Origin of the sequence: Pedobacter kyungheensis (assembly GCF_000812965.1) — a bacterium.
In the GTDB taxonomy this organism is placed as follows: domain Bacteria; phylum Bacteroidota; class Bacteroidia; order Sphingobacteriales; family Sphingobacteriaceae; genus Pedobacter; species Pedobacter kyungheensis.
In genome coordinates this window covers 288358-331420 of the sequence record NZ_JSYN01000004.1, presented here as the reverse complement: position 1 = coordinate 331420, position 43063 = coordinate 288358, and the positions used below count along the sequence as shown (strand labels likewise).

41 protein-coding genes and 1 tRNA gene (1 of these 42 cut by a window edge) are annotated in these 43063 nt (G+C 39.6%); 12 read left to right on the top strand and 30 right to left on the bottom strand.

Translation table 11 applies throughout. The features are described from left to right. The first annotated feature begins 313 nt into the window (after nucleotides 1–313). Nucleotides 314–835, top strand: a complete 522-nt coding sequence (locus tag OC25_RS05480; RefSeq protein WP_039472584.1) for a hypothetical protein — start codon at nucleotides 314–316, stop codon at nucleotides 833–835. A gap of 244 nt (nucleotides 836–1079) precedes the next feature. Next, nucleotides 1080–1610: a CPBP family intramembrane glutamic endopeptidase gene (locus OC25_RS05475; protein ID WP_039472582.1), complete on the top strand. Its 531-nt coding sequence runs from the start codon at nucleotides 1080–1082 to the stop codon at nucleotides 1608–1610. Between the two features lie 54 nt (nucleotides 1611–1664). On the opposite strand, the gene OC25_RS05470 is transcribed toward OC25_RS05475, so the two are convergent. The 3 genes from OC25_RS05470 to OC25_RS05460 form a co-directional block, all read right to left on the bottom strand. Next, a complete protein-coding gene (locus tag OC25_RS05470) occupies nucleotides 1665–2057 on the bottom strand; it encodes a DUF983 domain-containing protein (RefSeq protein WP_039472580.1) in 393 nt (130 codons plus the stop codon). Between the two features lie 138 nt (nucleotides 2058–2195). Beyond that, complete coding sequence (locus tag OC25_RS05465; RefSeq protein WP_052265976.1) at nucleotides 2196–2777, bottom strand: Crp/Fnr family transcriptional regulator; 582 nt, start codon at nucleotides 2775–2777, stop codon at nucleotides 2196–2198. Nucleotides 2778–2795: 18 nt separating this feature from the next. Continuing rightward, entirely contained in the window at nucleotides 2796–3782 is a 987-nt protein-coding gene (locus OC25_RS05460) for a D-alanine--D-alanine ligase (RefSeq protein WP_039472579.1), read from the bottom strand. A gap of 215 nt (nucleotides 3783–3997) precedes the next feature. Between OC25_RS05460 and OC25_RS05455 the strand changes: the two genes are divergently transcribed. The 5 genes from OC25_RS05455 to OC25_RS05435 all read left to right on the top strand — a co-directional run bounded on the left by OC25_RS05455 (nucleotide 3998) and on the right by OC25_RS05435 (nucleotide 7429). Then, nucleotides 3998–4768 carry a PASTA domain-containing protein gene (locus OC25_RS05455; RefSeq protein WP_039472577.1) on the top strand — a complete coding sequence of 257 codons (771 nt, stop codon included), beginning with the start codon at nucleotides 3998–4000 and terminating at the stop codon, nucleotides 4766–4768. 17 nt (nucleotides 4769–4785) lie between these two features. After that, complete coding sequence (gene mltG / locus OC25_RS05450; protein ID WP_039472574.1) at nucleotides 4786–5841, top strand: endolytic transglycosylase MltG; 1056 nt, start codon at nucleotides 4786–4788, stop codon at nucleotides 5839–5841. Then, on the top strand, nucleotides 5841–6248 hold the full coding sequence (locus tag OC25_RS05445; RefSeq protein ID WP_039472572.1) for an acyl-CoA thioesterase: 408 nt from the start codon (nucleotides 5841–5843) through the stop codon (nucleotides 6246–6248). The genes mltG and OC25_RS05445 overlap by 1 nt, the downstream gene beginning before the upstream one ends. A gap of 8 nt (nucleotides 6249–6256) precedes the next feature. Then, entirely contained in the window at nucleotides 6257–7246 is a 990-nt protein-coding gene (locus OC25_RS05440) for a YihY/virulence factor BrkB family protein (RefSeq protein ID WP_039472570.1), read from the top strand. 95 nt (nucleotides 7247–7341) lie between these two features. Then, nucleotides 7342–7429: transfer RNA gene (locus OC25_RS05435), tRNA-Ser, on the top strand. Between the two features lie 135 nt (nucleotides 7430–7564). Here the strand turns inward: OC25_RS05435 and OC25_RS05430 are convergent. Further along, complete coding sequence (locus OC25_RS05430) at nucleotides 7565–9619, bottom strand: NHL domain-containing protein (protein WP_082018514.1); 2055 nt, start codon at nucleotides 9617–9619, stop codon at nucleotides 7565–7567. A gap of 644 nt (nucleotides 9620–10263) precedes the next feature. Between OC25_RS05430 and OC25_RS27845 the strand changes: the two genes are divergently transcribed. The 5 genes from OC25_RS27845 to OC25_RS05400 all read left to right on the top strand — a co-directional run bounded on the left by OC25_RS27845 (nucleotide 10264) and on the right by OC25_RS05400 (nucleotide 14905). After that, complete coding sequence (locus tag OC25_RS27845; protein WP_156131401.1) at nucleotides 10264–10650, top strand: hypothetical protein; 387 nt, start codon at nucleotides 10264–10266, stop codon at nucleotides 10648–10650. An 88-nt stretch (nucleotides 10651–10738) separates the two neighbouring features. Continuing rightward, nucleotides 10739–11593: a DUF3347 domain-containing protein gene (locus OC25_RS05415; RefSeq protein ID WP_039472564.1), complete on the top strand. Its 855-nt coding sequence runs from the start codon at nucleotides 10739–10741 to the stop codon at nucleotides 11591–11593. A 26-nt stretch (nucleotides 11594–11619) separates the two neighbouring features. Further along, complete coding sequence (locus OC25_RS05410; protein ID WP_039472562.1) at nucleotides 11620–12165, top strand: DUF3347 domain-containing protein; 546 nt, start codon at nucleotides 11620–11622, stop codon at nucleotides 12163–12165. A 1-nt stretch (nucleotide 12166) separates the two neighbouring features. Continuing rightward, nucleotides 12167–12625, top strand: a complete 459-nt coding sequence (locus tag OC25_RS05405; RefSeq protein WP_039472560.1) for a heme-binding domain-containing protein — start codon at nucleotides 12167–12169, stop codon at nucleotides 12623–12625. Nucleotides 12626–12634: 9 nt separating this feature from the next. Further along, a complete protein-coding gene (locus OC25_RS05400) occupies nucleotides 12635–14905 on the top strand; it encodes a multicopper oxidase family protein (protein WP_039472558.1) in 2271 nt (756 codons plus the stop codon). Nucleotides 14906–15096: 191 nt separating this feature from the next. Here the strand turns inward: OC25_RS05400 and OC25_RS05395 are convergent, their stop codons facing one another. The 26 genes from OC25_RS05395 to OC25_RS05270 form a co-directional block, all read right to left on the bottom strand. After that, complete coding sequence (locus tag OC25_RS05395; RefSeq protein WP_039472556.1) at nucleotides 15097–15396, bottom strand: hypothetical protein; 300 nt, start codon at nucleotides 15394–15396, stop codon at nucleotides 15097–15099. A gap of 42 nt (nucleotides 15397–15438) precedes the next feature. After that, nucleotides 15439–15996: a hypothetical protein gene (locus tag OC25_RS05390; protein ID WP_052265975.1), complete on the bottom strand. Its 558-nt coding sequence runs from the start codon at nucleotides 15994–15996 to the stop codon at nucleotides 15439–15441. 159 nt (nucleotides 15997–16155) lie between these two features. Beyond that, entirely contained in the window at nucleotides 16156–16578 is a 423-nt protein-coding gene (locus OC25_RS05385; protein WP_052265974.1) for a helix-turn-helix domain-containing protein, read from the bottom strand. A 128-nt stretch (nucleotides 16579–16706) separates the two neighbouring features. Then, the gene (locus tag OC25_RS05380) at nucleotides 16707–18635 is read right to left on the bottom strand and encodes a polysaccharide biosynthesis protein (RefSeq protein ID WP_039472554.1); all 1929 of its coding nucleotides are present in this window, start codon (nucleotides 18633–18635) and stop codon (nucleotides 16707–16709) included. 31 nt (nucleotides 18636–18666) lie between these two features. Then, on the bottom strand, nucleotides 18667–19731 hold the full coding sequence (locus tag OC25_RS05375) for a GNAT family N-acetyltransferase (protein WP_245221899.1): 1065 nt from the start codon (nucleotides 19729–19731) through the stop codon (nucleotides 18667–18669). A 22-nt stretch (nucleotides 19732–19753) separates the two neighbouring features. Beyond that, the gene (locus tag OC25_RS05370) at nucleotides 19754–20791 is read right to left on the bottom strand and encodes a GNAT family N-acetyltransferase (protein WP_039472552.1); all 1038 of its coding nucleotides are present in this window, start codon (nucleotides 20789–20791) and stop codon (nucleotides 19754–19756) included. Between the two features lie 24 nt (nucleotides 20792–20815). Then, the gene (locus OC25_RS05365) at nucleotides 20816–21310 is read right to left on the bottom strand and encodes a GNAT family N-acetyltransferase (protein WP_039472550.1); all 495 of its coding nucleotides are present in this window, start codon (nucleotides 21308–21310) and stop codon (nucleotides 20816–20818) included. Beyond that, nucleotides 21307–22278 (bottom strand): hypothetical protein, encoded by a 972-nt coding sequence (locus OC25_RS05360; protein WP_039472549.1) that lies wholly within the window; start codon nucleotides 22276–22278, stop codon nucleotides 21307–21309. Before OC25_RS05360 ends, OC25_RS05365 begins: the two co-directional genes overlap by 4 nt. Before the next feature lie 11 nt (nucleotides 22279–22289). Further along, nucleotides 22290–23093, bottom strand: a complete 804-nt coding sequence (locus OC25_RS05355) for a phytanoyl-CoA dioxygenase family protein (RefSeq protein ID WP_052265973.1) — start codon at nucleotides 23091–23093, stop codon at nucleotides 22290–22292. A gap of 54 nt (nucleotides 23094–23147) precedes the next feature. Then, on the bottom strand, nucleotides 23148–24302 hold the full coding sequence (locus OC25_RS05350) for a glycosyltransferase family 4 protein (protein WP_245221898.1): 1155 nt from the start codon (nucleotides 24300–24302) through the stop codon (nucleotides 23148–23150). A 74-nt stretch (nucleotides 24303–24376) separates the two neighbouring features. Further along, a complete protein-coding gene (locus OC25_RS05345; RefSeq protein WP_245221896.1) occupies nucleotides 24377–25786 on the bottom strand; it encodes a pectate lyase family protein in 1410 nt (469 codons plus the stop codon). 212 nt (nucleotides 25787–25998) lie between these two features. Continuing rightward, nucleotides 25999–27090 (bottom strand): NAD-dependent epimerase, encoded by a 1092-nt coding sequence (locus OC25_RS05340; protein ID WP_039472547.1) that lies wholly within the window; start codon nucleotides 27088–27090, stop codon nucleotides 25999–26001. A 119-nt stretch (nucleotides 27091–27209) separates the two neighbouring features. Continuing rightward, complete coding sequence (locus OC25_RS05335) at nucleotides 27210–28286, bottom strand: glycosyltransferase (RefSeq protein ID WP_039472544.1); 1077 nt, start codon at nucleotides 28284–28286, stop codon at nucleotides 27210–27212. Nucleotides 28287–28297: 11 nt separating this feature from the next. Further along, nucleotides 28298–29194: a glucosamine inositolphosphorylceramide transferase family protein gene (locus tag OC25_RS05330; protein ID WP_039472542.1), complete on the bottom strand. Its 897-nt coding sequence runs from the start codon at nucleotides 29192–29194 to the stop codon at nucleotides 28298–28300. 4 nt (nucleotides 29195–29198) lie between these two features. After that, entirely contained in the window at nucleotides 29199–31040 is a 1842-nt protein-coding gene (asnB, locus tag OC25_RS05325; RefSeq protein WP_039472540.1) for an asparagine synthase (glutamine-hydrolyzing), read from the bottom strand. A 20-nt stretch (nucleotides 31041–31060) separates the two neighbouring features. Then, a complete protein-coding gene (locus OC25_RS05320) occupies nucleotides 31061–32161 on the bottom strand; it encodes a glycosyltransferase (protein ID WP_052265971.1) in 1101 nt (366 codons plus the stop codon). A gap of 6 nt (nucleotides 32162–32167) precedes the next feature. Then, the gene (locus OC25_RS05315) at nucleotides 32168–32770 is read right to left on the bottom strand and encodes a sugar transferase (protein WP_039472537.1); all 603 of its coding nucleotides are present in this window, start codon (nucleotides 32768–32770) and stop codon (nucleotides 32168–32170) included. Beyond that, nucleotides 32767–34041 carry a DegT/DnrJ/EryC1/StrS family aminotransferase gene (locus OC25_RS05310; RefSeq protein WP_039472535.1) on the bottom strand — a complete coding sequence of 425 codons (1275 nt, stop codon included), beginning with the start codon at nucleotides 34039–34041 and terminating at the stop codon, nucleotides 32767–32769. The genes OC25_RS05315 and OC25_RS05310 overlap by 4 nt, the downstream gene beginning before the upstream one ends. A 60-nt stretch (nucleotides 34042–34101) precedes the next feature. Next, on the bottom strand, nucleotides 34102–35319 hold the full coding sequence (locus OC25_RS05305; protein ID WP_039472533.1) for an O-antigen ligase family protein: 1218 nt from the start codon (nucleotides 35317–35319) through the stop codon (nucleotides 34102–34104). Continuing rightward, complete coding sequence (locus OC25_RS05300) at nucleotides 35316–36410, bottom strand: glycosyltransferase family 4 protein (protein WP_039472531.1); 1095 nt, start codon at nucleotides 36408–36410, stop codon at nucleotides 35316–35318. The genes OC25_RS05305 and OC25_RS05300 overlap by 4 nt, the downstream gene beginning before the upstream one ends. Before the next feature lie 6 nt (nucleotides 36411–36416). Continuing rightward, a complete protein-coding gene (locus tag OC25_RS05295; RefSeq protein WP_039472529.1) occupies nucleotides 36417–37286 on the bottom strand; it encodes a glycosyltransferase family 2 protein in 870 nt (289 codons plus the stop codon). A gap of 14 nt (nucleotides 37287–37300) precedes the next feature. Continuing rightward, the gene (locus OC25_RS05290; protein ID WP_052265970.1) at nucleotides 37301–38455 is read right to left on the bottom strand and encodes a DegT/DnrJ/EryC1/StrS family aminotransferase; all 1155 of its coding nucleotides are present in this window, start codon (nucleotides 38453–38455) and stop codon (nucleotides 37301–37303) included. Beyond that, nucleotides 38452–39894 (bottom strand): lipopolysaccharide biosynthesis protein, encoded by a 1443-nt coding sequence (locus OC25_RS05285; protein ID WP_039472526.1) that lies wholly within the window; start codon nucleotides 39892–39894, stop codon nucleotides 38452–38454. The genes OC25_RS05290 and OC25_RS05285 overlap by 4 nt, the downstream gene beginning before the upstream one ends. Nucleotides 39895–39899: 5 nt before the next feature. After that, nucleotides 39900–41198: a nucleotide sugar dehydrogenase gene (locus tag OC25_RS05280; RefSeq protein ID WP_039472525.1), complete on the bottom strand. Its 1299-nt coding sequence runs from the start codon at nucleotides 41196–41198 to the stop codon at nucleotides 39900–39902. Beyond that, nucleotides 41191–41739 carry a UpxY family transcription antiterminator gene (locus OC25_RS05275; RefSeq protein ID WP_039472523.1) on the bottom strand — a complete coding sequence of 183 codons (549 nt, stop codon included), beginning with the start codon at nucleotides 41737–41739 and terminating at the stop codon, nucleotides 41191–41193. Before OC25_RS05275 ends, OC25_RS05280 begins: the two co-directional genes overlap by 8 nt. Before the next feature lie 355 nt (nucleotides 41740–42094). Next, nucleotides 42095–43063, bottom strand: partial view of a GumC family protein gene (locus OC25_RS05270; RefSeq protein WP_039472520.1) — the final stretch only. Its footprint extends 1323 nt past the window's final position; the window shows 969 of its 2292 coding nt (coding positions 1324–2292); the start codon falls outside the window, past its right edge — the gene reads right to left on this strand; its stop codon occupies nucleotides 42095–42097.

Here is a 43063-nt window from a genome sequence, read left to right as displayed (position 1 = left end):
TCGTCATTGCGAGAAGGCTTTTTCAGCCGCCGAAGCAATCTTTATAGCAAAACTTACCGGCATGAAAGATTGCTTCGTCGTTCCTTCTCGCAATGACGATTTTTCGAGTAGATCAAAGCCGTTAGGCTCTCCCTGTTACTCATATTGATTTTTATACAATAAATTACCCCTCAACCTGACAAATTTCCAGATAAAACTAATACTTTAACATTCAGCAAATGCTAACAGCTAAAATAACTTCTAAAAATTTTACCTGATATTTTGCAATACTTTTTTTCAATTCTATATTTACAAAAAAAATAACGCTTAAATTATGGAAAGCTCAAATGATAGCTTATGTAACAGCTGTTACAAACCCTTTACCCTTACCGATACCTTTTGCAACAACTGTGGTTTCCCGCTTCAGGGAACAAAAGAAGAAAAGGATAGTCATATTGCCAACAGAACAATTAAAGAAGTAGATCTTATCGAATTACAAAGATCGGTAGACAGTGCTTGCAATTCGCTATACTGGATTGCAGGATTTATCGGGCTATCTACAATTTTTATATTCTTTACTGCTGCCGCAGAAGATCAGTTTGCCTTATTGATCATGAATGTTATTTTGGTTGGCGCATTTTTAGGCTTTGGGGTTTTAAGCAGATCGAAACCTACTACTGCCATGATTTCGGGCTTATCTTTATACGTGATTATTCAGATTTTAAATCTGATTGCCGATCCTGCAACCATATTCAAAGGCATTATTTTTAAAGTCGGTATTATAATTTACCTGATTAAAGGTATTAAATCTGTACTGGAAGCTGATAAGATAAAAAAAGAGCTTAATATCGAATAACTTGGAAGATCAGCAAATTCCTGAGAACTTATGTGATAATTGCCAGAGCGAAGTTCCGTTAGGCAATAAATTTTGTAGCACCTGCGGCAGAGCCCAAAACTACAAGGATATCGTAATTCAGCATAAAAGGTGGCCCAACATTCAGCAGGTTGGGCTATTTTTTGCGGTTGAAATCTGCTGCTGTGTCACTTCGCTATTGATCAAAGACCATTCTTTAAGCACATTATTTTGTCTGGATGTAATTATGGGGTGCTCTGCCCTGCTCTTCTTTTTTTACAACTGGCCTGAAAATAAAGTCATATTGAAATGGCCGGGCTTCTCCATCGCTAAATTACTGGGGCTTATTGTACTTACTATTTTGGCGTCAGTTACGGTTACATTCCTGGTGGATCATTTAAATGTATTGCTTTTCAAAAAAGAAGTTACCCATTACACCTTGTTCGAGTTCCACAAATATGGTACTTACCTGATGTTTCTTTCCATTGCGCTCTATCCTGCAATATTTGAAGAGTTAGCTTACAGGGGATATTTAATTCAGAAGTTATTAAGTGTAGTTGATGAAAAAGAGGCGGTATATATTTCTTCTGTCTTGTTTTTCATTATCCATTTCAGCCTGATTTCTATATTCTGGCTGCTGCCATTTGCGTTGTTTCTGGGTTGGCTAAGAATTAAAACCAAAACCTTATGGTACGGCGTTTTTGTTCACTTCTTTTTCAATGCGACAGCTTGCTTCTTAGACCTGTATCCTTTAGAAGAACTATTTAAACTGTTTTAACCATTTCGTTTCCCAATAAAAAAGTCAGATGGTATATCTGACTTTACATATCTTTTAATCGCCGCTTCCGGGAACGAAGTGGAGACCAGGTGTTAAATAATGTAATAAAATTACCCTCGAATAACGGTAATTGATAGGTGATAAAAGCAACACGCCACTTAAAATCAGGGTAACGTAGTACCAAAGGTTTTCATAAACCAGTGGCAAACCTAAAATGTAGGCTGCTACACCTATGGTAATAATCTCGGCCACATTCATGGCATAACTTACAAACATGGCTACATAAAAGAAACCTGGCTCACGCTCAAATTTTAAATTACAGTGCGGGCAATTGATATTTGTTTTTTGAAGTTTGAACGAATAAGCGCTTCCGGTAAAAATATCGCCTTTGCGGCAACGTGGACATTTACATTGTAAAAAGGATTGGAATTTGGATAACTCAGCCATAATATTCTGATTTGATAGTACAAAGTTAGGCTTTAATAATCCACAAAATTATGATCTGTGTCATATTTAGTGGTTCGTTCGTTCAATAGTCATGAGTTTATTGGTAGCGAATTGCCATGCCAAAAACATAATTATAAACTACCTTTTAACTATTTTTCCTTTAACCGTCTTAATTAAACCTTTACCTGCAAGCATTTTCACGCCACGGATTACCGTTTCAACTCTTAAACCAGTCATGTCAGCCAGTTCCTGCCGGGTTACTTTTAAATTTTCGCCTTCAGTAATATCGTGCAATAAGTAATTGATGATGGTAAGTAAGCGGTGATCGGCCTTTTCATTGGCCAGTTCTTCCAGCATCATCGATTTATAAAACAACCTCTGACTTAGCGTCTGGATCAGATTCATGCTAAAATCCGGCTCGTTTTTAATCAGGCTAAAGAAATCTTCTTTATTTACGGCAATTAGCTGTGTATCTTTATTGGTAATGGTAAAGGCCAGGTAAGGCCGGTTAATCAGCAAAGCGGGCTCGCCAAAATGCTGTCCTGCTTTAAAAACCCCTTGTATAAACTCTTTACCTTCATCGCTCACGGTTACCATGCGCACCTCGCCCGTTTTGATGAAATACACATACCTGGGCTGCGTGCCGGGTTCATAAATCACCGAATCTTTGGTGTAAGTTTTTATTTTTAAACCCCGGTCAACCAGCTGCTGAATATTCATTTTCCAGTTAGCTTTAAACTATCCTAAGGTTTCTTTCATCAAGCGCGTATAAAACTCCTTCAGTGTAATGCCCATGGCAGCCACCTGTTGTGGTATAAAACTGGTAGCGGTTTGGCCCGGAATGGTATTAATTTCGATAAAATAAAACTTGCCGGTTTCGTGTTCCAAAAAGTAATCTACGCGAACAACGCCCCTGCAGTTTAATTTACGGTACACGTCGGTTACCACTTGTTGCACACGAACCAACTCTTCAGCATTCATATTGCCAGGTGTAATTTCTTCGGTAGCACCTGGTGTATATTTAGCTTCGAAATCGAAGAATTCGTTTTGCGGGATCACTTCTGTTGTAGGGAGCACGATAATTTTTCCTTCAGCACCAAAAATGCCAATAGAAAACTCACGGCCACTTACAAACTCTTCAATCAGGATCTGGCTATCTTCTTTAAAGGCTTTATCGATTGCTGCTTCAAGGTCATCGGCATGTTTAACCTTGGTCATGCCAATGCTGCTCCCCCCGCTATTGGGTTTTACAAAATAAGGCAATCTTAAATCCTGTTTAATCTGATTAATATTATAATTGCCATCTTTGAAGATCTGCACCGATTTAGCGGTGTGTAAATGATCAATCCCTTCAACAATGGCTTTGGTATAACCTTTGTTCATGGTAATTGATGAGGTTAAGGCATCGCAGGTGGTATACGGAATACCAATCATATCAAAATAGCCCTGCAGTTTGCCATCCTCTCCCGGCGAACCATGTATAGCAATAAATACACCATCGAACTTTATTTTCCTTCCTTCAAGGGTTAGAGAAAAGTCGTTCTTATCAATTTCAATTTTTACCGAATCGGCAGGCTCATAAAACCAACCTTTTTCGTTCAGCATAATTTTATAAACATCGTATAATTCGGGGTCGATATGTTGCGCAATAGTTGCTGCACTTTTTACCGAAACAACCCATTCACCTGTGGTACCGCCTGTTAACAATGCTATCGTTTTCTTCATGTCTGAAATCCTTGTATAAATAGAAATTGATTATAAATATATCCTCAAAAATATAAATATCTTTGTGCTTTAGTTAATTTTGACTGGTAGAATATTCAATAAATAAAATCAAAATAATTGGACGGATAATTGCTTGTGCAGGTATTCAATTCTATATTCAATAATTTAAAATAGCTACATTTGAGCTTGTACGCATAACCCATAATTTAAGATTCATGTCTAAATTTATAGATTACTTAAAAACGAAATCCTTTAGAAACAACATTTTAGCAGCCGTAATTACCGTTATTGTTTTGCTGCTGGTGGCTTTTTTTAGCTTAAGATTTTACACCAAACATGGTCAGGGTTTAAACGTACCTGCAGTTAAAGGGCTTCCGTTTGAGCAAGCTGTTAAAAAACTCGAAGATGCAGGCTTAAAATACGAAGTAGATTCGGTATTTATTCTCGATCAACCGGCAGGTATTGTAATTGATCAGGACCCCGATCCCAATACCTTTGTAAAAGACAACCGTACCATTTACTTAACCATTAACGCTGGCAAAACACCAAATACGAAATTCCCTGATGTTGCCTTTAAAACGTTAAGAGAAGCGCAGGCGCTTATTGAAAGCTCGCGTTTAAAGCTTGGCGATACCACTTACAGACCAGATGTGAGCCGTGATGTGGTATTGGAAGCATCTTTTGGCGGGCAGCCGATTACCGCCGGCCAGATTGTACCGGTTGGTTCACGTATCAACCTTGTTTTGGGTGATGGACGCGGAAATGAAGAAGTAGAAATTCCTCAGTTAATGGGATTGACCATGGACGAGGCTAAATTTAGCTTAAAAGGATCGAACCTGAGTTTGGGTACCATTATTTACGAAGGACCAATTACCGATAGTGCTACGGCTGTAATTGTTAAACAAGACCCTGTGGTAGCCGATTCGGTAACCAAAGTGGCTATTGGAACTAAAATAAACATTACTTTATCTAACAAACAACAATAATTTCGCATAACATACCGATGACTGAAGTAGAAAAAAAGAATATGAGTACCGGCAAAAAAGTAGCACTAATCGTTGCAGTGATTGTGATTTTAACCGGAGGTTACTTTGCGTTAAACCTGTACAGGCTATACTTTGCCCCCAACGTTACCGAAAACCAAAAATATTTATACATTAAAACCGGCAGCAGTTACGATGACCTGCTTGCAGAGATTAAAAAGAAAGACCTGGTAAAGAGCATTTCTTCTTTTACAGCGGCTGCTGGAAAAATGAACCTGGCCAACAGTGTTAAACCCGGCCGTTACCGTCTACTAAAAGGGATGACTAACCGCACCCTGATTAACTTGATTAAAGCTGGTAATCAGGATCCTGTTAAATTGAAATTTCACAATATCCGTAAAAAGGAAAACTTTGCAGCCTATCTGGCCAGCAACCTCGAAGCCGATTCTTTGAGTTTTATTAATGTATTAGATTCTACTGCATTAATTGCCAAATACGGCTTTAACCAGGATAACGTTTACACCATGTTTATCCCGAATACTTATGAAATGTACTGGAATATTTCGCCGGTTGATTTCTTTGAAAGGATGCACAAGGAATATGATAAATTCTGGACTGCGGAACGTAAACAAAAAGCAGCAAGTTTAAACCTTACGCCTGCGCAGGTGTATACCCTGGCTTCGATTGTTGATGGTGAAGCACTTTACGATAAAGAAATGCCAATTATTGCCGGTTTGTATTTAAACCGCTTAAACAAGGGCATATTGTTACAGGCAGATCCAACTGTAATTTTCGCTAATAACGATTTTACGGTTAAAAGGGTAACCGGAAAGCTATTGCAGGTGCAATCGCCTTACAATACCTACAAATATGCCGGTTTGCCTCCGGGACCAATTATGATGCCGAGCATAAATGCAATAGATGCAGTATTAAACCGCGATAAGAACAATTACATTTACATGTGTGCCAAAGAAGATTTTTCGGGTTACCATAACTTTGCCGAAACCAAGGCAGAACACGAAGTAAATGCTAAAAAATACCGCGAGGCTTTAAATAAAAGGAATATATTTAAATAATGTATAGCCACAGTACGAAAATCAGGGTGCGCTACGGCGAAACCGATCAGATGGGTTATATGTACTACGGTAACTATGCTCAATATTACGAAGTAGGCCGGGTAGAAATGTTACGCAGTTTGGGTATGAGCTATAGCTCTATGGAGGCTGATGGCATTATGATGCCTGTTTTGGAGCTGAAGTGCAAATACATTAAGCCCGCACTTTACGACCAGGAAATTACCGTAAAAACAATTATAAAAACCTTACCAGGCATCAGGATCTTTTTTGAATACGAATTGTATAACGAAAAGGAAGAACTGATTAACCTGGGTGCTACTACCCTTGTTTTTGTTGATATGAAAAAAAACAAGCCTACCAATCCACCCGAAAATTTCATGGAGAAATTATCGGTATTTTTTAATTAGTATTTGCAATGGAATGGTTACACCGGCAATTATTACATCTTAGGCTCTATTCTCGGTTTATAGAATGGACCAAGGGATGTATTTTGCCTGGTTTTAGCCCACTCCCTTTATATACTGTTGCTACTTTCTTTTTCAGGGAAATTGGTAAAGATACCCTGGTTAATAAGGCTTCATCACTGGCTTACAGTTTTATGCTGGCCATTTTTCCGGGTATTATCTTCCTTTTTACGCTTATCCCCTTTATACCGATTAAAGGTTTCCAGGATCAGTTGTTAAACTTAATTCAACTGGTATTGCCGCACAATGCTTTCGATGCTTTTGAAACGACCTTAAAAGACATTATCAAAAACCAGAACCGGGGTTTACTATCCTTCGGTTTTTTATCGGCTATATTTTTTGCGACCAATGGTGTTAAAAATCTGATGAAAGCTTTTAACAAATCGTCGTTAATTATCGAAACCCGGAGCTGGATTAAACAGAGGCTGATTGCATTGGTTTTAACTACCATTATTTGCTTCTCTATTATTATCTGTATCAGCGCCATGGCTTTGGGAGAAGTACTGCTCACCTACATTAAGAACGAGCTTCATATCAAAGACAGCATGATAGTTTTTGTTGTAGGATTTACCCGCTGGGCTGTACTCGCAACATTGTACTTCATTACCATTTCTATCCTTTACCGTTATGGCCCTTCGCACACCAAAAAGTGGAAACTTTTTAGTGCTGGCTCATGGCTGGCCACTATACTGGCTTTTATTACCATTTGGGGCTTCTCTTATTACATCAATCATTTTGGTTCTTACAATAAAGTATACGGTTCTATAGGTACCTTAATCGTGGTGATGATCTGGTTATACCTCAACTCGCTGATATTACTACTCGGTTTTGAGCTAAATGCGAGTGTGGATGTGAGTAAAAGAAGCGTTAAAATTATCAGGCCTACCTTCAATCTGTTCAAAAAATCAGAGCCAATTGAAGAAAACATCCAGAAGAAATAATTTTTTCTCCCTCTGTGTTAAGTAATTATCAATTTTATATAAAAAAAACACAATCATAGTTTGCAGATTTAGCCGGAGTTTGTACTTTTGCCTCCGGAAAGCTGGCAGAGTGGTCGAATGCGGCAGTCTTGAAAACTGTTGACTGTAACAGGTCCGGGGGTTCGAATCCCTCGCTTTCCGCCAAAGAAACAAAACCCGACAATAGTCGGGTTTTTTGTTTTCCAGGATTTTCTTTTAGGTTTCATATTAAAATAAAGACCTAAAAAATAAAGATTTATAAAATTCATCGACAATTCAAAGGGATATTCATCTATGATCTTAATTTCCAAGCACAATTTTTCTAACTAGGTGATTATCCTGATCTGTAACATATAGTATGGTGCCATCGGCATTCAGTGCCAGACCACTTGGCTTGTTAAACTTTGCTGAAACCGCTACTCCATCTGCATAACCTGCTACCCCAGAACCTGCTATGGTGGTAACGATACCAGTTGCACTTAGTTTACGAATTAAATGGTTTTCTGAATCTGCGATATAGATATTGCCTGCAGCATCAATAGCCATACCCTTGGGCCTATTGAATGTTGCAGTTTCGCCCGGTCCATTGGTATTACCTGACACCGAAAAATTTCCATACCCTCTCTTTCCGGCTATAGCCAAAAAATTTAGCCCATCGTCGATTGAGCGGCATATGGTATGATTGCCGTTATCGACTACATAAAGTTGGCCTTTCCCATCCATCTGAATAGCAGAAGGCTTGAGCCAGAAACTGCCATTACCGCTAACGCCCCACATACTGGTTAACATTACAGCCTCACCATTTGTCTTAATCTTAAAGATGTGGTTGCTCTCAAGGTCACTGTAATATAGTGAACCTATTTTATCCGCATATACCGCATTTGGATATTGCATCCCAACTACTGGCCGCTGAAAGGTTACTGTACTTACTGTTCCTGATGCACTTATTTTCCTAATGACCGAATTGTTCTTATCTGCTACAAAGATCTCTTCATTCTGATTTATAGAAAGACCCATTGGAGAAGAAAATCTAGCAAGGTTAGCCAGGCCATCTCGATAGCCGGCAGTTGCGGCTCCAGCAATGGTGCTTACCAGACCTGAAGTAGTAATCTTTCTGATCATGTTATTATCCATATCGGCAACATAGACATTGCCGTGCTTATCTACTACAATTCCATCAGGATGGTTAAAATATACTGAAAGTCCGGCCCCCTCAGTAGGGCTGACATCGCCATAAAAATACTCAACCTCTCCATTGGCTGAAACCTTCCTAATGCTATGGTTTCCGTATTCGGCAATATAAAGTATACCATTATTATCAAAACATAGCGCTTGCGGATTGCTGAAACTAGCTATTTTCAAAAGACCGTTTGTATTGCCTTTAACTCCAGTTCCGCCGAAAGTTGATACCAAGCCTGTAGGGGTGATTTTGCGAATAAGGTGATTTCCGGTTTCAGCAACGAAGAGATTTCCCGCTGCATCTAAAGCGATTCCAGCCGGAGAAAAAAATGAGGCAGCTATGCCCTGGCCATTTGCATTGCCGATATTACCTGACCCGGCTAATGTTGATACCTGGCCATTACTGTTCATCACCCTGATCCTCTGGTTTTGCCTATCTGAGATGTATAAATTATCAGAGCGGTCAAAGACTAAAGAAAATGGCAAGTTAAAAAGTGCTGCTCCAGCCTGGCCATCACGGTATCCAGATTGCATTGCACCAGCTACAGTTGTCACATTTCCATTCAGGTCAATCTTGCGGATCATACTGCTGTTATCGCTGATGTAAATTTCTCCCCTAGAATTAATAGCAATGCCACGGGGAAAATAGAAAGAAGCATTTGCTGCAGGCCCATCGACCACAGCTAATTTACCGTTTCCAGCTAAAGTCGTTACATTCCCATAGGGGTCGATCTTACGGATCATTGAATTACTCATGTCCACCACGAGGATATTCCCATGAGCATCTATTGCAAGATTTTGGACCGATTGGAAAAGAGCCTGATCTCCTTTGCCATTGCGAAAACCTCCTTCACCCGAATTGCTACCTGCAAACAGACTTATCTTTCCATCAGGGCTAATCTTTCGAATAGTTTTGGCATTTTCATCGGCAACATACATATTACCTTCCTTATCCGCTACCAGTCCAATAGGTGAATTAAGATATTCTATTTTGGAAAGATACTTCCCTGCAATGGTGCTAACTACGGAAATATTCGATTCTATCTTGCTATTCTGATTATTATCTGGTGGCTGGATCTTTTCTTTGCAGCTAAACAAGGAAATGGTAAAAAATAATCCAGTCGTGAAAACTAGGCCGGTTTTAGTCCAAGAGAAATTGGCGCATATTTTAGACATGTGATACAATTTAAGTTTCTTTAAGGCATATGGTCATCTTCGGTTATATCCTCATTGATTTTTAAGGTAATAAGTATTAATAGTGCGGATATCTTTTTGAAGAAATTCATTTTCTTTGAAAGCTTGGCTATTAGATTTAAAATTAGAATATACCTTGATTGATTTCTCTGCTTATTGCAGGATAATTCAGAAATTAGGAGAAGGATTTTCTTTGCATTTGAGAAAGCGTTTTGCAATTTATTTCTGGACCAAAAGTAATTATAATTTAACTTTTCACAAAGCCTACTGTTGCTAAATTTCAGCGTAAAGATTAATAGGCAGCTAGAAAAGTAATTATTCGGTTATTGATAACAAGATCAAAATGGATTCGCAGGTTTTCAAGAATACCTATAAATAAGTATTTCCGTGAGCACCGCTTGAAAAAACAGGATTCAACGCTTTTATTGATGATTATGACCGAGAATTAAATGTTCAAAATAATTCCAGCCCAAGTAAAGGTCTTTAAAATCAAGTCAGTATCCCCCAAGATATTCAAAATAACTCTCTTTAATTACAAAGCCTCAATTTATATAATTCTATAATTTGTTTATATAATTTCAATATACTAAAGCTTACCTGGATCTAATTCCTACCTTTGCTTTGCATTGAAAAATTTAAGAGTAGATATCGTTGCAGTATTGCTATTGTGTTTGGGATCTTTTTTATTCCCAGGCCTTAGTTATGCGCATGCTACCAAGTCTGATAAAACAGTGCACGCTTCCTGCTCCAGAGCAGAGACAAAAAAAGCACCGATGCATGATTGCTGCCACTCCAAAGCCAGTAAAAAAGCAAAACACAACGATTGCAGGCACAAATGCAAGCACGGTTCTTGTCGCTGTTGTGCTTCAAGTCCTTCAGTTAGCCTGGCCATGGTATGCAATTTGCAAGTGATCAATCAGCCGCTTATGGCCGAAAAACAGCAAATTGGTTATCAACAATCCAATTATTCTTTTGGCTTTATATCCATCTGGCAACCGCCAAAAATAGCTTAAATTAATGGCTGCTTAGCCACAAATGCGTCCTCACCAAAACCAGGATAGCTACTTATTAATTAATTTATAGCCTTTAAAAATCATCACAATGAAATTGACATCAAAAATATTGGTGGTAATGATCTTATTATTATCGACCCGAAATACCTTCGCCCAAATCAAAAACGCACAAACCCTTAGCATTCAGGTATCAGGAAACTGTGAAATGTGCAAAAAAACGATCGAAACCGCTGCAAATGTAAAAGGGATTGCAACCGCAGAATGGGATAAAACTTCCAAAATGGCCAGTATTACTTACAACAGCCAGAAAACCAATACCGATGAAATATTGAAACGAATCGCTTTAGCCGGATACGATAATACAAGCTATTTGGCGCCTGACGAAGCTTATGCGAAATTACCGGAGTGTTGCCAATACCAGCGGACATTAAAACCGGCAAGCAAAATGAAAGAAGCGCATGCAGAAAAAGCCACTCACGATCATCAGGCTTTGACAGCAAGCAGCTCAGGTACATCACCATTAAAAACGGTATTCGATCAGTATTTTGCCATTAAAGATGCATTGGTAAAAACAGATGCCAATACTGCCGGGCTTAAAGCTGAAGCCTTCCTTGGGGCCATCAGAGCAGTAGAAATGGAGAAACTTAGCCGTGCCGAACACACTGCCTGGATGGCTGCAGTAAAAGAGCTAACGGCTAATGTGATCAATATTGCCAAATCGAAAAATGTGGATCTGCAAAGGCAGGCTTTCTCCACTCTTTCTGCAAACATGTATGCACTGGCTAAAGTGACGAAGCAAGCCGAACCTGTTTATTATCAACATTGCCCAATGTATAACAGTGGTAAGGGAGCCAACTGGCTGAGTAAAGAAAACGCGGTTAAAAACCCATTTTATGGCGCTAAAATGCTGACTTGCGGCAGCACAGTAGAAACATTGAAATAATGATAACAACATTTAAGAACGAAGTCATGAAAAATATCTTTTTCCCAATTACCGGCCTTGTTATTATAGCCATTATACTAGTTTCCTGCGGTCAGCAGACCAAAACAGCTGATAATAAACCTAAAAAAGAGCAAGCCAAAACAAAGCCTGAAACGCTTTTATTATCGGCTTACCTGGATTTAAAAAATGCGCTGATAGCCGATGATGCCAGTACAGCGGCTAAATCGGGTAATCAATTATTGGTTGCATTAGATCAAATGGATAAAAGCAACACAACGGCAGGTAAATCAAGCGAATATGTAGAGATAGTTAATGATATCAAAGAAAATGCCTCACATATTGCTGCAAATGCCGGTAAAATTGCACATCAGAGAGAACATTTCGAATCGTTGAGTAACGATGTAAACGATCTGATAGGCCTGTTGGGAGCACCACAAAAGTTATATGTCGATCACTGTCCGATGTATAATAACGGCAAGGGTGCCATTTGGCTTAGCGAAACGAAAGTCATTAAAAACCCTTATTACGGTAAAAAAATGCTTACTTGTGGCGCTGTAACCAAAGAATACTAAGATGAAAAAGATGCTGAAAACCTGGGTTTTTCTGCTGTTATTGCTTTTTTTACTCATTCAACTTTACCGGCCTGCCCTGAACCTAAACCAGAGGCAGGCTGGTTCTACAGGATTTATACAATTTTATAAGGCACCGGTTACAATAGGAAATATATTAAACAACTCGTGTTATGACTGCCACAGCAACAACACCAATTACAGGTGGTACCAGTATATTCAACCCGTTCAGCTATTTACCGAAAACCACATCCATTCCGGAAAGGAAGTGCTAAATTTCAATGAATGGAACCAATATTCAGGCAGGAAACAGAACAGGTTATTGCGATCAATTAAAAATCAGATCGAAAGCAAAGAAATGCCACTATCTTCATACACAGCTCTACATCGCAATGCCAAATTGGACAATGCACAAATAAAAACATTAGTTAGCTGGCTCGAAAGCCAAAAGACATTAAATTGAAGTTATCAGATGAGTATATATAAAAACATGACCAGAATAATGCTGCAGGTGCTTTTACTGCTAACCTGCGTTCAGCCCCTGCTGGCGCAAAAAGTAGTACGTTACCACCTTTATGTAAAAGATACCCTGGTAAACTATGCCGGAAAAGAAAAACGGGCCATAGCTGTAAACGGACAGATCCCGATGCCTACCCTTACCTTTACCGAAGGCGATACTGCAGAAATTGTGGTACATAACGAGCTCAAAGAAAATACCTCGCTACACTGGCATGGTGTGTTTTTGCCTAATAAAGAGGATGGTGTGCCTTACCTTACCCAGCAGCCCATAAAGCCTAACACCACACATACCTACCGCTTTCCAATCATCCAGAACGGAACACACTGGTATCACTCACACTCGGGCCTGCAAGAGCAAATTGGTATGTATGGCAACTTTGTAATGAAGAAGCGTGATACCGATAAAACTTTCAGGAAAGGAATAGATGATTTGCCAACTGTACCGGTAGTGCTCAGCGAGTGGACTAACCTTAACCCCGATAATGTACACCGCATGCTGCATAACGCCAATGATTGGGCAGCAATTAAAAAAGGAGCTACACAATCTTATGCTGAAGCCGTTAAGCAGGGCCAGCTTAAAACCAAGGTTAAAAACGAATGGAAACGAATGACAGCGATGGATGTTAGCGATGTTTATTACGACAAGGTGCTGATGAATGGCCAGGTTAATACCGAATTAAAAAGCGTAGATGACAAAACCTTAAAAGCTGGCGATCGTGTTCGGCTCCGCATTTCAAACGGCGGTGCATCTTCTTATTTCTGGTTACGTTATGCCGGTGGAAAAATGACAGTTGTAGCCAGCGATGGTAACGATGTAAGCCCTGTTGAGGTTGACCGTTTGATTATTGCCGTATCAGAAACTTACGATGTAGTGGTTACGATACCGGAAAACGGCGTAGCATACGAATTTATGGCCACCACCGAAGACCGAACCCAATCTACCAGTTATTTTATCGGCAATGGCATTAAACAATTGATTTCGCCTTTACCACGCCTCAAGTATTTTGATGGCATGAAGATGATGAACGATATGATGAAGATGAACGGCGACCTGGATGATATGGGCATGAAAATGAGCCTCAACCAGATGGATATGAATGTGGTGATGTATCCGGAAATTACCGGCGAAGCCGCCAAAGCCAAAGCACACGATATGAAAGGCATGAATATGGAGCCCGATCCAAACCGTTACAACGCAAATGCATTAGGCAATATTGTAACCCTCAATTATGCCATGCTTAAGGCACCGCAACCTACTACCCTGCCTAAAAATACGCCTGTAAAAGAACTCAAATTCACATTAACGGGTAACATGAACCGTTACGTTTGGAGCATGGATAATAAGGTGCTGAGCGAAAGTGACAAAATTCCCGTAAAAAAGGGAGAAATACTCCGCATTACCTTGTACAACAATTCAATGATGCGTCACCCCATTCACTTACATGGTTTTGATTTTAGGATCATTAATGGCCAGGGCGAAAATGCCCCGCTTAAAAATGTGCTCGATATTATGCCAATGGAGACAGATACAATTGAGTTTCTGGCTAACGAAGAAGGCGACTGGTTTTTTCATTGCCATATTTTATACCACATGATGGCGGGTATGAACCGTGTGTTTGCAGTAGGCGACTATAAGAACCCATTAATACCTGATAAGGCTATGGCCTATCGCGAGCTTCAAAAAGAAAGTAATATGCCTCATTTTATGGCCCAGAACGATTTTGCCACAAATGGTAATGATGGTTCGGCCATGTTGCAAAATGCAAGATGGTCTGTAGGTACTGAATGGCGCCTGGGTTATAACAACATGCATGGTTTTGAAGTAGAAACACATGTAGGCCGCTACATTGGTAAAATGCAATGGTTAATGCCTTTTATTGGTTTCGACTGGCGTTATCGTAAAATGGGTATCGATGAACATGAAAAAAATATCTTCGGCCAGGTGAACAAAAAAGATAATAGAAGTGCTGTAAGCCTTGGAGTTATGTACACCTTACCCCTGCTCATCGATTTCCAGGCCGAGGTTTACCACGATGGTATTGTACGTTTGGCCTTAATGCGCGAAGATATTCCGGTATCTAAAAGACTCAGGGCGGGCTTTATGGTGAATACCGACCTGGAATACATGGCTGATCTGAGGTATGTAATTAATAAAAATATAGGCATACGTACCCATTACGATAGTGATATGGGATTCGGTTTAGGCTTATCACTTAATTACTAAACAATAGTCTTAAAACAAGAAAAGGCCACTCCTTGCGGAGCAACCTTCCCGTTTTTTAAGCTGATCTTTTAAATTTGGCTGTCTCGATATGAGATTTTCTGTTTAACCTGTAGAACCCGGTTAGGTTATACGCTAAGTTGTTTACGTATGTCCTTCGACAGGCTCATGATGACAATCATACGGAACAGCCATTATTTTTTTCCATTCATATCCATAAAAATAGATTTAATACCTTCTAAAAGCTCTTTCCTTTCACTGGCCAGCACCAGCGGAAACCACTCGTCGGTATGCAGCTCTACCACATGCTCATGGATCAGGTAATGCCTCCCCGACCTCACCCTGCGTTTATTGCCGGGAATAATGGTGCCAGACAGCATTTTGATTATAATTTTAGTAATCATCCTGATGTATTTAGGAGAATCCTCGTACTTACAATCAATGAAGAGAATCCATAATCCATTCATGGTATTATACTGTATACTTGCTTTCATGTATAGCGCTATTAAAAGATGATTACTTTAATATACCAGCGGTTATAGGCTAAATCCCCATGCAACACGGAAGCCTACGAAGTTATTGGTGTGATCGCACTTGTAGTATTTGCCGTTACTCTCCCAGCGCAGGCCGGCATCGATATAATTGTTGTTGTGGAGATAAAATATCATCCCAAACTGCGGTGCATACAGGAATGCCGCCTTTTTACCTTCCACACAATTGGTTTTATTCAACAGGAATGAAACGCCAATTTCAGACTGTAAGTAGAGATTACTCCTGTAAAAATATTTCAAACCAGCTTTAAGCGGAATGAGGTGAAGATCATCTACCAAATGTGAATAGGTACCAGTAACAAAAATATTGTTGAAACCGGTATTGGTTGTGGCATATAGGATGCCCTCTGTAATGGGAAATTCGGCTTGTGCAGAAACGCCCAGGGGTGCTTCATATTTTTTAGCTAAATAACCAGTGGCCAAGCCAGTTTCGATACCTAACGAATAACGAATACCTGTGCCGCCATAAACTTGCGATTGTGCATGTACACCCTGAAAAATAAATAAAGATAATAGCAGAGTTAATGCGTTAATTGTTTTCATGATTTCAAAAATTTAGTAAATAGAAATCCATTACCATAAAGCGAATTATGGTAAAGCTTTAGAGAGTTAAGAAATAATACTGAAGGCCGCTACAAGAAGTATGTAGTTAGCCTGTGATATTGGTTTTGTAATTGAATAATGAGAAATAAGTAATTAAACCTAGGCTACAGAGCGGTTGCCGCTGTTGTTTCTGGGCATAGTATGATGCGCCACCTTTTCAGAAACTGTTTTGTCTAAATTGGTGTGACTTAATATTTCATTGTATTTTTCGAGAAGCTTAATGTATTTATTCATCCAGAAATAAACCGAATTGGCATCGCCTTTGGCAAAATCTTCGGTATGTGCATCAAAAGCTTCCTGGATATGATTACTCGTCTTCGCAAAGGTTTCAGGCAGTTCTATCGAAAAATCATGGCCGATTACACTTCCAACTTTCCAGATGATTTCGGGGTTAAGGCTCTTCTGATCGAACCAATTGTAAATTGTTCTCCTACTTACATTTAATTTACGGGATAATTCACTTATGCCCATACGGTCCCGGCGTACAACGCGCTCAAGAACCTGTCCTACATTTAAACTCATAGCGGTTAATTTAATTTAAAACGGATATTTAAATTCAACCAACATTTGGGGACGACTATGTTACTTAAATTTAATAATTTTTTGTTAAGAAAAGCAAATAATTAATTACTGTTTTAACATTGATCTAATTAATTGGCAACCAGCAAATCTAGCTCTTCGTAACGCGAATTGTTGCTGATATAATCGGGTATAATTTCTTTCATTTTCTTTACCATATTCAGGTCGTTCCCATCGTTGTTTAGCACAATCAGGTCTTTAATGATCTGGTTTACGTAGAGGTAATTATAAGCCACTTTTTGCGAAATTTTAATTTTAGGATGGTGCGTAGCCATAATTTCTTCTTCCATTAACAAAAGCTCTTCATACAGCTTCTCTCCAGGTCTTAAACCGGTAAAAACAATATCAATGTCGCTGTAAGGTGTTAAGCCAGCCAGCTTAATCATGTTAATGGCTAAATCGACGATTTTAATCGGTTTGCCCATATCAAATAAGAAAATCTCGCCCCCTTTGCCCATTGCACCTGCTTCCATTACCAGCTGTACGGCTTCGGGTATCGTCATAAAATAACGGGTTATTTCAGGGTCGGTAACCGTTATTGGCCCCCTGCGCTCAATCTGGCTTTTAAACCTCGGAATAACTGAACCGTTAGAGCCCAGTACATTGCCAAAACGGGTGGTAACAAAGCGTGTGCGCGAAGCGTGTGTGGTAATTTCGCCGTTTGGCAAGGTTTCCGGACTGTTTAAAGACTGGATATAAATTTCGGCCAAACGTTTTGAGGCGCCCATTACATTGGTAGGTTTCACCGCTTTATCGGTCGATATCATCACAAACTTTTCTACACCAAATTCCATCGATACATCGGCCATGTTTTTAGTGCCTAAAACGTTGGTTAAAACAGCCTCTGCCGGATTATCTTCCATCATGGGCACATGTTTATAAGCCGCAGCATGGAAAACAATTTCTGGTTTATACAATTCAAACAGCGTACGGATGCGGTTTATATTTTGTACGTTGGCCATAAAGATTTTTACATTCGCAGCCTGAAAATTATCTTCGAGCTCTAATTTCAAATCATGTAAAGGTGTTTCGGCCTGATCGCAGAGAATAACCATTTTCGGGTTATAATGTAAAGCCTGCCGCACAATTTCCGATCCGATAGATCCCGCAGCTCCGGTAACCAAAATACATTTGCCACTTAAATCTTTAAGGATATTCTTTTTGTTAAGTTTAATTGGCTCGCGCTCTAACAGGTCTTCGATTTTTAAATCCCTCAATTGGTGCGAATCAAGCTTGCCGTAAAGCCACTTATCTGATGGTGGCACCATAATTACCTTAATCCCCTGGTTTACGCAGGTATCAATAATTTTCTTTTTATTTAAGGTGTTTAAGGCATCCTCGGCAAATAGTATTTTTTTAATCCCATGTTTTTCTTTTAAAAACTCCACGGAGCACGAATGGTATACTTTTTTTTGCTCGAGATATTTATCTACCCGGTCGCGGTTATCATCAACAAAACCAATAATATTCAGGTTCGAATCTTCATTTTGCTCTATGGCATTTTTAATCAGGATGGCTTTTTTTTCTGAACCATAGATCAGGATATTTTCTTTGGTTTCGGATTTAAGCTCTTTAAAAAGGTAAAACACCCCTTTAACCAATGTACGCATCAAAATGAGCAATGATGAGGAGATAAAGAAATTCAGGATCAGGGCTTTATCCATTTCGCTCCATAATAACTGAAACCTTTGCGATAGGATTTTATTTACGCCAATAAAAAGTAAACTAGTCACAAAAACGGCCAGAAATACCCTTAAAATATCTTCGGTATTGGAATAGCGTATAATACCGGTATGGATACGCAAAGTAATAAAAACACCTGCTGCAATGGCGCAGTAAAGGCCTACGTACATGGCGTTACTGGCGTTAAAAATACCCTGGTAACTGAGTGTATGAGTTAATAAAATAGCTATAAACAAGGTCCAGACTACAATCATCTGGTCGATGAGTAAAATTAACCATCTAGAGTGCGCCTTGTCGGGGAAGAAAAAATTTTTCATAATTGAGAATCATTAAATAAAGCAATTGTTGTTATTGAGGGGTCATGCGGTATAAGGGAAAAAAATCAGTCGTATCCTGGATATCGATGCCCGATTTTTCTACCAGCTGGTTGTAAACAGGTTCGTTGGCAACGTAACGCCAGCTGTAATAATCTAAAATTAAGTTCGAAAAGCCCCGCTTCCATTCAAAAAGCGAGTCTTCTTTATAACCTAGGCCACCACCTAAATGGTAATATTTCATGTTCCATTTTCTGCCCAGGCCGCTCACTTCATCGATCAGGAACTTGGCAGGCGAATATTTGAGATGGTTAATATTGGTGGCAATTAAATGCCCCTGAATGATACCATTGGTGAGCGTGATAACGCTTCCGCACGCTATTTCATCGCCTAAATAAACCAATACCAGTTTACAATCAAATTCTGTTGAATGGATTAACTGGGTAAAATAGGCTTCATCAAACAGGTAAAAGTCGGTAGCACTTATGCGGCCCATATTGGCCTGGTATAATTGAGTGAAGGCAGCTATATCTTCCTGTTTGCGGCTTTCGCGTAAGGTGTAGCCTAAACGCCGGCATTTTTTAATGCCCTCCCAGGTGGTTCCCCTGTATTGTTTACGCTGTTCTTCAAGCGTTTGCTGCAGGTCTACGGCAATGGTTTTTCCATTTTCGTACAATCCTTTGGTCCTTTTTAATAACTCGTTCTGGTTAAAAAACGGATGCAGTTTAGAAAATACCGAAACATATTTACCCTGCTGTAAAAAAGCCAGAAAGGTATTTAAAAAGTTATCTTTTAAAGTATCTGGCTGCTGATCGAACTTGAGGTTCGATATCGGCCCCGAATATCCGTATACACAATGCAGATCATAGTAAATGGTATCTGCAATTGGGCGTTCGAGCAAAGGCAGCGCAATAAAATTACCAGCCTCCTCGTAAATAAACAAAATGGGCGCTCCGTTGGTAGCCATTGAATGATACTGCCAGCTATGATAAAAATCATAATCGGCTGCACGTTCCACATACTTAATCCAATCGGCTTTTTCTGCCAAACCCAATTGTAAAGTTGTGCCTGTAGCGTTATTTTCGATCAGCATAATCATATCCTAAAAAATAAATAATTAATTATGAAGCAATTACGGGACTACGGTAGAGTGGAAAAAAATCAACATTAGAGTAAGGGTCAAGCGACCGTTCGTTTAAAAGGGTATTGTATAATTCGTTATTGGCTATATATCTCCAGCTGTTAAACTCGAAACACAGGTTAGAAAAACCCATTTTCCAGCCAAATAAGGTATCTTCTTTAAAATTAACACCACCACCCAGGTTAAAATATTTATAGCCCAACTGGCGACCGATAACCGTGATTTCATCTGTTAACAGTTTAGCCGGCGATTCAAATAAATAGGTAGTGCGTGTGGCCAGCAGATGTACCTGCATAATTTCGTTGGTGCAAACCACAATAGCTCCGGAAATGGCAATACCATCTTTGTAAACCATAAAGAGCTTGCTATCAAACTCATCAGAAGTAAGCAAAGCCACAAAATAAGCATGATTAAAAAGGTAACTGTCTTTAGCGCCAATACGCAGCATATTTTCGGTATATATTTCTGAGAAAATAATGGCGTCATTAATATCGGTAGAAATTCTTACCTCATAATCGCGTTTTCGTAAACGCCTTATTTTCTCTTTAACACTCTTTCGGTATCCCGCGCGCTGGCTTTCTATGCTGGTAGTTAAATCAATGGCTACTGTTTTGCCATTGGCATGTACCCCCGAAAACTTTTCCATCAATCTCTCCTGATCGAAAAAAGGATGCAGGCGTGAAAATACGGTAACGTTTTGCCCGGTTTGCAGGTAAGCTATAAACGATGCTTTAAACCGTTCCATAAAATCATCGTCAAGCGATTTAAAGTCCATGTTCGAAATAGGTCCGGTATAACCATAAACTGATGTAAAATCAAAGAAATCCGATCCGGGGATATTTCGCTTTAACAGCGGAAAAGCGATGTAATTTTCGTTTTCCTCGTAAACAAAGAGTATGGGCAAACCGCTTTTATCTAACGAATGGTAATACCAGGTGTGATAAAAATCGTAGTGCAGCGCACGCTTCACATAGTCTGTCCACTCCTGCTTTTCATTGATGGTAATAATCTTTCTCATTTGGAGCTTATTAAGGTTGGTAGATTAGTTTATGGCCAGTAAAACTGATGGATTGATAGCCATTTTTATAAAATCATGCTCTTGAGAAATGCGTTCGAAACCTACTTTTTTATAAATGGCATAAGCAGCCAGGTTATCGGCATGTACTTCTAAAAAAACATGTTTAAGATTAAGGTTATAAAAGGCATATTTTAAAAGCATCAACGATGCACAGTAACCTATGCCTTTGCCCCAGTATTTTTTTTCACCAATAAAAAGGTGGAATTCTGCTGTATCGTTACTAATATCGAGTAATTGGATGTTGCCGATATATTCGTTTGTGTTTTTAATGCAAATGGCGAAACGTTTTTCGTTAACAGCCTTCATTTTACTGGCAAGCCAGGCTTGCTCTACCTCTACCGTAACCGGATCTTTTAAAACAAATTTGGTGTACGACCATACTTCCGGATCGTTGCGCCATTTATAAGATACACTGGCATCTTTAAGTGCTAATGGCCTGAGGTAAATTGGAGTGTTCATATTAGTGGTTTTAAAGCATTAACCATAATGCGCATGTCGTCTAAGCCATAACGGTGATCAATAGGCAATGCGATGAGCTTTTGTGTCAGCGCGTATTCGAAACTATCAGGGCTGGCCCATTCGTAAACATTTGGCCAATAGGTGGCCACAAATATTTTTTGTTTAATAAGTGTTTGCTTTATGGCTGCATCATTGCTTAAAAAGGGATACACCATCGGAACATCGCCCGGGGCTAAATTTAAATGCAAGCGGTTTTTATCGTCCAGTTGTTCGGCTAAAAAGGCAAAGTTTTCTCTTCTTATGGCAGCACATGCTTCGTAATCAATGCCAGAGAGCATCGCCGTGGTTAAGGCCGACATATTCTTGATGTCGTTGTAGCACAAGACTTTATTATTCTCTATATAATCGTTATATGCTTCTTCTATATTAATGTCGATACTTTTTATCAGGTGCGAAAAACGGTTAACCGATTGATCCTGATTTAAGTTCTCATTTATTGGGGTGCCAATGTTGAGGTAAGCCCCATCGGGTACACCAAAAAATTTACGGCACGAATAAAAAGTATCGGCATTGGCAATCGGTTTACAGAAAAAGGCCTGCGCATTATCGACAATCAGGTTGCTGATCGTTTTGGTTAAGCGCTTAACCGTTTCTGTTTTTAAACCATAATAATTGGTGTACAATAAACAACTATGTGCTTCGAGATCGAAATCAATTACGGGATCGAGGTTTTCGTCGATATGATAAAACTTATAGGCAATGTTTAGTTTATGTAAGGGTTCCAACAATACTTCGCAGGTATAGTACGGAAGATATACCAGGTTGTATTTTCTTACCCTAAGGATGTATTCGAAAGCGTTACGTCCGGTGTTAAGTGCTACTAAGCCTGGATGGAAAACGTTTCCCTTAGGTAACTGCAGTTGTATGTAACCGCCAATAGTTTTGGCAGCTTGTGTTTGGACTTCCATTGTTTTAGCATTTATCCCTGATCTGATTTGTACATCCGGCTTTCTACCGGGCGATAATATTCCTGCAGGCTTGCCGGCACCCTGGCATTGTAACCAATAATCTGCCTTAAGTCGCTGTCTATCTTTTCGCCAAATTCGTAACCCAAAAAGCGTGGATAATCGAATTGCTGCTTAATGTAGGGTTTGGTAAAGCCCAGCGTTAAGGCGCGGCGTGGTTTGCGGGTAAAATTAACACCGCCTGCATGCCAGAGGTTCGAATCGAACAGGATAATGCTTCCTTTTTTAGCCACGGCCTGTTTAGAAAATGCTTTGAAATGCTTTTCTTCAGGTTTGATATCGAGTTTGTGCGAACCAGATAGAAAATGCGTGGCCCCATTAAATATGGTAAAATCGTCGAGCACAATAATCATCTGGATCATCAGCTTCGAATCGGGCGAAAAAGTGCGGATATCGCGATGTATGTTTTGGATGTAGGAATGACTTTTTTTAGTGTTGATTACACCATTAATGCCGTTTAAGATATAATTTCCGCCTAAAAAATCGCGTATTTCGCGGTGACAGTATAGTTTGCTCAATAAATCGATTGCAAAATTATCTTTTTCGAGTAAGTGATGTAAAGTTCCTTCCATATTTGCTTCAATGCCGTTTAAAATCTGAATTTCGCGACGTAAATGGTATGAGGTTTCGAAACCTGCAATAATTTCGGAGATTAATTTCTGATTGATCGCTTTTTCATACACGACCCATCCATATTCATCAATAGCCTCCCTGAAGTCGGCTAAAGTGGCTCGTTTGTAAATAAATGTATTGTTCACAGCTTAAAGTTTAGTTGAATAATTTGGTTAGTTTACTGTGGCACTCCGGGTAGGTTAAGCCTGAAGTTGCATAATTTTGAAGAGTTCGGTGTTAACCAGGTTTACATCGAATTTGGATTTGGCAAATTCGTAACCTTTGCTTCCGAAGCGGATAATTTCATCACAGTTTTTAATGAAATACTCCATTTTACTGGCCAGCGCACTGGCATCTTTTACCGGAATCAGAAAGCCATTGGCTTGTCCGGGTATTTGGTTTACCGTTTCTCTGCAGCCAACAGAATCACTGGTAATTACTGGTCTTCCCATGGCCATACCTTCCAGTACACACCGTGGAACGCCTTCGCCATAATAAGATGGTAACACCATCACCGACGAATTTTCTATATCGGGCCTCACATCATCTACCTGCCCCATATATTGAATGGTATCGCCGCTGGCTATCTGCTGATATAAATCGGCATTAATCGCATCGATATTGGGATCATAAGATCCGATAAGTTTAAATACAGCTTTTGGAAACCTTTCGTGTATGATTTTAGCTGCATCGTAATATTCTCTAATGCCTTTGGCGTTAATTAAACGCGAAACCATTAAAAAGGTAACTGGTGAAGTACTGGGTTCTGAGTAATTGTAATGGCTTAAATCAACCCCAGATCCATTTACCACGTAAACCTGGTGTTTTTTATTGAGGATGTTTAACTGAACCAGTCGCTCTGAATCATCTTTGTTTTGAAAGATAATATTTAAACGCGGATCTGGTTTTAGGCTTAACTTAAGTAACAAACGGGTAATTTTTACTACGAGCTTATTACTTGAGCTGTTATCGGTAAAATTATAACCCAACCCGGTAAGCATGGGGGCTATTAGTTTAACCTTGCAAAGTTTGGCTACAAAAGAGCCATAAATAACCGGTTTAAAAGTATAAGGAAAAAATATATCCGGTTTAATGCTACGCATAAGTTTATATAGTGAAAATATAAACCGTAAATCAGAGAGGATAGATACATTACTGCCGTTAAGATTGCTTTCGTAGGTAATTACCTTCATATCGTCGAGCCGCTTGCGTACCGTATCCTGTTCTATTTTGGGTGTAAACACATACACCTGGTTATGCTGCTGCATCTTTTCAATCAATCTACCTCTAAAATCGAGCAATGATCTGGAAGAGTCGCAGACGATAAAGATCTTTTTCTTAGTAATGTTCATCATGTCAATTTTTTTTAATTTAAACTGCAAAGCCACCTATCCAGGTGGCTTCGCAGAAAAAATATGAAGATTTTGGTCTACTTAGTTGGACCGGCGTTAGCCATAACCAATGCAGGCACGCTTGCCGCATCGTTAACGTATGATTTGTAATCATACTCCGGAACCCAGCTAGAAACTGCAGTCGTTATATTATTTGCGCCACATTTATCGTAAATGTTGGTCGTAATACCACTAAAATATCCTTCCGGATCACTTGCTACTTTTGTAGTTAAAGGTTTAACACAGTTAGAGAAATACTCGTTATCTGTTCTTACAATACCACCTGCTCTGGTACCAATTGAGTAACCTGAGTTGTTTAAGTGATAGTTGTTAAACATGTGTACGCTACCGTAGTTCATTGAAGGCTCTCTCTCGGTAACATTGTACCACATGTTGTGGTGCATGGTTACGTGTAATTTACCTTTATCGGCTTCGTGACCTTCGATACCACCGCTAATTAATACTGATAAGTTTGTATCGTGGAATTTGCTCCATGAAACGGTTACGTAATCAGATTCGCGCGTAATACAAATGTCTTTACCCCAGTATTCCCATCCGTGTGTACGGTCTGTAGAAAAATCGCAGTGGTCTACCCAAACGTGGTGAGCCGAATCTTTAATTTGTACAGCTGCCTGTTCAACATAGTTTTTAAAGGTAATGTTCTGCACAATAATGTTGCTTACGGTGTAAATATATAAGTTAACACCTTCAATTACTGCACCTGGTTTACCGATAATCGATTTGTTTGATTTTACATAAACAGGATCCATACCTGCACCTTTAACTGTACCGCTGATGTAAATAATACGTGGCGTATTATCGGCAACTGCAGATTTTAATTGTGCCAGCGTGGTAACGGTAACTTCTGCGCCACCCTGACCGCCTGTAGTAGTACCGTTTACCATTGCATAGCCCATTAAACCAGAAGTAGATACTGTTGGTGTGCTTGGTGCAGTAGTTGCATTATCGCTAGGTGGAGCAATTGTACTGGTTCCGCCCATTAAATAGGTATAAGTACGGCCATTGGTTCTTGGATCTGTATTATCAGATGCCGAGAAGATTACGGTACTTCCCCAGTGGCTAAATCTGCCTTTACCTAAATTTCTAATATCATCATGTATTGAATGTGCCGGGCCTAACTCTACACCATTTTCAAATAATCTTAATATTGATTGCTCTTTAGCTGTAGAATTGTCGCCACCTGAAATCGTTTGCGAAATTTTATACGCATAACCACCTTCTGATTTTGTTCCGGAAAGGTTTATCTTTCCTGTACTTCCTACGGTTGCTGCTAACACTGCCGACGAATCGCCCGAAAACATCTCGGTGCTATTTGCTGCTACATCGTCTGCCTGTGCATTTTTTTTACAGTTACTAAAAAAAACAACCAGTGTAAACATTAACCCAATTAAACTCACTTTTTTAAACAAATTTGTCTTTCTCTGCATTTTTGATTTTTTTTAAATTTACAACTTAACGCTATATGCGATAAATGAGTATATTCAAAAAAATGCAGCTAAAGTGCTGATAATTAATTAATAGAAATTTAGTTATAGATTAGCTATACTGTAAACCAATTGTTTACAGAATGCAAAATTTAGATTTAATTATTCAATACATGTGAATTAATAATACATCTAGTTTACAATCAGATGACAAACTAAACCGCAATACGGAGTGTTTTCTGTGCAATATGTAAATCAGGGTGGTAAAATTCTGTAAACCATTTCACAAAATTCTTCACACCTACGTGTACCGAAACACTTGGTTCATAGCCTAATAGATGCTTTAAATCGTCAACATTTGCCGATGTTTCCGCCACATCGCCATCCTGCATAGGCATAAATATTTTTTCAGCCTTTAGTCCTGTTTCTTTTTCAATTTCCTCTACAAAATCCAACAAATTAACAGGTTCGCCCCTGCCGATATTAAATACAGCAAATGGTGCGGTTGAAGTAGCAGGATCAGGATTTTGGTTATTCCAATCTGGATTAGCTTTGGCAGGCTGATCAAAAATCCTAACTATCCCTTCTACAATATCATCTACGTAGGTAAAATCTCTTTTCATTTTGCCATTGTTAAATACTTCAATCGGCTTTCCTTCTAAAATGGCTTTGGTAAATAAAAACAAGGCCATATCAGGCCGGCCCCATGGACCATAAACAGTAAAGAAACGAAGAGCAGTGGTAGGCAGGTTAAACAAATGACTGTAGGCATGTGCCATTAGCTCGTTACTCTTTTTAGAAGCCGCATATAATGAAACCGGATGATCTACATTATCATGTGCCGAAAAAGGCATTTTTTTGTTTAGCCCGTAAACACTCGATGAACTGGCATATAATAAATGACCAATTTTAAAATGACGGCTACATTCCAGAATATTCAGAAAACCTTTAATATTGGCTTCGATATAAGCATCAGGATTGGTTAAGCTGTAACGCACACCAGCCTGGGCAGCTAAATTACAAACAGCATCGAACTGGTAAGTTTCGAAACAGTTTTCGAGGCCGGCTTTATCGCAAAGATCTAGTTTAATGAAAGTGTAGTTTTCATATTTAACGCTTTGCTGAGGAACTCCATCAACCAGGGTACTGTGTGTAATACCGGTTTCGGCTAAACGGGCGTGTTTCAGGTTTACATCATAATAATCGTTAATGTTATCGATACCTACAACAGTATCACCTCTTTCCAATAAGCGTTTTGCCAGGTGGAAACCAATAAATCCGGCTGTACCGGTAATTAAAATTTTCATAATTTTCTGTTTGAGAAACGGTTAAGAAAAGCCTTAAGCAAGGCGTGGATTTTATTTTTTAAGCATAGCTGTACAAACCGCTATGCAGTGTTTTGGTTTAATAATTGATTTTGAACTGATTACGCGTATAAGGCGTTTAAAATAGATTGGGCAAATACTTCGGGTCGTCTGCCGTACAAGTATTGTGTGGCAATGGCTGTGTTTTCTGTTTGTGGTTGCTGTAAAGTTTCATTCATGGCGCTAGCCAATGCCTTTGCATCGTTTACGGCTACTTTTGCAATTGCGGGTATTTCGCTTATTCCGCCGGCACAAAGGGTTGATACTACTGCATTGTTTACCGACATCATTTCTAACAGCACATTGGGAAATCCTTCTTTTATAGAGGATACGACGCAAAGTTTAGCCTGTTTAAAATATGGTGCCGGGTTATCGATCTGGCCTTTTAAAAAAACAGAACCGGTTAAATCGTTTTCGGTAATTATTTTCGTCAGTAATTCTCTTTCTTTCCCCTCGCCCAGCAAAAGCAATTTAAGTTGCGGATGCTCAGCTTTAATCAGTTTAAAAGCTTCGATCAAAACCGGAAAACCTTTTTCGGGGATCAACCGCCCTGCTGAGCAGATAAAATCGAGTTTTGCATCGCCATTAATTAGCGGCTGATTTGATTTGGCGACTATCTTATTAAAATCTATTGGGTTGGGCTGAACCAGTACTTTAACTTTTGCCAGAAAGGGATTGTGAAGCAGCAATTGTTCTTGCATTAAGGTGGTTTGGCAAACTACCAAGTCAACTGCCGGGTAGCCCATTCTGTAAATGATTTCGTAAATACGTTTCTTCATCCCCCGAAACCGGGTAAATACCGAAGTACATTCTCTGACAATGAGTTTCGACCGTAAATAGCCAATCCGTTTTAAAAAACCTAAAAAAGCATTTAAGTAGGGATGCGTACTCATTAAAATATCGTCGCGGCCAAATTGCCTGAGCTGTGGTACCAGTTTTGCAAAACCGCTAATCAAACTTTGTTTAGACAGATATGTTTTACCGATGTTTTCGGATACTTTTAAACCAGAAAAAGGTTGCTTCTTTAGAAAAACCATATCCCCTTCTACTGCGTTGGCCATCATGTGCAGTACGTTTTCTGCGCCATTAGGAGCATCTGTTAACGAAATGAAAGTGATTTTTTGTTTTAGTGTTTTCATTTCGTTTGGGTTTACCTGTTTTTATAATTCCTGACAAACTTTTTGATGGGCATTATCGGGCTTACTACTTTCCGCTTGCCATCAATTACAATAATGTTATCGGCAAAACTGATGTTATGGAGTCCTTTGTTGTATGCTTTATCGGGTAATATTTCGAACTGGCTGGTGCTTTTAAATTCCTTTTCGTTTAGTACTTCTATTTGGTTAATCATGATGGAGCCTCCGTAACGGTTAACCGGGTTTTGTGTAGGCCGGTACAGCGACTGCCCTACTACAAACAAATGCCCTGCAGCACGGCAAAAGGCTGCTTCAACAGGTATTGGGTTTTGATAATGCCCGGTATATTGTCCATTCAGCGCATTGGAGTGATAAATGTAAAGATGATCGTGATCGCCAGATACGCTGGTAAACAACCAGTATTTATTGTTGTAATGAATTACTGAACTATCTACAAAAGCCTTTCCGCTTACCAGGGCTTTAAGCTTAATCAACTTCTCCGGATTATTTTCATCTACCTGATAAAGTGCAACCTCTTTGGCTTCTGATGTTTCAGGAATGCAGTATAAAGTGCCCCCTTCTTCAATCAGGTATGGATAAGATAAGTGGATGGCATCGGGCTTTATACCGCTAATTTTCTTTTTGTTTTTAAAATCCAGCCCGTCAATCATCATGATCTCACCTTTCCCTTTCCAAAAATCAAGTTCTTCATAATAGATGCGCGGCGTGTTGCCCACATTTACTACAAAGGGATCGGCTGCGTAATCGATATCATCTTCAGGCAACCAGTTAATGGCAGCGCCTAATTTTCGGGTCTCGATCAAATTTTCGGGTGTTTGATGTACGAAACCAATGTTCCATTTATCGGCCGCGAAAATTTTATTGAAGAGGTTAACTGTTGCCGTTACCATATTGTTAAGCGACTAGTGAGATTTTTTTAGCGTTTGTTTTGTTCTTAATGAGCCATTGCGACAGCACCAGTAATTTCCATATTTGCGGATAACGGTTCCACTTCCCTGTCATGTGTTCATTAATAATTTCCTGTGTTCTTTTTACATGGATACCAGGGATGTTTTTTAAATTATCAGCAGAGAGGTTATCCATTACGTAATCTTTAAGCTCATTTCTGAACCAGTTTTGAAATGGCATGGTAAAACCTGCTTTTGGCCTGTCGAACATGTGTGCAGGTACGTGCTCGAACAAAAGATCTTTTAAAATCCGTTTTTGATTACCGCTGCTGTATTTAAAGTGCGTTGGCAATGTTCGAGAAAACTCAATTACCCGGTAATCCATTAAAGGTGAGCGCGATTCTAATGAGAAAGCCATAGATGCGCGGTCTACCTTGGTATTAATATCGCCGTTTAAATAAGTTTTAATATCGAAATCAGAAACACGCTCTAACAAAGGCTTTGATGGATTAGTTAAAATGTGCATCAAGGGATTATACTTAGCCAGATCGGGTTGTTTTACCCACGAGTTTTCCATATTGCCGAACATTTTTACATAAAGCTTTTCTACATCTTCCATCGAAATACCCATGGCAATAAGCTTGTGCCGGTAACTTGGCGACTGGTTAATTAAGCCGGCAAAAGCTTTTCTTATAGCATGTGGTGCGTAAAATAAACTACTTACCTGTTTAATCCATTTATACCGGTGATAGCCAAGGAAAGCTTCATCGCCGGCATCGCCACTTAAAGCTACCGTTACATGCGCCCGGGTACTTTTGCTTAACAGCATGGTGGGTATAGCACTCGAATCGGCAAAGGGTTCGTCGTAATAGCGGTTAAAGTTCTCGATCAGCTGAATGCCATCATCATAATTACATTCAATGGTATGGTGATCGGTTCCTAAATGTTTGGCTACCTGATTGGCGTAAGCACTCTCATCAAACCCTTTTTCGTTAAATTTAATGGAGAAGGTTTTTACGTGATCGATTTCTTTGGTAGCTAAGGCAGCTACGAGTGAAGAATCGATACCCCCCGAAAGAAACACCCCGAGCGGTACATCTGCATTCATCCTGATTTTAACAGCATCGGCAATAATAAGTGCCAAAGCTTCTTTAGCCTCTTCGTAAGTACCGGCAAACTTGTTTTTCCAGCCGTAATCTAAAGTCCAGTATTCGGTTATTTTAAGTTTATCGGTTTGGAGATTGTAAGTAAAGTAATTAGCGGCCGGCAATTGCTTAACATTTTGCCAAATAGATTGTGGCTGGGGTACATAGCCCCAAATTAAGTACTGGCTAATGGCATCTTCATCTACACTTAAATCGCGATCGATACTGATTTGCGAAGGCTGACTGGCGAATTCGAAAGTGCCATGCTCGTGAGCGTAATAAAAAGGTTTTTTGCCAAAACGATCGCGGGCACCAAAAAGCTCATTTTTCAGCGTATCGTAAATTACAAAAGCAAACATGCCATTGAAATATGTAAGGCAATCGGCACCATATTCAAGATAGGCGGCGCAAATTACTTCGGTATCGGAGCTGGTTCTAAACTGGTAGTTTTTAGCTTCGAGCGCTTTACGGATATCTTTGTAATTGTATATTTCGCCATTGAAAACGATATGCAGGTGCAGGTACGAAAAAGGCTGGTTGGAGCGTGCATCGAGATCGATAATGGCTAAGCGGTTATGGGCAAAAACAACCTGGTTATAACGTTGTACACCGGTATAATCTGGTCCACGAAAGTTGATCCTTGCCATTTTCTCGCGGACCACGCCGTCTGAGTAAGGTATAGTAGCACCATATATTCCACACATAACTTTAATTTTTTGAGTTGTTAACTGATTAATTCTTCGTATTCGGCACTGATTTTATCGAGCGCACATTTTTGATATACATTTTGCCTGATGGCTTCGGGCTTCCAGTTGTCGATAGTACAAGCCTGAATAATTTTCTGGCGAAAGTCTTCCAAATCGCCCTGCTTAATCACATAACCATTAAAACCGTCGATAATTAGGCCCGGAATACCACTTACCTTGAAAGTTACTACGGGCAGGCCTACGGTAAGTGCCTCAAGCACCACATTCGGAAAGCCCTCGGTATGCGAGCTTAGCACCATTAAATCGTGCTGAACCATTACCTCGTGGATATTTTTAATTTCACCCAATATTTTAAGCTTGTGGCCAAGCTGCCTGTCTGCAATTTGTTTGGCTATCTGATCTTTAAGCGCGCCTGTACCCACAAAATCGAGGTGGTAATTTTCAGGCAGGCCTGCCATAATCTCCACTAACCTGTCCAAGCCTTTTTCGAGCGCGAAACGCGCCACCACCAGGAGCTTGTAAATTTTAACGGGTGTTTTGGCGCCTTTGAGTTTGTTAGATTGCAGCACCGGATTAGCAATAACCTTGATTAAATGCTGATCAACATTGTAAGTATCAATAAGCGACTGTTTCATTTCGTCAGACTGGCAAACAATTTGTTTATAGCCCCTGTAACTTGCACTGGTAAAAAGCTCGTAGAATTTGGATTTAAAACCTTCATATAAACGTTGCTCGTGCGGAATGTTCGAAGCCCTTGCAATCAGCATCGGAATATTTAAAAACCTGCCTACCAGCGAAACCAGGATATTAATATGGTCGGTAGTAGAGAAAACAGCATAAGGTGCTTCTCGTTTTAAAACCGAGTATAAGGCAAAGAAAGATCGTGAAGCTTTTTTGGTTTTGAGATCTATAAACCTTACGCCATCCAGATCCATCGAAAAGCAATTTACTGTCGAATCGAGGATAACAATGGTGATTTCGAATTTATCTTTGTTAAAGCCCTGAGCAAGGTTCCAGAAAACCCTTTCAGATCCTCCGGAAGTTAAGGAGCTCAGTACAAAAAAAACTTTTTTCCTGACTTTAACTTCTTCATTAATGGTTTGTTGGAGCGCCGACATATCTTTTTAGTTAATTACAATTCTGTTTAACGTTAACCAGATAATCTTAAAATCGGTAAAAATATCATGCTGCTTAATGTAGCGCATGTTCTGTTTTATTTTGGCAGGAATGATCCTTTCTATATAATAGTTTTCAGGATCTTCTGCATGTTGTAAAAGCTCGTTTTCGTTGCAAAACTCAACCGAGGCCCAATCGGTAATACCTGGTTTGATCGACAACACATAACGTTGTTCTTCGCTGTACATGTTTACATATTTCCTAACCTCGGGTCGCGGACCGACAAAGCTCATCTGCCCTTTCAAAACATTTAACAACTGGGGCAACTCGTCAAGCTTGTATTTTCTGAGCCAGTAACCGATTTTGGTGATGCGGTTATCGTGGTTACCGATGGTAAGCAAGCTATTATTGCTTTGTACTACCTTCATGGTTCGAAATTTGATCAGGTGGAAATCTTTCATATTTCGGCCTACCCTGATTTGTTTAAAGATAACCGGCCCTTTCGAATCGAGTTTGATCACAATGGCAATCAATATTAAAAGCGGACTAAATAATATCAGGCACAAGATTGCAAATACCACATCGAATATTCTTTTTTTATTAGTTTTCATGATGCTACGGCCATTTGTTTAAGTTCAACCACGTTAGTTTCGATCACTTTGATATTTCTGTTTAGCTGAATCTGAACGCAGCTAATTACCGAAGGGATAATAAAATCAATTTCAGTTTGGGTTAACTGCGGATAAATGGGCAATGAAATTTCGCAGGCATAATTTTGATAAGCCATTGGATAGTCTTCCATTTTATAACCCATATTTTTAAAAAGGGTAAGCATAGGCATTGGAATAAAATGCACGTTTGTGGCAATCCCCAGGGCAGAAAGATCATCAATAATCTGATCTCTTTGTTCCTCGCTTAAGCCCTTAACCCTTAACGGAAAAAGGTGATAGCAGGATTCTCTTTGCGTACTTACCAATGGCGGGCTGATAAACCAATCCTGATCCTGAAAGCCTTCAAAATATTTTTTAGCGATCTCTTTACGTTGTGGCAGCAAATCGTTATCGTATTTCCTGAGTTGAGCCAGGCCAATTGCTGCACAGATATCGGGCATATTTATTTTCAAACCCTGAAAAAGAATATCATAACGCCAGCCGGCACCTCTTGATTTAGATAGCGCATCTTTGTTCTGTCCGTTAAGCGTATACATTTTTAAATAGGCGTACTCTGCTTCGTGATCGAACTGCTTTGGAAGGTTAAGGCAAATGGCGCCACCTTCTGCTGTTGTAATATTCTTTACTGCGTGAAATGAGAAAATGGTTACGTCGCAATTTTGAGCAGCTGGTTTATTCAGGTAGGTACTGCCAATAGAATGTGCAGCATCAGAAATTAATAATATCCTGTTTAACAGCTGTTGTTTATCAGAAGTGCTCCTGAATTTTTTCTGTACGTGATGATCATTAATCACTTCTTTTAAAGCAGCATAATCGCAAGGCCAGCCTGCTATATCTACTGCAATAATAGCTTTTGTCCGTGTAGTTATGGCTGCTTTTACTTTCTCTGGATCGATATTAAAATCTTCCAAAACATCAACCATAACTGGTGTAGCGCCACAATGTAAAACGGCCAATGCAGTAGCACTGTACGTATATGCTGGTACAATTACCTCATCGCCTGCCTTAACGCCAAACCATTTTAACATTAAAATGGCGCCCGAAGTCCAGGAATTTACACAAATTACTTGATCAGTACCTGTAATTACCTTTACTTCCTGTTCCAAGGCTTTAACTTTGGGCCCGGTGGTAATCCACTTGTTGTTAAGGGTATCTAATACCTGATCAACCACTGATTGATCGATAAACGGTGGAGAAAATGGAATATTCATAATCAATAAATTTAGTTTGTTTGTTAAAAAGGTCCGCCGGGATGCAGAATGCTTAAATCGTTAATTGTATTGGATCAAAATGGGGTCTTCCATTTTAATTTTAGAGAGCTGTAAAATGGCAAAGTATAGAAACAATGTAGGTCCGCTTGTAGCCAGAAGCCATTCGTTATGAAAAAATGAATTGATTGATATTGCAATAAATGAACAGCTTAAACAGACAAGCAGTGCATTTTTCTTATCCTTAACATGCAGAAAAGCATAAAAAATTACCTTGCCGACTTTATGGTATAATAAAATGAGTAAAATAAAGCCGAGCAATGGACCCAGGTAAGTAATAAACATTAAATAAGCATTGTGCGAGGTAATGACTACAGGGCCTTTCTTGTAAACAAAATTGTGCTGTACCACATCATTCCAGGTTTTACCATAAAAAAGCAAACCAAAGGGGTAATCGGCAATAATTTGTATGTTTTCGCCCATTAAATCGCCCCTTTCTTCTTTCCCTTTAGCGTTTTCGGCACTTTTATTTAATATGTTTTGTTGTTTTTTATCACCCGAAAACTGCTCGAGTGAACTTTGTGCAATAAAGAATACGCCGGCAAGTAAGCCAAATAATAAAATTGACTTGAATTTGTAGTAGCTTAAAAAAAACAAACCCACCACAACGATAAAGGCAACCAAAACCGACCGCTGCATACCAAAGAAAATAAGGCACAAAGACAAGCCGAACAAGAGCAGGTTAAGGAGCCAGCTGCGTTTAAAAAGCACAGCATTAACTACCATGAAAGGTGTTAGTGCTGCCATTTGATAGCCAAAGGTAAAAATGGTGCTCGATATACCTGCAGGCGACTGCAAAACATCTTCCTGAGCTAAAAGCGATCTGATGGGCGCCATGTTGTACTGGTGATCTATAAACATGATCAATCCCGAAAGCAGTAAAACCCCAAAGAAAAAGCCAATGGCAATATTCATCCGCTTCAGGTTGGTGCCAATAACATAGTTAAACAGTAAGGCGAAGCAACCTGCAACAATGAGTAAGGCGAAAAAACCCGTTATATCAGCCTGTCCAATCAAATAGAAAAACAGCGCCGCTACAAAAATTACCATCAGCTCTTTACCGTAGGAGAAGTGCGTTATCTCTGTCCGGTAGAAGTAGATAAGCGGAGCCAGAAAAACCACTGGCGCAGGGATCCTGAAAACCCCTGTCATGAAGATGTTGAAGGTTGTTGCGTAAACATAGCCAAACAACAAAAAGAGAAACATTATTTTTTTGGTCATGACAGTATTAATTCTTCCCAGTTGGCTGAGATTCTTTCAATAGAGTTGGTTTCGTTAATGAGCTTAGCTTTATCAGAAAATTGTTTTTTTAGCTCACTGTTATTTAGCAGTTTATCTATAGCTAATGAAAGTGCAGGTACATTATCTTGTTCTATCAGAAAACCATTAACGCCATCTTCAATTATTTCTGAGGGTCCGAATTCGCAATTCATGGCTACACAAGGGCAGCCCATCCCCATGGCTTCTACCAGTGCATTGGGATAACCTTCGTTTCGCGATGGCAGCACAAAAACAGTAGCCTGGGCATAATAATCCTGCAGGTTTGATTTAAAGCCAATCAGCTTTACTTTGCCACTCAGGTTCAAAGCAGCAATTTGCGCTTCTAAAGCTGTTCGTTCAGGTCCTTCACCCAATATGATGAGATCCGTATCTCTTAACTGCAAAAGATGGTACGCTTCGATTAGCCTGTCAAAACCTTTTTCGTGACTTAGCCTGCCCACCGACAGCATAAAAGGTTTGCTGTTAACCGATCCGGGATTGGGTTTTACAAACTGATGAATCGGATTGTATATCGTTTTAAAATTATACAGCGTTTCAAACTGTTTAATCCGCTTAAATCCATTAAACATACCAAATGCAGGCAGCACAATTGCTTTTGATTTCCTGTAAATGTGAAATACAAACCATTGTAAAAATTTATTGTACTGATTTAAAGTGCTGTCTGGTGCTGTTCTTTCAGAAACCAGGTATGGCAGGCCTAAAATCATGCAACATAAACCTGCCCAGATGTTTGCCGAGGTCATAAAACAGATGGTACAGTCGGGCTTTTCTTTTTTTAATAAAGTAAGTAGCCTGTAAAAAGTTAAGAAAGCATACCTAATTCTATTGAAGCTATTGTGATTGTCTTTCCTCTCGAGGAGGTTTACAATTTTTACCTGCTCATTTAGCTGATATTTAACCTGAGCTTTATTGAGGCAAATCACTGTAACACTGCAATCTTTGCTGCTAAAGTGATTAGCCAGGTTGCTAATTACTCTTTCAGCTCCACCACCTTCTAAACTGTTTATTACGAAGCATAATCTGGTAGCCATTTCTAATTAATTTACAATCGTTTTAATGGTCTGGAAAGCGTTTCCAAATGTTTTATGTTTTACCTCGAAGAGGAAGTACCTTTTTAAATAGAAATGCAAAAGCTTAATTTTCTGCAACCCTGTATAGGTAAAAATCTTTGCAATGATGTTAAAGTCGCTCAGCTGCATTTTCTTTAATGGCACATAAGAAACCGGGCTCCATATACCACCTGGATGACGCCTGTAACAGCTCATTACTTCTGGCAGCACATAAATCTTTTTGCCGGTTATCCAGGTGCAGTACAACTTCAGAAACTTATCGCAGGCATGGCATTTTAAAAACCATTCGTTTTTGTACAAATTTTTAATGGGTTCGATATTTCTGTACAGAATGGTTGCCGTGCAGGTTTCTACTTGTTTATTGATGATCAAATCGCTAAAGCTATACTTTAAGGGAACGGGATTAAAATCCATGTAAAACACTTCAGTATCGTCAAAATTAATTTCGCGGGTGTAGTGGCAACACATCACATAATCAGGATTGTTTTCTAAAAAATCTACCTGTTTTTGCAACTTATACGGGTCGGTCCAATAATCATCACCATCGCAGGTGGCCACATACTTCCCTTTGGTTTCGAGCGCCACACGAATTACGTTTTGTGTGGCACCGATATTTTTGGGTGCTTTTAAACGGGTAATCCTGCCCGGGTATCGGGCTACATAGTCATCAATAATTTTGTCAGTGCCATCTGTCGAGCAATCGTCGCCTATTATGATTTCAGTTTTAAAATTGCATTGCTGCATCAGGAAACCATCAAGTGCCTTGGCTATAAATTTACTGTGGTTGTAGGTGATGCAAAAAATGCTCACCATGATATCGTTTTGGTTCGGTTCCATAATAAATGATGACATTAATGTCCATTTACCGCAACCCTGCTGCCATTAACGAGATGGCCATAATCGGCAAGTTTAACAACTTGTTTTTTGCGGTAATTCTGAGTTCTTAAGATAATTCTCACCACCAGATCCTGGTCGGCACTAGTTAGCGTGTGGTACAATGGCAGGCACATGATGCGTTTGGCAATAGAATCGCAAATGGGCATGTTTATTTTATCAATATAGGGTAATGCCGATAGCGAAGGGTAAAAGTACCTTCTGCAATACACCTGAACCAGTTCGAGCTGTTTCATGGTATCGAGCATAATTTCTTCCGACCGGAAAATAACCGGGAAATAAGCGTAATTGAAATCTGTATCGGCCTGTATGGTCTGAAACTGCGCATCAGCCTTGCCAAGGCGCATGGCATAATGTTGCGATAGTTCTTTTCGTTTGCTCAGAATCTGATCGATGTAATTGAGATTACATAAACCCATTGCAGCATGAAACTCTGAGTTTTTAGCATTGGTGCCGAGTTCTGAAAAAGTATCTACCCCACTGTAACCAAAATTTCGCATCAGCGCCATTCGCTTTAAAACATCAGGATCTTGTGTAAATACCGCGCCCCCCTCTATGGTATGAAACAGTTTGGTAGCGTGGAAACTGGTGGTGCTCACATCGCCATAGGCAAAAATCGATTTTCCTTTGTATTGGGTGCCAAAACAATGTGCGGCATCGTAAACAACCTTTAAATTGTGTTTTTTAGCAATGCGGTCAATCGCGTCAATATCACAAGGATTACCAAATACGTGTGTGGCTAAAATGGCTGTGGTTCTTGGTGTTATTGCAGCTTCAATTTTATTGGGATCGATGTTGAGCGTTTCTTCATCAATATCAACAAATACCGGTTTGCAGCCCTGCCAAACAATGCTGCTGGTTGTAGCTACAAAAGAAAAAGGCGTGGTAATTACTTCTCCTTTAATTTCTAAAGCCTGTATGGCCAGTTGCAGGGCTATTGTACCGTTGGTAACATAAAGTAAATGCGGGAGCGCCAAATACTGTTGTAACTTTATTTCCAGTTCGTTTACCAATGGTCCGTTATTGGTGAGCCACTGTCTGGCCCAAATGCTACTTACATAGCTTTTAAAATCTGCCTGTTTAGGCAAAAAGGGTTTGGTTACAGGTATCATTGTTTGAGGATTAATTGTTTAAAATCAGTTAGGGCTGCTAAGCGGATGGTATTGCTAATGCCCAGGTAAAAGCCGGCGTAAACAACGCTCAGTCCTACAATCCGCAGAAAGTTATTGAGCTGATATTGTGCAAGGAACCATTTATCGAGGCCATAACACGCTAAACCTAAAAGGCTCGATAACATTAAAATAGGCGCAATATCATGAAGCTGTTCTTTAAGTGGATAGTTGATTAAGCGGCCACTGTAAATGGAATTAATGTAATAGGCAAAAACAGTAAAAAACAACTGGAAGTACAGAAGCCCCATAATGCCGAATGGAATGACACAAACAATTCCAATTACACTTAGCACTTTTTTCAGTATTTCAAGTTTTAAAAACTGCCCGCTTTGTCCTTTAACTTTTAAAATATTTAAGTTGTAGGCATGTAAAGGGTACAAAACCCCGGCAATGCACAAAATCTGGAAATAAGGTACTGATGGCAACCACTTATCGGTTAAAAGCAGCGAAATTAAAGGCTGGGCAATTAAGGCCAGAAAAATCAAAATCGGTGCATTCCAGAATAAAACCTGCTGCATTAACCTTTTGTATACCATTTTAAGTTTTACATCGTCATTGCTGATGTTCGAAAACATGGGATAGGTAACTTTATTAATTGCAGTAGAAATAATGCCAATAGGCAACTGGCTCAGGCTATCTGCACGTGCATAAAAACCAAGTTGAGTTGCGGCATAAAAGCGTCCGATTATTACGGTATATAAGTTTTGGTAAACGGTATCCAGCAGGCCGGAAAGCGTCATTTTATATCCAAAATGGAAATGCCTGCGAAAACTCCTTTTGCTAAACAGTAATCGCGGCCGCCAGTCTGAATAAAACCAGTGCAAAATGGTTGATACTGTTGCACTTAAAAGACTCATCCATACCAGGCTCCAGGTGCCATAACCATTTTTAGCCAGGAAAATGCCCAAACAACCGCCCAGAATTACGGAAGGAATCTGGATGATTGTTTGGAGCTTAAACTTCATTTCCTTGGTTAAGAGCGTATTTTGGATGCTGAAGAAAGCATTAATTAAAAAGGTTAAACCATAAATCCTGACAATATTGGTAAGTTGCGGCTGCCTGTAAAAATCAGCTATAAATGGAGCAGAAATAAAAAAAATGCCGTAAACGACAAGGCTTCCCAACAGGTTAAAAAAAAATATGGTCGAATAATCTTTTTGGCCGGCTGTTCGTGTGCGGATGAGTGACGAAGTTAAGCCGCTATCCATTAAGGAATTGCCTATGGCAATAAATATGGAGAGCATGGCAATTAAGCCAAATTCGGCCGGACTTAATAAGCGGGCCAGTATAATGGTAATGAACAGGTTTATGAATTTAACACTAAACTGCTGCCCAATCGACCATATAATGCCCGATCGTGCTTTATATGTTAAACTCATGGCTTTTACAAACGAACCGTTTCCATTGATTGCGGTAAAACTGATTTGATATCGTAAACTACACAGGTTGGTTTACGCAATTCGGCAATATTCAGGCTATCAAAGGCCTGGTGTGCCACAGCGAGTACGATCCCATCATAACGCCTGGTTTTTGATGAACCATTTTCGCAAATCACACCATAATTGTGGTTGGCCTGATCGGCATTGGCCCAGGGATCGTGAATGGTTACGTTTACCTTGTATTCTTCTAGGCGTCTTATGATATCAATTACCTTGGTATTGCGTACATCAGGGCAATTTTCTTTAAAGGTAAAGCCCAGTACAAGTACCTCAGCCCCTACAATATGGATGTTTTTGGCAATCATCTTTCTAATCATCTGATCGGCCACATATTTGCCCATACCGTCGTTTACACGCCTTCCGGCTAAGATAATTTCGGGGTGGTAACCAGCTTCCTGTGCTTTTTGGGCTAAATAATAAGGATCTACACCAATACAGTGACCGCCAACTAAACCAGGTTTAAAGTTTAAAAAGTTCCATTTGGTACCTGCTGCTGCCAATACTTCAGAAGTATCGATGCCGAGGGTGTTAAATATCATGGCCAGTTCGTTTACAAAAGCAATGTTAATATCGCGCTGGGCATTTTCGATCACTTTTGCTGCTTCGGCCACTTTAATAGAAGAAGCTTTGTAAGTACCGGCGTTAATCACCGAACGGTATAAAGCATCGATTTTTTCTGCTGCCTCTGGTGTAGAGCCCGAAGTAATTTTTAAGATATTGGCTACCGTATGTTGTTTATCGCCAGGGTTAATGCGTTCGGGTGAGTAACCTGCAAAAAAGTCTTTGTTAAACACCAATCCTGATCCTTTTTCCAGAACAGGTACACATTCGTCTTCAGTAACACCAGGGTAAACGGTCGATTCGTAAACTACGATATCGCCTTTCTTTAACACTTTCGCTACTACTGCACTGGCTTTAATTAAGGGGGTTAAATCCGGTCGGTTGTTTTTATCAACCGGTGTGGGTACAGTTACAATGTAAACCGAAGAACTGCGCAATTTTTCGAGCTCATTGGTACAATACAAGCCTTGTAATGTAGTGCATTCAAAAGTAAGCACCTCATTTAGTGCTTCTTCAGTTACTTCAAGCGTATTGTCATATCCGGCTTTCAGCTCTGCTATGCGGCTTTCATTAATATCGAAACCGAATACTTTGTATTTCTTGGCAAATTCTACTGCCAGTGGTAAACCAACATATCCTAAGCCGATTACCGACATTTTTAAATTATCTTCAGAATTATACATAATGTTGTTGTGGGTTAACGGTTAAAGTAAGGTTGCTTATAGGTACACGGGTTACTACAGCACAATCTAAATGATCGAAAGACATGAGTACATGTTTGCCCTGAATCTGGATCACCTCTCCTTCCTGGTTGTGGAAAAGACCATTGCTGATCCGAACGCGATCGCCTTTGGATACGCCGCTCAAACTTACTACATCAACATCGTTATAGGCATCCATGATATGTTTCAGGCGTTCTATTTCACTATCCCGAACGATAGCAGGTTTCCCCATGTACTGAATGAAATTAAGTACGCCCTGGATGAATCGAACTTTAAATCCATCTCTTTCATCAATTTTAACAAAAACGTATCCGGTAAAAAGTGGCAGGCTAACTATTTTCTTTCTGTCGGCCCATTGGTTTTCTACATTTCTAACCGGGCAAAAAGATTCAAAACCCTGCTCCTGAAGCAGTTTGTCAACTTTTTTTTCCCAGCGTGGGCGGGTATAGATTACGAACCATTTTTTAGGAAATGAGGGTCGGTAGTTAATTTTAGATTCCATATGATTTGATAGAGATTAAGATTTAATTTTCTGACCGTTTGATAAAGCTTCGCTATATCACTTACATGCTGTAGGTAATAATGCTTATTCCAGGTGTTTAAATTGTTTTTAGCCGACCGGATATAGCTTCGCTATATCACTTACATGACTATTTTTTTGTTTTTTTAAACCTTAGATGCTTTTGAGGCAAATGGGCAATTTAATGTGAGTAATTTACAGCCGCCTGAACTTTTAACCGGGCTTAGTTAGAGCACGTGGTTCAATTAGCTTGCAAACAAGAATTAAATCGTTTGGGGACGTTTATTTGGTATTGGGTACTGGGTATTCTTGGTATTCTGGATAAAATAGGGCTGGTTTAGTTAGCCATGGCATAACCGTAACCGCCATAACTGTATTTCTGGTTTTTCTCCCGTTTGGCGTCGTTAAATACCACCATTGGGTTTTTAAGTTTGTTGTTCTCGCAAATATCTTTCAATATGGCCAGCTGGTATTTATTGGTGTAATTGTAGCGCACCAGATAAATGCTTACGTCGGCATACTCGGCCAGGCTAAAGGCATCGGCTACCTGCCCTACGGGCGATGTATCGATGATGATATAATCGAACTTTTCTTTTAGTTCATCAAAAAGCATGTCCATTTTGGGGCTCATCATGATTTCGGCCGGATTTTCGGGCGATTTGCCACAACCGATAACCGAAATATGTTCTGATACTTTGGTAGGTCTAATAATGTCTTCTAAAAATACGGCGTCATCAAGCAGGTAATCGGTTAAACCTACGGTTTGTTTTAAGCCCACCTTGTTCAGCAGGTCGGGTTTTCTCAAATCAAACTCGAGCACCACTACTTTTTTATCCAGCATACCTAAAGTAGTAGCCAGGTTTACACTGAAGAAGGTTTTACCCTCTCCTTTCATGCTCGAGGTTACCAGCATTACCTTGTTATCGTTGTTATTGGCCATTAGTCCTAAATTCATCCGGATGTACCTGAATAATTCGGAAATGGTAGAGCGGTTATCTTTTTGAAAAACAATGGTGCTTTTATCGAGGTTATGCGAAAGCTCACCCAGCATTTTTGCACCGGTTAATTCGATGGTACTGGCATCCTGTACTTTGTTATTGAAGAAACCTTTAATGTAAATGGTGCCTGCAGGTACAAGAAATCCGAGAATAAAACCGCACAAATACAATAATGGCTGTTTTGGACTATCTGGTATGGTGTTATAAGCGGGCTTATCTACAACCTGCGAGGTAGGGACGGTGGCTGAGAGCGATAAAGCCGTTTCCTCCCTTTTTTGTAACAGATATTTATATAGTCCCGATTTTAC

Excerpts from the sequence above, each read along its gene's own strand:
- OC25_RS05480 (WP_039472584.1), top strand. The coding sequence starts at position 314 with ATGGAAAGCTCAAATGATAGCTTATGTAACAGCTGTTACAAACCCTTT.
- OC25_RS05475 (WP_039472582.1), top strand. The coding sequence starts at position 1,080 with ATGGGGTGCTCTGCCCTGCTCTTCTTTTTTTACAACTGGCCTGAAAAT.
- OC25_RS05470 (WP_039472580.1), bottom strand. The coding sequence starts at position 2,057 with ATGGCTGAGTTATCCAAATTCCAATCCTTTTTACAATGTAAATGTCCA.
- OC25_RS05465 (WP_052265976.1), bottom strand. The coding sequence starts at position 2,777 with ATGAATATTCAGCAGCTGGTTGACCGGGGTTTAAAAATAAAAACTTAC.
- OC25_RS05460 (WP_039472579.1), bottom strand. The coding sequence starts at position 3,782 with ATGAAGAAAACGATAGCATTGTTAACAGGCGGTACCACAGGTGAATGG.
- OC25_RS05455 (WP_039472577.1), top strand. The coding sequence starts at position 3,998 with ATGTCTAAATTTATAGATTACTTAAAAACGAAATCCTTTAGAAACAAC.
- mltG (WP_039472574.1), top strand. The coding sequence starts at position 4,786 with ATGACTGAAGTAGAAAAAAAGAATATGAGTACCGGCAAAAAAGTAGCA.
- OC25_RS05445 (WP_039472572.1), top strand. The coding sequence starts at position 5,841 with ATGTATAGCCACAGTACGAAAATCAGGGTGCGCTACGGCGAAACCGAT.
- OC25_RS05440 (WP_039472570.1), top strand. The coding sequence starts at position 6,257 with ATGGAATGGTTACACCGGCAATTATTACATCTTAGGCTCTATTCTCGG.
- OC25_RS05430 (WP_082018514.1), bottom strand. The coding sequence starts at position 9,619 with ATGTCTAAAATATGCGCCAATTTCTCTTGGACTAAAACCGGCCTAGTT.
- OC25_RS05415 (WP_039472564.1), top strand. The coding sequence starts at position 10,739 with ATGAAATTGACATCAAAAATATTGGTGGTAATGATCTTATTATTATCG.
- OC25_RS05410 (WP_039472562.1), top strand. The coding sequence starts at position 11,620 with ATGAAAAATATCTTTTTCCCAATTACCGGCCTTGTTATTATAGCCATT.
- OC25_RS05405 (WP_039472560.1), top strand. The coding sequence starts at position 12,167 with ATGAAAAAGATGCTGAAAACCTGGGTTTTTCTGCTGTTATTGCTTTTT.
- OC25_RS05400 (WP_039472558.1), top strand. The coding sequence starts at position 12,635 with ATGAGTATATATAAAAACATGACCAGAATAATGCTGCAGGTGCTTTTA.
- OC25_RS05395 (WP_039472556.1), bottom strand. The coding sequence starts at position 15,396 with ATGAAAGCAAGTATACAGTATAATACCATGAATGGATTATGGATTCTC.
- OC25_RS05390 (WP_052265975.1), bottom strand. The coding sequence starts at position 15,996 with ATGAAAACAATTAACGCATTAACTCTGCTATTATCTTTATTTATTTTT.
- OC25_RS05385 (WP_052265974.1), bottom strand. The coding sequence starts at position 16,578 with ATGAGTTTAAATGTAGGACAGGTTCTTGAGCGCGTTGTACGCCGGGAC.
- OC25_RS05380 (WP_039472554.1), bottom strand. The coding sequence starts at position 18,635 with ATGAAAAATTTTTTCTTCCCCGACAAGGCGCACTCTAGATGGTTAATT.
- OC25_RS05375 (WP_245221899.1), bottom strand. The coding sequence starts at position 19,731 with ATGATTATGCTGATCGAAAATAACGCTACAGGCACAACTTTACAATTG.
- OC25_RS05370 (WP_039472552.1), bottom strand. The coding sequence starts at position 20,791 with ATGAGAAAGATTATTACCATCAATGAAAAGCAGGAGTGGACAGACTAT.
- OC25_RS05365 (WP_039472550.1), bottom strand. The coding sequence starts at position 21,310 with ATGAACACTCCAATTTACCTCAGGCCATTAGCACTTAAAGATGCCAGT.
- OC25_RS05360 (WP_039472549.1), bottom strand. The coding sequence starts at position 22,278 with ATGGAAGTCCAAACACAAGCTGCCAAAACTATTGGCGGTTACATACAA.
- OC25_RS05350 (WP_245221898.1), bottom strand. The coding sequence starts at position 24,302 with ATGATGAACATTACTAAGAAAAAGATCTTTATCGTCTGCGACTCTTCC.
- OC25_RS05345 (WP_245221896.1), bottom strand. The coding sequence starts at position 25,786 with ATGCAGAGAAAGACAAATTTGTTTAAAAAAGTGAGTTTAATTGGGTTA.
- OC25_RS05340 (WP_039472547.1), bottom strand. The coding sequence starts at position 27,090 with ATGAAAATTTTAATTACCGGTACAGCCGGATTTATTGGTTTCCACCTG.
- OC25_RS05335 (WP_039472544.1), bottom strand. The coding sequence starts at position 28,286 with ATGAAAACACTAAAACAAAAAATCACTTTCATTTCGTTAACAGATGCT.
- OC25_RS05330 (WP_039472542.1), bottom strand. The coding sequence starts at position 29,194 with ATGGTAACGGCAACAGTTAACCTCTTCAATAAAATTTTCGCGGCCGAT.
- asnB (WP_039472540.1), bottom strand. The coding sequence starts at position 31,040 with ATGTGTGGAATATATGGTGCTACTATACCTTACTCAGACGGCGTGGTC.
- OC25_RS05320 (WP_052265971.1), bottom strand. The coding sequence starts at position 32,161 with ATGTCGGCGCTCCAACAAACCATTAATGAAGAAGTTAAAGTCAGGAAA.
- OC25_RS05315 (WP_039472537.1), bottom strand. The coding sequence starts at position 32,770 with ATGAAAACTAATAAAAAAAGAATATTCGATGTGGTATTTGCAATCTTG.
- OC25_RS05310 (WP_039472535.1), bottom strand. The coding sequence starts at position 34,041 with ATGAATATTCCATTTTCTCCACCGTTTATCGATCAATCAGTGGTTGAT.
- OC25_RS05305 (WP_039472533.1), bottom strand. The coding sequence starts at position 35,319 with ATGACCAAAAAAATAATGTTTCTCTTTTTGTTGTTTGGCTATGTTTAC.
- OC25_RS05300 (WP_039472531.1), bottom strand. The coding sequence starts at position 36,410 with ATGGCTACCAGATTATGCTTCGTAATAAACAGTTTAGAAGGTGGTGGA.
- OC25_RS05295 (WP_039472529.1), bottom strand. The coding sequence starts at position 37,286 with ATGGAACCGAACCAAAACGATATCATGGTGAGCATTTTTTGCATCACC.
- OC25_RS05290 (WP_052265970.1), bottom strand. The coding sequence starts at position 38,455 with ATGATACCTGTAACCAAACCCTTTTTGCCTAAACAGGCAGATTTTAAA.
- OC25_RS05285 (WP_039472526.1), bottom strand. The coding sequence starts at position 39,894 with ATGAGTTTAACATATAAAGCACGATCGGGCATTATATGGTCGATTGGG.
- OC25_RS05280 (WP_039472525.1), bottom strand. The coding sequence starts at position 41,198 with ATGTATAATTCTGAAGATAATTTAAAAATGTCGGTAATCGGCTTAGGA.
- OC25_RS05275 (WP_039472523.1), bottom strand. The coding sequence starts at position 41,739 with ATGGAATCTAAAATTAACTACCGACCCTCATTTCCTAAAAAATGGTTC.